This is a genomic window from Pedobacter borealis DSM 19626 (assembly GCF_000708285.2).
Lineage (GTDB): Bacteria > Bacteroidota > Bacteroidia > Sphingobacteriales > Sphingobacteriaceae > Pedobacter > Pedobacter borealis.
On sequence record NZ_JAUG01000032.1, the window covers coordinates 1 to 57,671 of the forward strand.

General features: G+C 37.4%; 48 protein-coding genes and 1 pseudogene (1 of these 49 running past the window's edge). 33 read left to right on the forward strand and 16 right to left on the reverse strand.

Annotated elements, in window-relative coordinates; translation table 11 throughout:
* The coding region (locus AW17_RS24445) for a YncE family protein (RefSeq protein WP_029276285.1) at positions 1-944 on the forward strand (944 nt) is incomplete at its 5' end.
* 869 nt (positions 945-1,813) lie between these two features.
* Here AW17_RS24445 and AW17_RS10865 read toward each other — a convergent pair.
* Complete coding sequence (locus tag AW17_RS10865) at positions 1,814-2,050, reverse strand: hypothetical protein (RefSeq protein WP_029276289.1); 237 nt, start codon at positions 2,048-2,050, stop codon at positions 1,814-1,816.
* Between the two features lie 606 nt (positions 2,051-2,656).
* On the opposite strand from AW17_RS10865, the gene AW17_RS24160 reads away from it, so the two are divergent.
* The 3 genes from AW17_RS24160 (at position 2,657) to AW17_RS24450 (ending at position 5,856) form a co-directional block, all read left to right on the forward strand.
* Positions 2,657-4,183 carry a hypothetical protein gene (locus AW17_RS24160; protein ID WP_029276291.1) on the forward strand — a complete coding sequence of 509 codons (1,527 nt, stop codon included), beginning with the start codon at positions 2,657-2,659 and terminating at the stop codon, positions 4,181-4,183.
* Between the two features lie 24 nt (positions 4,184-4,207).
* Positions 4,208-4,747: a hypothetical protein gene (locus AW17_RS10875; RefSeq protein ID WP_029276293.1), complete on the forward strand. Its 540-nt coding sequence runs from the start codon at positions 4,208-4,210 to the stop codon at positions 4,745-4,747.
* Positions 4,748-5,535: 788 nt separating this feature from the next.
* On the forward strand, positions 5,536-5,856 hold the full coding sequence (locus AW17_RS24450; RefSeq protein WP_280739971.1) for a JAB domain-containing protein: 321 nt from the start codon (positions 5,536-5,538) through the stop codon (positions 5,854-5,856).
* Between the two features lie 228 nt (positions 5,857-6,084).
* On the opposite strand, the gene AW17_RS10885 is transcribed toward AW17_RS24450, so the two are convergent.
* The 3 genes from AW17_RS10885 to AW17_RS10895 form a co-directional block, all read right to left on the reverse strand.
* Positions 6,085-6,606, reverse strand: coding sequence for a hypothetical protein (locus AW17_RS10885; RefSeq protein ID WP_157280264.1), 522 nt, complete (start codon positions 6,604-6,606; stop codon positions 6,085-6,087).
* 23 nt (positions 6,607-6,629) lie between these two features.
* Positions 6,630-7,829 carry a hypothetical protein gene (locus AW17_RS10890; RefSeq protein WP_029276299.1) on the reverse strand — a complete coding sequence of 400 codons (1,200 nt, stop codon included), beginning with the start codon at positions 7,827-7,829 and terminating at the stop codon, positions 6,630-6,632.
* A gap of 412 nt (positions 7,830-8,241) precedes the next feature.
* Positions 8,242-8,952 (reverse strand): hypothetical protein, encoded by a 711-nt coding sequence (locus AW17_RS10895; RefSeq protein ID WP_157280265.1) that lies wholly within the window; start codon positions 8,950-8,952, stop codon positions 8,242-8,244.
* A 599-nt stretch (positions 8,953-9,551) separates the two neighbouring features.
* Here AW17_RS10895 and AW17_RS10900 point away from each other — a divergent pair.
* From AW17_RS10900 to AW17_RS10910, 3 genes are all read left to right on the forward strand, one after another.
* On the forward strand, positions 9,552-11,879 hold the full coding sequence (locus AW17_RS10900) for a beta-galactosidase (RefSeq protein WP_029276303.1): 2,328 nt from the start codon (positions 9,552-9,554) through the stop codon (positions 11,877-11,879).
* Positions 11,880-12,006: 127 nt separating this feature from the next.
* Positions 12,007-13,359, forward strand: a complete 1,353-nt coding sequence (locus AW17_RS10905) for a Gfo/Idh/MocA family protein (RefSeq protein ID WP_029276305.1) — start codon at positions 12,007-12,009, stop codon at positions 13,357-13,359.
* A gap of 116 nt (positions 13,360-13,475) precedes the next feature.
* Positions 13,476-14,567: a phosphotransferase enzyme family protein gene (locus tag AW17_RS10910; protein WP_029276308.1), complete on the forward strand. Its 1,092-nt coding sequence runs from the start codon at positions 13,476-13,478 to the stop codon at positions 14,565-14,567.
* Between the two features lie 243 nt (positions 14,568-14,810).
* Here AW17_RS10910 and AW17_RS10915 read toward each other — a convergent pair whose 3' ends face one another.
* The 4 genes from AW17_RS10915 to AW17_RS10930 form a co-directional block, all read right to left on the reverse strand.
* Positions 14,811-15,278 carry a GtrA family protein gene (locus tag AW17_RS10915; RefSeq protein WP_051691762.1) on the reverse strand — a complete coding sequence of 156 codons (468 nt, stop codon included), beginning with the start codon at positions 15,276-15,278 and terminating at the stop codon, positions 14,811-14,813.
* Positions 15,278-15,967 (reverse strand): CDP-alcohol phosphatidyltransferase family protein, encoded by a 690-nt coding sequence (locus AW17_RS10920; protein ID WP_245235044.1) that lies wholly within the window; start codon positions 15,965-15,967, stop codon positions 15,278-15,280. The genes AW17_RS10915 and AW17_RS10920 overlap by 1 nt, the downstream gene beginning before the upstream one ends.
* Positions 15,968-16,126: 159 nt before the next feature.
* Positions 16,127-16,933: a phytanoyl-CoA dioxygenase family protein gene (locus AW17_RS10925; protein ID WP_029276314.1), complete on the reverse strand. Its 807-nt coding sequence runs from the start codon at positions 16,931-16,933 to the stop codon at positions 16,127-16,129.
* Between the two features lie 1,548 nt (positions 16,934-18,481).
* Entirely contained in the window at positions 18,482-19,255 is a 774-nt protein-coding gene (locus tag AW17_RS10930) for an SDR family NAD(P)-dependent oxidoreductase (RefSeq protein ID WP_167343666.1), read from the reverse strand.
* Between the two features lie 177 nt (positions 19,256-19,432).
* On the opposite strand from AW17_RS10930, the gene AW17_RS10935 reads away from it, so the two are divergent.
* Both AW17_RS10935 and AW17_RS10940 read left to right on the forward strand, forming a co-directional pair.
* Positions 19,433-21,784 carry a TonB-dependent receptor gene (locus AW17_RS10935; protein ID WP_029276318.1) on the forward strand — a complete coding sequence of 784 codons (2,352 nt, stop codon included), beginning with the start codon at positions 19,433-19,435 and terminating at the stop codon, positions 21,782-21,784.
* Positions 21,785-21,787: 3 nt separating this feature from the next.
* The gene (locus AW17_RS10940) at positions 21,788-22,897 is read left to right on the forward strand and encodes a PepSY-associated TM helix domain-containing protein (RefSeq protein WP_051691763.1); all 1,110 of its coding nucleotides are present in this window, start codon (positions 21,788-21,790) and stop codon (positions 22,895-22,897) included.
* Between the two features lie 53 nt (positions 22,898-22,950).
* On the opposite strand, the gene AW17_RS10945 is transcribed toward AW17_RS10940, so the two are convergent.
* Complete coding sequence (locus tag AW17_RS10945) at positions 22,951-23,370, reverse strand: SRPBCC domain-containing protein (protein ID WP_029276322.1); 420 nt, start codon at positions 23,368-23,370, stop codon at positions 22,951-22,953.
* A gap of 463 nt (positions 23,371-23,833) precedes the next feature.
* Between AW17_RS10945 and AW17_RS10950 the strand changes: the two genes are divergently transcribed.
* Positions 23,834-24,115 (forward strand): Rdx family protein, encoded by a 282-nt coding sequence (locus tag AW17_RS10950; protein WP_029276323.1) that lies wholly within the window; start codon positions 23,834-23,836, stop codon positions 24,113-24,115.
* Between the two features lie 512 nt (positions 24,116-24,627).
* Here the strand turns inward: AW17_RS10950 and AW17_RS10955 are convergent.
* Positions 24,628-24,810: a hypothetical protein gene (locus tag AW17_RS10955; RefSeq protein WP_029276325.1), complete on the reverse strand. Its 183-nt coding sequence runs from the start codon at positions 24,808-24,810 to the stop codon at positions 24,628-24,630.
* 342 nt (positions 24,811-25,152) lie between these two features.
* On the opposite strand from AW17_RS10955, the gene AW17_RS10960 reads away from it, so the two are divergent.
* From AW17_RS10960 to AW17_RS25385, 10 genes and pseudogenes are all read left to right on the forward strand, one after another.
* A complete protein-coding gene (locus AW17_RS10960; protein WP_051691764.1) occupies positions 25,153-29,151 on the forward strand; it encodes a hybrid sensor histidine kinase/response regulator transcription factor in 3,999 nt (1,332 codons plus the stop codon).
* 201 nt (positions 29,152-29,352) lie between these two features.
* Positions 29,353-30,618, forward strand: coding sequence for a BNR repeat-containing protein (locus tag AW17_RS10965; protein WP_051691765.1), 1,266 nt, complete (start codon positions 29,353-29,355; stop codon positions 30,616-30,618).
* Between the two features lie 15 nt (positions 30,619-30,633).
* Complete coding sequence (locus tag AW17_RS24905) at positions 30,634-31,413, forward strand: glycoside hydrolase family 43 protein (protein ID WP_245235045.1); 780 nt, start codon at positions 30,634-30,636, stop codon at positions 31,411-31,413.
* Complete coding sequence (locus AW17_RS10970) at positions 31,371-32,804, forward strand: family 43 glycosylhydrolase (RefSeq protein ID WP_245235046.1); 1,434 nt, start codon at positions 31,371-31,373, stop codon at positions 32,802-32,804. Before AW17_RS24905 ends, AW17_RS10970 begins: the two co-directional genes overlap by 43 nt.
* Positions 32,804-33,178, forward strand: a complete 375-nt coding sequence (locus AW17_RS25265; RefSeq protein ID WP_051691766.1) for a glycoside hydrolase family 88 protein — start codon at positions 32,804-32,806, stop codon at positions 33,176-33,178. Before AW17_RS10970 ends, AW17_RS25265 begins: the two co-directional genes overlap by 1 nt.
* Positions 33,145-34,739, forward strand: a pseudogene (locus AW17_RS25270) (DUF5000 domain-containing lipoprotein). The gene AW17_RS25265 and the pseudogene AW17_RS25270 overlap by 34 nt, the downstream one beginning before the upstream one ends.
* Positions 34,740-34,766: 27 nt before the next feature.
* On the forward strand, positions 34,767-35,960 hold the full coding sequence (locus AW17_RS10985) for a DUF4998 domain-containing protein (protein ID WP_029276331.1): 1,194 nt from the start codon (positions 34,767-34,769) through the stop codon (positions 35,958-35,960).
* A 96-nt stretch (positions 35,961-36,056) separates the two neighbouring features.
* Positions 36,057-36,455 (forward strand): glycoside hydrolase family 16 protein, encoded by a 399-nt coding sequence (locus AW17_RS24635; protein ID WP_051691768.1) that lies wholly within the window; start codon positions 36,057-36,059, stop codon positions 36,453-36,455.
* Positions 36,452-36,661, forward strand: coding sequence for a family 16 glycosylhydrolase (locus AW17_RS25380; RefSeq protein WP_051691769.1), 210 nt, complete (start codon positions 36,452-36,454; stop codon positions 36,659-36,661). The genes AW17_RS24635 and AW17_RS25380 overlap by 4 nt, the downstream gene beginning before the upstream one ends.
* A gap of 24 nt (positions 36,662-36,685) precedes the next feature.
* The gene (locus tag AW17_RS25385) at positions 36,686-36,913 is read left to right on the forward strand and encodes a glycoside hydrolase family 16 protein (RefSeq protein ID WP_051691770.1); all 228 of its coding nucleotides are present in this window, start codon (positions 36,686-36,688) and stop codon (positions 36,911-36,913) included.
* Positions 36,914-37,142: 229 nt separating this feature from the next.
* Here the strand turns inward: AW17_RS25385 and AW17_RS11005 are convergent, their stop codons facing one another.
* Both AW17_RS11005 and AW17_RS11010 read right to left on the reverse strand, forming a co-directional pair.
* Complete coding sequence (locus AW17_RS11005) at positions 37,143-37,673, reverse strand: OmpA family protein (protein WP_029276332.1); 531 nt, start codon at positions 37,671-37,673, stop codon at positions 37,143-37,145.
* Positions 37,674-37,925: 252 nt separating this feature from the next.
* A complete protein-coding gene (locus AW17_RS11010; RefSeq protein ID WP_029276334.1) occupies positions 37,926-38,624 on the reverse strand; it encodes an NUDIX hydrolase in 699 nt (232 codons plus the stop codon).
* Positions 38,625-38,785: 161 nt separating this feature from the next.
* Here AW17_RS11010 and AW17_RS11015 point away from each other — a divergent pair, with 161 nt between their 5' ends.
* Genes AW17_RS11015 through AW17_RS11025 form a run of 3 tightly spaced genes read left to right on the forward strand, consistent with a single transcriptional unit; the run spans position 38,786 to position 42,726 of the window.
* A complete protein-coding gene (locus AW17_RS11015) occupies positions 38,786-39,847 on the forward strand; it encodes a UDP-glucose--hexose-1-phosphate uridylyltransferase (RefSeq protein WP_029276336.1) in 1,062 nt (353 codons plus the stop codon).
* 11 nt (positions 39,848-39,858) lie between these two features.
* Positions 39,859-41,010 carry a galactokinase gene (locus tag AW17_RS11020; RefSeq protein WP_029276338.1) on the forward strand — a complete coding sequence of 384 codons (1,152 nt, stop codon included), beginning with the start codon at positions 39,859-39,861 and terminating at the stop codon, positions 41,008-41,010.
* A 39-nt stretch (positions 41,011-41,049) separates the two neighbouring features.
* Complete coding sequence (locus AW17_RS11025) at positions 41,050-42,726, forward strand: sodium/sugar symporter (RefSeq protein WP_029276340.1); 1,677 nt, start codon at positions 41,050-41,052, stop codon at positions 42,724-42,726.
* Between the two features lie 528 nt (positions 42,727-43,254).
* Here the strand turns inward: AW17_RS11025 and AW17_RS11030 are convergent.
* Positions 43,255-43,554 carry a cation:proton antiporter domain-containing protein gene (locus tag AW17_RS11030; protein ID WP_029276342.1) on the reverse strand — a complete coding sequence of 100 codons (300 nt, stop codon included), beginning with the start codon at positions 43,552-43,554 and terminating at the stop codon, positions 43,255-43,257.
* A gap of 290 nt (positions 43,555-43,844) precedes the next feature.
* Positions 43,845-44,159 (reverse strand): RNA recognition motif domain-containing protein, encoded by a 315-nt coding sequence (locus AW17_RS11035; RefSeq protein WP_029276343.1) that lies wholly within the window; start codon positions 44,157-44,159, stop codon positions 43,845-43,847.
* Between the two features lie 219 nt (positions 44,160-44,378).
* On the opposite strand from AW17_RS11035, the gene AW17_RS11040 reads away from it, so the two are divergent.
* The 7 genes from AW17_RS11040 to AW17_RS11065 all read left to right on the forward strand — a co-directional run bounded on the left by AW17_RS11040 (position 44,379) and on the right by AW17_RS11065 (position 52,042).
* Entirely contained in the window at positions 44,379-46,364 is a 1,986-nt protein-coding gene (locus AW17_RS11040) for a sialate O-acetylesterase (protein WP_029276345.1), read from the forward strand.
* A gap of 112 nt (positions 46,365-46,476) precedes the next feature.
* Positions 46,477-46,869 carry a nuclear transport factor 2 family protein gene (locus AW17_RS11045; protein ID WP_029276347.1) on the forward strand — a complete coding sequence of 131 codons (393 nt, stop codon included), beginning with the start codon at positions 46,477-46,479 and terminating at the stop codon, positions 46,867-46,869.
* 360 nt (positions 46,870-47,229) lie between these two features.
* The gene (locus AW17_RS11050; RefSeq protein ID WP_029276348.1) at positions 47,230-49,740 is read left to right on the forward strand and encodes a beta-L-arabinofuranosidase domain-containing protein; all 2,511 of its coding nucleotides are present in this window, start codon (positions 47,230-47,232) and stop codon (positions 49,738-49,740) included.
* Between the two features lie 74 nt (positions 49,741-49,814).
* Positions 49,815-50,678, forward strand: a complete 864-nt coding sequence (locus AW17_RS11055; protein ID WP_029276350.1) for an OmpA family protein — start codon at positions 49,815-49,817, stop codon at positions 50,676-50,678.
* A 120-nt stretch (positions 50,679-50,798) separates the two neighbouring features.
* On the forward strand, positions 50,799-51,380 hold the full coding sequence (locus AW17_RS11060; RefSeq protein ID WP_029276352.1) for an HPP family protein: 582 nt from the start codon (positions 50,799-50,801) through the stop codon (positions 51,378-51,380).
* A gap of 220 nt (positions 51,381-51,600) precedes the next feature.
* Positions 51,601-51,732 carry a hypothetical protein gene (locus AW17_RS25135; protein WP_280739969.1) on the forward strand — a complete coding sequence of 44 codons (132 nt, stop codon included), beginning with the start codon at positions 51,601-51,603 and terminating at the stop codon, positions 51,730-51,732.
* Complete coding sequence (locus tag AW17_RS11065) at positions 51,722-52,042, forward strand: hypothetical protein (protein WP_029276354.1); 321 nt, start codon at positions 51,722-51,724, stop codon at positions 52,040-52,042. Before AW17_RS25135 ends, AW17_RS11065 begins: the two co-directional genes overlap by 11 nt.
* Before the next feature lie 540 nt (positions 52,043-52,582).
* Here the strand turns inward: AW17_RS11065 and AW17_RS11070 are convergent.
* Positions 52,583-52,783, reverse strand: coding sequence for a DUF3606 domain-containing protein (locus AW17_RS11070; RefSeq protein WP_029276356.1), 201 nt, complete (start codon positions 52,781-52,783; stop codon positions 52,583-52,585).
* A gap of 261 nt (positions 52,784-53,044) precedes the next feature.
* On the opposite strand from AW17_RS11070, the gene AW17_RS11075 reads away from it, so the two are divergent.
* On the forward strand, positions 53,045-53,290 hold the full coding sequence (locus AW17_RS11075) for a hypothetical protein (protein ID WP_157280266.1): 246 nt from the start codon (positions 53,045-53,047) through the stop codon (positions 53,288-53,290).
* A gap of 36 nt (positions 53,291-53,326) precedes the next feature.
* Here the strand turns inward: AW17_RS11075 and AW17_RS11080 are convergent, their stop codons facing one another.
* Positions 53,327-55,204 carry a PAS domain-containing sensor histidine kinase gene (locus tag AW17_RS11080; RefSeq protein WP_167343667.1) on the reverse strand — a complete coding sequence of 626 codons (1,878 nt, stop codon included), beginning with the start codon at positions 55,202-55,204 and terminating at the stop codon, positions 53,327-53,329.
* 674 nt (positions 55,205-55,878) lie between these two features.
* On the opposite strand from AW17_RS11080, the gene AW17_RS11085 reads away from it, so the two are divergent.
* A complete protein-coding gene (locus AW17_RS11085) occupies positions 55,879-56,448 on the forward strand; it encodes a UbiX family flavin prenyltransferase (protein WP_029276361.1) in 570 nt (189 codons plus the stop codon).
* 124 nt (positions 56,449-56,572) lie between these two features.
* Positions 56,573-57,671, forward strand: the 5' portion of a protein-coding gene (mtaB, locus tag AW17_RS11090) for a tRNA (N(6)-L-threonylcarbamoyladenosine(37)-C(2))-methylthiotransferase MtaB (RefSeq protein ID WP_029276363.1). It continues 224 nt past the right edge of the window; only the first 1,099 of its 1,323 coding nucleotides appear in the window; its start codon is at positions 56,573-56,575; its stop codon lies off the right edge, out of view.

Below are 57,671 nucleotides of genomic sequence, written 5' to 3' on the forward strand. Positions count from 1 at the left end.
AAAAAAGCGGCCTGCACGTATTGGCAGTCCATAAAATACAAAGCGACGGGGGTTGGGATTATATAAGTATCGATCAGCAGCACAACAATCTTTTTGTTTCTCATGGTAATCAGGTAAATATATTAAATAAGAACAGTGGCGATTCGGTGGGCGTGATCCATAATACACTTGGTGTACATGGAATTGCAATTGCAGGTCCGTTTGGGAAAGGGTACACCACCAATGGCAAAGCAGGTACTTGTACCGTTTTTGATTTGAACAACTTCACTGTGTCAGCGCAAATTAAAGTGGGACAGAACCCTGATGCCACTTTCTTTGATGATTATAGCAAAAAAGTAATCGTATTCAATGGCAGAAGTAGTGATGCCAGTATTATCGATCCACAAACGGATCAGGTTATCGTAACGATTCCGTTAGGGGGTAAACCCGAAGCGGGCGTGTCAGACGGGAAAGGAAAAGTGTATGTAAATATCGAAGATACCGGAGAAATTGTTTGTTTTGATATGGCCACTTATAAAGTTTTATCCAGGTATAAGCTAAAGGGTGGAGAAGAACCTTCTGGCTTGGCTATCGATCGTATAACATCAAGACTGTTTACGGTTTGTGCCAACAAAGTGATGCTTATTCTGGATGCCAAAACAGGCAAACAGATTGCCTCGTTACCGATTGGCGATAATTGTGACGGTGTAGTTTTCGATCCGGCTGCTAAATTAGCTTACAGCGCCAATGGAGAAGGCAATATAACAGTGGTAAAAGAGGTTTCAGCTAATAAGTTTATTGTACAGGAAACTGTAAAAACAGAAGTAGGAGCAAGAACCATCGCCATTGATTTGACTAGTCATCACCTTTTTCTGCCAACGGCAGCCTTCGAAAAAAGTACAGATGCCAACCAACGTCCACATCGTATTCCCGGAAGCTTTAAAATTATAGAAGTAGGTAAGTAGAGGTATTTTAGCTTCTATTTTGGATTGTCGAGATGCATATCGTGGCTTCTCGACATTTTTTGTTTAACCTTAATTAGAGGAATGTCTTAAGACGTTAAATCTTTATACTGAACAATCTAGCGTAAATGAAATCTTATTAATCTATAAATTTATTATGAACTTTGCCTTATTTTACAGGACATCTCTTGTAATCATTCCTTTGTCTGGTTTTTTCAAGCCAGATCCGATATTATTTAACAGATACGCAGAACAAAATTCATTTGGAAAGAAATGAGCAGGCATGGTATTGATAAAGGAAAAACAAACCATTAAACAGTAGGAGGATAGCATATTAGAATTTTACAAGCTAAACTATATAAAAACGGGGAAACGCAAATGTATCTCCCCTGGATTAAATCATCGAAACAGGTCTTCAATTGGCGTTGGCACCTGAATCAATTTACCACTTAACAAAAATGGCAGTCTGAGCCTGTCGAAGGCCTTATTTGTAGCCTCCAACTCCCCTCCTTATTTTGGAGGGGTTGGGGGCTACAATTAGTTTGTACATTTTTTATTTGAAAACGAACGTTCATACCGCTGTAGGTGCTGCAGCCCCGTTATTCACTCCAATCTTTTTATTGCAAATTTACCGCAACCAGCAGCAAGAATAGGGGGGATTACGCTTCTGCAATAAAAAGGATTTCCGTTGCTACCGGGTTTATTGGTGAATGGGGCTGTGGTTCTTGCCCAATAACCCACCTTGTTGAATAAATTATATGTAGCCAGAATATACTTATAATATACCATTTTGGCTGCGGATAAATAAATATCTACAGCCAAAATAATGCATTTAGTATGTGTTTTGGCTGTGGATAAATATGGTTTTTGCTTCAATAAATTTTCTCGATCCACTGTACTATATAATATAAATCGCGGGTGCGGTAATATAAATCGCGGGTGCAATAATATAAATCGCGGGCGCGGTAATATAAATCGCGGGTGCGGTAATATAAATCGCGGGTGCAATAATATAAATCGCGGGTGCGGTAATACAAATCGCGGGTGTAATAATATAAATTGCGGGTAGGATAATATAATAGTTGGGTCGATTTAATAAACTGGGGCATTTGTAGTGTGCAAAACGAATTGTGACAAATATCTAAAACAAAATGTGATAAATTAATAATTTCAAATGTTGATAAAACATGCGATGACAGGGTATTTAAGTTTCGAAGATCGACTCTAGTTGCAATTTGAAAAAAACAATCCTAATAAGTTTCCTGCTTTCTGTCATCTATATTTTATTACAGACTTTTTCACGATTTTAAAATTTAAAGGGAACTTGCTAGATTAGGCATAAATTAACGATCGATGAATACGCCCAAGCAAAGTCTTAAACAAAATCGGCCTGGTTATCTACCGAAACTATTTTAAAGGGATCAGCTGATGAGAAAATCAGTTTAGTTATTTCTTAACGAATAACAACCAGACTTATCATGGAAAACCACCAAAATTGGGGAAGAACCACTTTAGCCAAAATATGCACATGAACGCATCACTAATTGCAGCGGTATCTTTCGCCAGAAGGTAAAGCAGAAAGGCGGGCCCGTAGAGGATGCCAGAATTATATAAGAGACTTACAATTGGGATTGCAATACGTATACAAAAATTATATATTTATCGAATGCTATTATTGTAATTAATCATTCATTAACCTCTAATCATTTGAAAAAGTGCAAAACAAAAAATCTAAAACGCTACGGCAGTTGGGCATTTCATGCCTGATCCTGCTACTCTTTAATGGATCCTGTAAGAAAGATCAAAAAGCAGAACTCCAAAGCCTTAGTCTCAATGAGCTGAAAAGCTGGTATGCTAAAGAGATACAGGTCAATAAAGCCAGCATGTTTGCGGGCTATGCACCGAATTGGGAAAATAGCTTCACCAGTTCAGTAGATGGCTACACTGTTACCGAGGTGAGTTTCAGTAACCCGAACAAGGTTGCTATGATGACCCGAACAAATGCTGGTGGTGACGCTGAAAAAGACAGGGCTGCTGATGCAGCTCAAGTAAAACTCATTTTTTTTAACCAACCGGGCTCCGCTACCGTATATGCTGCCTATATGATGCTGCGTGGTGAAGGAAATCAGGATATTGCCAATGTTCACTACAAAGACTTTGGGCAATACAGCGGTGTGCTGAACTACTTTAATATCGATGGCTCGTTCCAGAACGGTTATACAATCAGTTCAGGAAAAATTGCGCAAACCTTGACCAGGTCGGTCTTAACGGCCGACCAACTATTGAGCCTTAAAGAACGTAAACCTTTCGTAGGGAACGGCCCTGGGGATCGGGTGATGCTTTATGATTCCAACACAAACTGCGATGTAACTGTTTACGATTACTACTACGAAACTTGTGTCTATATCGTGGGCTATCCAGAGCTGGGAACTGTTTGTTCCTACCAGTTTGCTTATTCCGTTCCGGTCATTACCTGTTATGGCAGTGGTGGTGGCGGTTCCGGCGGCGATGGTGGGTACAGCGGTGGAGGCAGCGGCGGCGGTTCAGGTGGCGGTAGCACACCTACCACACCAACTCCTGATCCTTACAACCTATGCGACAGGCTATCAAAAGTGAACGAAGTTGCGAGTAATACCTCATTTGCAGCCAAAAATACGGACGCGAGAATGGGTACATCTGCAACCGGATATGAATATGGATATGAGCAGAAACTTACATCAGTAGGAGGCAGTACGTATAAAGATATTTCAATACGGACTGATCAGAGTACTAACTCATTCAATTCCTATTTTAGCTGGAATTCAACAAGTGGATATACGATAGGCGATGTACATTCGCATCCACTGGGGTCTGCACCTTCACCAGCCGACGTTTTTGGAATGGTAAAAAACCTGAACAGTACCCAGCTTCAGAATGCAGGAACGAGTGATATCGATTTCTATAAAAGGAACGTTTCTATTACCGTGCTCACTGCTGGAGGGAATTATGTCGTTACCGTAAAGGACTGGAGTTTGCTTACTGCAGCTTACAATACTTACTTAAATGATATAAATGCTTACAATACGAACTACGCAACTTTAATGTCCCAACCAGGTGGAAGCGAAAAGGCTCTTCTGGGTTTATTAGGCAATGCAATAAACTTATATAAATCTAACAGTGATGGCACCAATACAAAGCCGTTGGTGTTAGGGTCAAATGGAGAAGTTAGCAATTTTAATTGCAATCCGGGATCAATAGAATAATTTTTTACCTTAAAAAAGACAAACATGAAAATAATACTAGTTGCAGCACTGATAAACTGCTGTGTCCTGTTTCAGCAGGATGAGCCATTAAGCAAAGTAGCCAATGTTGAGCTCCCTCAGAAGTCCTTGCGCATGAACAAGGCTAGCCTACCTGCAAAGGCGAAAGGTAGGTTTAAATCAACCCTTGCCATATCGAAATATGAACACGTTTATGAGGTGGATAATGTATTGTTGGCTTTTGCTGATTATAATGAGGCCAAGGATGACTTTAAGGGACTTGAAGACAGAAAGACCGAATGGCTCGGGGGAATGAGCGAGTTGGGGTTAAAAGCGAATGTTGACAAAGCTGAAATTATCAAGGTCAACAATACAAGGTTCCTGATTATGGGATTAAAGAACGGTGATGAATATTACTGTTCATTTATCTCTGATAAAAAAGGTTCCAGGGGCATATCCGGTAGTATTCAATATAAGGCCGAGGATAAGGACAAGGCAGAAAAAATATTGAGTGACTTCCTCAAACGCATCAGTTTTAAAGCGCCTTCCTTATCAAGAGATAATTAAGTTTCTAAAGAAACAAATCAGTTAAAATAGTAGCATAGATTGGCCCTGTAGAAAAATCTACCGGGCCTTTTCTGCTTGTAGGATTAACCCAGATTAGAAATCTTTAAATTAGGGATCTGGAGGAGAGTGGGTATTTCGGCGAAAATGGTTCTTCCTCACTTTTGGTGGTCAGTATTTTGTTTAATTTCACAACAGACCTCTTCTAATAACGCCTGAATCCTCTAATTGACGTTCATGACTATTAGTAATATGTTCTTCTTGGGTTAAAAAGGAATTGTCATCTAATCATTGTATGACAAATAACTGTGTTGGGTGCATTACAGCCGATATTTTTTATTAGATTCATTCAAATATTCAGCGACTAAAAACCACCAAAAGTGGGGAAGAACCACCATTAGTGAAATATGCAATCTAGGGTACCCTCAAATAAAAAGCGTGGCTTGTACATTTTGTTTCTATAAAGATAGTTGAATTAAGCTCTGTTTAAACTTAATTTGTCTGTCGAGATGTTTGCAATACTAAGACAGTCGATCTATAAATAAAAAATTGAAGCGAGGCAGGTATTTAATTATTTATTATAAGCCCAGGCATACTGGTGAAAGTCTAGCATCACTTCGGTTTTCCGACGTTGGTTGCAGTGACCTGGGCGCATATTTAACTTTTTTTCAAAATGCAACCAACGAAAAATCAAATTGCTTAAGCTTAGCTATCAAGCACTCCAACGGCCCTTAGATGTAAGTAAGGCTAAGTTTTCTTTTAAATTTTTAAAATGGATCGGCTGCGAACCATTGACAAAGCACGAAAACAAACATTACATCTTATTTGTGAACGAAAAACAGCATGTATTTTCCTGGTACAAAATCCAAGAGTTTGGAAAAGCTGGTAATTGTTTACAACAAATAACGGGTTTAGCACAGGCCTGTAATGCTTATGAAATAGTGCTTTTAAAGTATTGCAACAAAAAAGAGATTACTATAGATGCTGCTGATGAACTCTTTATAAACATTTGTTTTAATGCCTGTGAAAAAGTGAAGATTGATATTATAGATTATATAATCTGCAATCCAAAAACATATTTGAGTTATAGGAAAAAATGCCTTAATGATTAAAAATAAAAAGGTTGCTTCAAAATGTGAGGCAACCTTTATTATGTTTGTAAATTAATTCTTGTTAAAATGATTAATAGGAAGATATGGAAACAGAACTCTATTTCAAATATTATCAATTAAATTAGTTCATTAAAGTTTAGTCTTTTGGGCGATTATTGTTTCATTATCTACATAAATTTAGGCTCTTGGCGATTTGATGTTTTTACTTAGGCAGTAAATTAATAAAGATTATTTTTTAAAGGCTATATTTTGCATGAAATCACTCAAAATTCTATCCGCAGTTTTTTTGTCGGATTTCTTGAAAAGAATTTTAGCAATTATAGCTTTTTTATACTTAGGATCAGAAATTACTGTATAAAGATATTCATCATTAGAAAGCGTTTGCCAAACAAAATATTGTCTATTATTTATTTGTGTAATTTCTGACTTTACAATATCGTTTTTAAGATTTAATTCCCCCATCATTCCTTCCATTTCACCTTTTATCTGGATTAGGGTTTTTGTCTCTCCTTTTGGAAGGATATAATCATCATAGGCTAACACTACATTTTTTATTTTATAAATATTTTTTTTTGCATTAATATAGTTTTCACCTTTAAAATTCTTTTTAATGTAGGTTGATGCTTCTGATTTTACTAGTTTTTTTGCATTTTCTGGGATTTTAACTGTTATCGAATTATTTGGTAGATCTTGCGACTGTATCAGTGTTAGAAAATATACAACTGTGGATATTATAAGGCTTGTTTTCATGTTATGAGGTTTTTGAATTGAGTTTAATATTCTGGACATATTTTAAAAGCTGGTAAATCATCAGCCCCTCTTTCCCGTGGTTCATATTTTCCGGCACTATTTTCTTTGTAAAGATTGATGGCATTACCTAATTTTTTTAATAAGGCATTTTCTGTGCCCCCGCCCTCCGCCGCAAGCTTCGCGTAATCTCTATTATAAGCGTCCATGTTTGCAGTGTATTGTGCGTACGCTGTTTTTAATACTGTCCAGTCCTTTACAGTTGCAATATATTTTTCGGAACCGCTTACTACAGTAATCGAGACATTATTCTTATAAAAGTCGATTCCAGTATCTGAGCTTTCAACGGTAGTCAGATTTTTAATCATACCAAATATATCAGCTGGAGATGGTGCACTGCCGGTTGGATGCGAATGTGTATCACCGATTGTATATCCTGTGGTCGCATTCCATGTGAACTTCATAGTGAATTTATTTGTGCTGCCATCAGTTCTAACAGGAATATTCATATAAGAATTTGTTGAACCGAATGACTGGACTTTCTGTTCGTAACCATATTCGTCACCAGTTGCAAGCGTACTGTAAATTACTTCTTTGTTTTTATTTATTAGAACTGTGTCTTTCATCATATCCCTAATTTTCAGCTTCTGAATACATGGATCAACAACCCGTTCAAAGCCAACATCGCCATCGCAAAGCTGTTCAGTCGGTTCATACTGCTGTCCTGGTGGTTGGTAATTTAGTCCTTTAGAAGTTGCCAGTTGAAAAGCATTATATTGTGCAGTCTGAAAAGCATTTAATGCATCTTGTTGACTCTCATACCGCGAACTCACAACTTCATTAAAACTTGCTACGATTATATCATTAACCTCATATAAAACTTCTATAGGTAATCCTGATAAATAACCTTCCATATGTGGCACAATATAATAGCAGTTTACTTTAGGCGGGGCAGCTAAGATTATTTTGTCAGTTTTATGTAAGCTATTGATAGTTGCAATTTTATCTGCTCCCTTTAGTTCTTTTTTTCTGTCTACAGAAATCTTTACCATTTTAGGCAAAAGTTCTGCCTCTCTTCTGCAAGAACTTATTACTAGCAAAGTAAAACAAAAAATAAAACTGAGCCTGTTTAAAAAATAATTTTGGGATGGTGGAGGTAAATTTAGTCGTTTTTTCAATACTAAGTAAGCCATGTCTCTGGCTTTGATAGGCGTTAATTTTTTCATCGTTAATTTAAATTTTTAAAAGTGAGAGGAATGATGTGGCAAACATACAGCAATAGAACTGTTACTTAAAATGAAATTATTGAATTTTACTCGAAGCTATGTAAATGACGTGTATATAACGCGAGAACCACCTATAGTTTTAGTTTTTTTTACATGTACTTTGTTTTAGCACAAGATTTCAATTGACTTAATCTAAATGATGATTACGAATTTACTCAATAAAAAAGAGGTTGTATCATAAATATAGATTTGTCATCCTGAGCCTGTCGAAGGGCCTGTTAAATACGCTTTGAGGTGTTTCGACAGGCTCTCCGTAGGAGTCCTTTGGACAACATGACAGCATTTGAAGTGAAATCGTCTTTATGATACAATCTCTTAATCAAACAGTTATAGGGAACTGTTAAAAATATACTTACAATTTCATTCTTGTAAAAGTTAGGGCTAAAATATGTTTACGCTGAGGGTGGTCAATATTTAAAGATGCTTTAATATAACTTTTAACACCTAATACAGTATCGACCAAGCCGATTTGTTCTGTATGAAAGATATTAAATCGGTTCCTACGCGCATCATCAACAGGTGTCTTAGCAATAGCAACAGCTGTTATATTGCTCTCCATACTCGCTAGTAGGGTTTGGAAAGAGACTATACTGATATCCTCTTGAGTAGGTTCGTAAACTTTACTCGTGGCTAGCACATCAATGTATTGTTTAAGATTCTCCACTCTATTGTCGTACGATACCCGCGACTTAGACGGGCCAGCGGCACCATCAGCGGATGTGCTATTTTTCCCAATTCCTCTTAAACGATCAGCAAGTGTTTTAGCCGTTTGTAACTCGGCAGGGTTATCAATAGCTGCCTTTAAATAATTATAACTTCTGGTAATTAATGCATTTAAAGATTTGAAAATGAGTTCTTGTTCATCAACAGCTTTACTGTAAACGGGCAAAACCAAACTTAGGGCACGGGTAGCATCGTCTGCATTTTTCGATAAGATTTCTAAAGCCTCTACTGATAGTTTGGGCTTGGGTGGATTATAATCATCCCCAAGGGTTTTTAAACGGATAATTAAATCTTTTAAATTGGCTGCTTTTTTTGCATAGCCACTTTCTGAGTTCGCCATAAGCTTTTCTAATTTAGGTAGGTTTTTAGTTAATTGTAAGAGAATATTTAAACTTAAAATCATCCTCTACAAATGTAGTAGACAAAACTTTGCCTAAATTTCTCATTTGGGAATCTTAAAACAGAAAGCAAGAATGCCTACCATTAAATTTTCGATGGAAACCTTTTCAAATGGTTCGAAAACCCTGATTTAATCTCTAATGCTTAGGTGAAAAAATTACTTCTTTGCCATTATATGCGTGCGAATAAAACTGTAGACGTTTTTGCCATATTTCCCCATTTCGCGCTACCTATGTGGAATTACTTCCTCATATTTTTTATTATTTCTACATTATGGCCTTTAAAATGTAAAGCCTTTAAAATAGCGGTAAACGAAAAGTTTTAATACCATTTTGCCAGGCAATGGGCAATTGTGGCAAAGGCATTGCAGCACAGCTTAAATAAGCACGGTAAATAGATCATTTGCTTTGGGCTTAAATAATTGGTAACGCAAAAATTAGTCAATCGTTTGCGCTGATATTTATGTTGTAATGCTCATTTGCTTGTTCTACTTTTAAAGAAAAGAATACAAATCAACAAAACCGAAAAGAACCAGCACAAATGCGTATCCATTTGCTTACAAAAACACTTGTTTTAGGGCTATTAATAAGCTTATCTGTTAATAGTTGGGCCCAAAAAGAAAACACCTTTGCAATAGGTGCCGAATCTTTTGAGCTTAATGGCAAGCCATATGTAATACGCTGTGGCGAAATGCATTTTGCCCGTATACCAAAAGCCGAGTGGAAACAACGTTTGCAAATGGCCAAAGCAATGGGCTTAAACACGGTTTGTGCTTACTTATTTTGGAATATACACGAAAAACAGCCCGATCAGTTTACCTGGACAGGGCAGAGTGATGCTGCCGAATTTTGTAAACTGGCAAAAGAGGTTGGCTTATATGTAATATTAAGGCCAGGGCCATATTCTTGTGCCGAATGGGAGTTTGGCGGTTTCCCCTGGTGGCTGCTTAAAGATAAAAGCATCCGCTTGCGTACGCAACATCCATATTTCTTAGAAAGAGCCAAAAAGTACCTTTTAGCTGTAGGCAAACAGCTTGCCCCATTGCAGTTTAGCCGCGGTGGCAACATTATTATGGTGCAGGTAGAAAACGAGTACGGCAGTTATGGCAATGATAAAGATTATATGAACATCATTAAAGCCAATTTACAGGAAGCTGGCTTTACCGTTCCTTTATTTCATTGCGATGGGCCTTCGCAGTTAAAAAACGACCACCCTGAAGGTTTGTTCGCGGTGGTAAATTTTGGCAGCGGACCAGAAGCTAATTTTAAAGCCTTAAGGGCCATACAGCCTACAGGGCCGTTAATGTGCGGCGAATATTACCCGGGCTGGTTCGATAGCTGGGGCAGGCCGCACCACAAAGGTGATACCCAGCGCATTGTAGCCGAGTTAAAATACATGCTCGATCATAAAGCATCGTTTAGTATTTATATGGCACATGGCGGAACAAGTTTTGGTACTTACAGTGGCGCCAATGCACCGCCTTACCTGCCGCAAACCAGCAGTTACGATTACGATGCCCCGATTGATGAAGCCGGAAATACAACCGAAAAGTTTTATGCCATCCGTAAGTTATTTGCCAATTATCTGCAAGAAGGGGAGGTATTGCCAGATGTACCTGCAGCAAACAAGATCCAGCAATTACAAGCGGTTACGTTCTCCTCAATAGCTGTACTATCTAAAAACCTGCCTAAGCCTGTACTGGCCGATACCGCAATGCTGATGGAAGATTTAAACCAGGATTTTGGTTGTGTAGTATATGAAACCAATTTGGCAGCAGGCCAAAAATCGAACCTGGTGTTTAAAGACATTCACGATTATGCTTTGCTATACATTGATGGTAAAAAGATTGGCGAGCTGGATAGGAGAAAAAATAAATTCAGCATCGAAATTCCCGCCCGCCCGCGTAAAAGTGTATTAAGGGTTTTGGTAGAAGCCACAGGCAGGGTAAACTACGGCTACCAGATGCACGATCGGAAAGGAATCCATGGGGAAGTATACCTATCCGAAAATGGAAAACAAACTGTTTTAAAGGGCTGGAAAAATTACCCCATCAGGCTTGGTGAAGTAAATATTCCGCTTAGTTACGAAAAACTTGGCAATCAGCCTGCTGCAGCTACTTTTTACAAAGGAAGTTTTAATGCCGATAAATTAGAAGATACTTACCTCGATATGGGTAAATGGAATAAAGGCCTAGTCTGGTTAAATGGGATGTGCTTGGGTAGGTACTGGAATATCGGTCCGACGCAAACCATGCTTGTGCCGGGCAGCTGGTTAAAGAAAGGAAAAAATGAAGTGGTGGTATTCGACCTCTTCGGAACCGAAAAACCTGCATTAAGCTTTTTAGATAAACCCATTTTGGATGTGGTGAACGAAAAACAGCCCGAGCTGCACAAAAAAGATAACCAAAAATGGGTTTCGGATGCACAGCAAGCTTATGCCGAAGGCAGTTTTGCGAACGATAACAAATGGCAGCAGGTTAGTTTTAAACCTGTAACCGCGCGTTATTTTTGTTTAGAAGCACTATCCGAGCAAAAAGGACAGCCTTACACCACGGTTGCAGAAATTGTACTGCTTGATGATAAGGGGAACGAAATTCCGCGCAGCGACTGGAAAATAGTATATGCCGATAGTGAAGAACTGGGTGGAGATGACGGAAATGCCGCTAATGTTTTTGATTTGCAGTTTACCAGCATCTGGCACACCCAGTGGGAATCTAAATCGCCGAAACCGCCACACCAGATCGTAATAGACCTGGGTAAAAACTACATTATAAAGGGATTAAAGCTATTACCCAGACAAGATAATGCCAATGGAAGAATTAAAGATTACAGATTATATTTTAGCCAGACACTTTTTAAAAACCTTTAGTCCTGTTAAGGAGCTGTAAGTGAGTGTGGTTTGGTGCGAAAAAGTGCGAAAGAATGGCAAGTAAAACGTTTGTTCAGTATTAACCGGATCAATTAAAAAACTAAACAATAAATATTAAATAACACAAATGGAACGTAGAGATTTTATCAAAAATGGTGCATTTACGGCTGCTGGTTTAACCATCCTGCCAACCGGAAGTTTATTTGCATCATCAGACAGTGGAAAAGTAAGATTAGGTTATATCGGTGTGGGTGCACGTGGTATGAGCCATATTTCTGAAGGTGCCTTAAGAGATGATGTAGAAATTGTTGCAATTTGCGATACCCAGGAAAGTTCACTCAAAATCTGCCGTAATTATATTGCCAAAAAAGGTAGACCTGCAGCAACAGAGTACACTGGTGGCTTAGATGCTTATAAAAAACTTTTAGACCGTAAAGATATTGATGCCGTAATTATTGCAACACCATGGCAGTTTCACCGCGACCAGGCAGTTGATGCCATGAAAGCTGGTAAATATGTAGGTTGCGAGGTAATTGCAGGTTTAAGTGTTCAAGATCACTGGGATATTGTAAACACTTCAGAAAAAACAGGCATGCCTTACATGACTTTAGAAAACGTTTGTTACCGTAGAGATGTAATGGCGGCTTTAAACATGGTTAGACAAGGTGTTTTTGGCGAATTGGTGCACCTTGAAGGTGGTTACCAACATAATTTAAGAAACGTACTTTTTAACAACGGTAAAGATTATTATGGTGGTGGGGTAGAGTACGGGCCAAAAGCATTAAGCGAGGCACAATGGCGTACGCAGTTCAATATCGATCAGGATGGCGATTTATATCCAACCCATGGTGTTGGCCCTTTAATGCAATATGCTAACATTAACAGAGGAAACAGCTTTACCAGCCTGGTATCGTTCAGTTCTAAAGCAAGAGGTTTGGCCGCATACGTAGAAGAAGTTTCTCCTGGCCACCCTAACGCTAAAATTAACTATAAAAATGGTGATGTTACCACTACGATGATCAACTGTGCAAATGGCGAAACTGTATTGTTAAGTCACGATACCCACTTGCCTAGACCATATTCTATCGGTTTCAGGGTACAGGGAACAAAAGGCCTTTGGATGGATGTAAACAAATCAGTATACATCGATCATAAATCGAAGAAAGATGATGTATGGGATCCGGCTCAGGAATGGTTTGATAAATACGATCACCCACTTTGGAAAAAATATGAAGCAGAAGCTGTAGGCGCTGGTCACGGTGGTATGGACTGGTTTGTATTTAATGGATTTATCCAGGCGGTAAAACAGAAAAAACAAACCCCTATTGACGTTTATGATTCAGTTACAATGAGTGTAATTATGCCACTTTCTACCAAATCGTTAAAAGAAGGAAATATGCCACAAAAATTCCCAGATTTTACAAAAGGAAAATGGAAAGATCGAAAAAATACTTTCGCTTTAGACGATAGTGGTTTTTAGTCTCGTTTGCGGGTAATGCCATATGGCTTACCCGCATAATTTAATAAGCAACTTTATTCAGGTTGATCAAATGGTTTGCCTGGAACAATTTTTATTCAAATATATATTACCATCTTATGTTTCAAGCAGTATTAGGTGCTTATGGACTTAACGCAGAAAAATTTAAAATTGAAGCTTTCGGCTCGGGCTTAATTAACCATACCTGGAAAGTTTACGGTGAAAAATTAGCCTATATCTTGCAAGAGGTGAATACGGAAGTTTTTCGCCAACCTCAAAATATTGCTCAAAATATTGAGACAATAAAAAAATATCTTGATCAAACAGCCCCTAAATATTTATTTGTTGCCCCAATTACGGCCACAAATGGAGATGATTTCGTGGTTATTGACGATCATTTTTACAGGATTTTTCCATTTGTAGAAAATTCTTGCTCTATTGATTTTGTACATGATCCTGAGCAGGCTTATCACGCTGCTAAGCAGTTTGGTAAATTTACCAGGATGCTCTGTGCCTTCAACGTACAAAAATTAAAGCCCACTATAGAAGATTTTCATAACCTGCCTTTACGTGTAGAGCAGTTTAAAAAAGCTTTAGAACAAGCTAGTGATGAAAGGATTAGTGAGGCAAAGTTTGCTATAGAAGAGATTATCAGACATTACGATATAGAAGAGCAGTATGTACACATGGTAGATAGCGGTGCGCTTAATTTACGTGTTGTACACCACGATACCAAAATTAGCAATGTACTGTTACAGGCCGAAACTGGGGTAGGCTTATGTGTAATCGATTTAGATACCGTAATGCCGGGATACTTTATTAGCGATGTGGGCGATATGATGCGTACTTATCTCTCAGAAGCCAATGAAGAGGAAAAGGATTTTAGTAAAATAGGTATTAGAGAAGACGTTTTTGCCGCAATACATAAAGGTTATATGGAAGAAATGGACCAGGTTTTGGCCTTTACCGAAAAACAGTTCTTTATTTATTCGGGTAAATTTATGATTTACATGCAAGCGGTAAGGTTTATAGCAGATTTCTTAAACGGGGATATTTACTATAAAACAAGTTATGCTAAGCACAACTTGGTGAGGGGCTTAAATCAGATCGATTTATTGAATAAGTACATCGACAAAGAATCGAAATTTGAAGAGATTATTAAGAAAATTAATCAAAATAGAATAAATGACTCTAAAATAATATTAAACTAATAAGGTAAAGGCAAGGTGTTCAGTTTTTATGCTTCATCGTTAGGGCTGGACATCCTTTTTGCCTTTAATAAGTAGATATCAAAAAATCGTCGTTTTCCTTCAGAATTCCATAATCTGGACACATCTTTTTAAGAACAGTTTAAGCATTTTGCTAGCTTCATAACAAATAAAGCGCAAACGTTTGTTAATGTATTTTGGTATAGAAAATTATACTGCACATACCGAGAGGGTAGAAGCATGCCATTACGCTCTTTGTTCTTCTCCAAGTGTTTCAAAATAATTTTCTTCTTCTGCTTCAGAAATGCCTAATTTATTGATTTTAAATACCCAATACTTCATCAGCGGATAGTTAAAGCCATAAGAAACAATGCCATCAATTAAAAGCCTGCCAAGTTTATAATCCAGATTTAAACTTCGGTGCAATAAGTAGGTACCTGCTGATTTTAATGAAATACTCCCCAAAACCACAGTAAAAAACCGGATTAGCTGTCCGCTTGTAGAACTGCAATAACCATGGTTGTTTTTAAATGCCCAGAAACGGTTAATGCAAAAGTTAACAATCCCACCCATGGTGCCAGAAATCAAGATCGAAATGGTAAAATGAATATGCAACCATTCTGTTAGCAAAATCATTAAACCATAATCAGTAACGCCTCCAGAAAAAGCAGATACCTGTGCTTTGAGAAAAAGTTTAACAGAGGCCCAGGTCATTATAGCTTCTCCTCTTCATCTTTAACGTCGCCGGCTTTCAAAAGTTTAAACGTATCGATAATATTGATAACCAATAACAGCGATACCATAGCAATTGCGAAATAAGTAATGGCACCTGTAAATAGGGTTTCGGCAATTAAGATAAGCGAAATAATTACGCGTAATTCCGTCGGGCCTAAATAGCCAGAATCAATTTGGTAAAAGCCTGTAATTTTATAACGCAGTTGAGAAATAATCATAGACCAACCGTACAATACCACAAAAAGAAATGCGAAAATCTGTGTGCCACCATCAGCGTAATAATAATAGCCCAAACCGATCAGAATAATGCTGAGCCAATCCATCACAATATCGAGTGCAAAGCCATACCACTTGCGCGGGATTTTGCGAAAGTACGCCAATCGGCCATCGAGCGAATCGCCGAGCCAGTTGATCATAAAACCTAAAATTCCGATCAACAAATAGCTTTTTGCATAAAAAACAGCCAAAATAAAGCTTAAAAACACGATCAGCGATCCAAACATGCCAATCCCTGTCATCATATTGGGCGTGATCCACTTAGGAACCCTTTGAAGCAAAAAAAGGATCAGCCATTGTTCGCCTTTTCGTAAAATATTTGTCCTTTCACGGTCTGCAAATACCCTTTTGCCATCTAAATGGTCTTCTTTTAGTTTAATAATAGCCTCCAATTTAAGTGCCAGCCAAAATTACGCCAAAGAGAATGGCTGTTTCTGGTCGGTAAAATTTTAAACTGATCTTCTTTGGAATACCTTTAGAATAATTAGTTATTCGCTTTAGCTTCCCCGATCTGACCAGGTAAGTAAACCAATAGGGCAAATAACATAAATTTATTTTACAATTCCGGCGAAGCGCTGATAAAATACTGTTGGACTATTCTCATTTTTTGGCGCGTATTTACCTGCGATGATGGGTACGTAAATTACACTCCTCCTGCTTTCCTCGCCTTGAATGGCCGATTCTGCCACCCTGTGCCAGAGTCTTCCATCGTGGATGGTTAAATCTCCTGCTTCGGGTAATATCGATACTTCTTCAGCATCTGGTTTATTATCAAGGAAATATTTTTTGCGAAAAAGCATTTGGTAAATACTTTGTTTATGGGTGCCAGGGATAATTTTTAATCCGCCATTTTCAGGCTTTAAAGTACTCAGGTGAATGCCTACGTTCAGCATCGGGTTTAGTTTAGTGCCGTAGAAAATATCCCTTAAACCATCCGTATGCCAGCCCATTTTGCTGAATTTTCTTTCTGGTCCGTTAATGTAGTGGTTAAACACCATGCCGTCTTTCTCTTCAGTACCTAAACGTGCGCCATCGCCCGCCAATTGCAGTAAGGCATTAAAGCGTGGGTCTAATAACAGTCCGCTTAATGTTTGATGCTGTTGGTTAATAAAGGCAAACCGTTGCACAATTGCTGAGCCATCAAGATCTTTCCCGTATTTAATCGGCACGCCGTTTATTTTTTTAATATCTTCCTGTATCCATTTTTGTTCTACTTGTTTAGAAGCGTCGATAATGGAAGAAACTGTTTCGGGTTTGATGAAATTCTTGAAATGGATAAACCCATGTGTGTTAAAAAAATCAAGCTGCTCTTGTGTTAATTGTTCAGATAAGGTAAAGGTTGGATACGATGTGGCCATGTGTAAAAAATTAAAAGATTTAGGAAAAAGGATAAATTGGAGATAGCGTTATGCGCAGCAACAGCACATTCGCATTGTCGAGTGGTTCGGTACTGGAGGAAAATAAAACAGGTTTGTTTTATTCTATATAGTCTATGGAATTAGTAGTATTTAATACAAACGTAACATATTTTTAATATTCCAAAGAATTTTATTTGAAATATTTTAAAATATTTTTTCTGGAAAGAGCTGTTATTCGTGGTGTTAGATGTTACCATCTGACACTCAGCTTTATTTTTGGAAGTGCGGTAGGATAGAAATGTGCAAATAAAGACTACTGGAGGTGTTTTCGTGGTGTTGGATGTTACCATCCGACACTCATACATGTACCAAGATAATTCATGAAAATGGCGTATACAATCAGTCAGATGGTAACATCTGACTGCACAACCTCGTGGTGTTAGATGTTTTCATCCGACACTCAGTTTTATTTTAAATGAAATATCCGTGGTGTTAGATATTACCATCTGACACTCAGATCTGTTATCAAATTGAAATAGATTTTTTATTATTGGAGCGCAATTCCAGTAATCATAGGTTACTTTGTTCCCGTGTTTCGCTTTACGCTTTCCCGAAAGTTCGGGATACCTCCTTGCTGCAGGGTAACGCTCAATGTCATTAAGTTAAGGAGAAAACAAAAAACATTGTCATCCTGTCCAAAGGACTCCTACGGAGAGCCTGTCGAAGGACAAATGTTTTTTCGTTTTCGACTATAGAAAAGGTCTTCGACAAGCTCAGACTGACAACGGCATAGTACTTAACTTAATGACATTGGGGTAACGCTGTACCCGGGCTAGATGGCCGAAGTAGTGTTTAGTTTTAACGTTTGCATGGTGCACCAACGCTGTTCCTAAACCCGATTGGAACGGATGCTGGTTTCTTCAACCAGCAGGAGGGAAAGCGGGTCTGAGACTGCCATATACAGAGAACCGCTCATTTCCAAATCAATTTGGTGTTATATTACAGGTGGTGTTGGATGTTCCCATCCGACACTCATACATATACCAAGATAATTCATGAAAATGGCGTATACAATCAGTCAGATGGTAATATCTAACTGCACAACTCCGTGGTGTTGGATGTTCCCATCCGACACTCAGTTTTATTTTAAATGAATGGACTTTTATTGGGAGTGCAATTGCAGTAATCATAGGTTACTTTGTTCCCGTGTTTCGCTTTACGCTTTCCCGAAAGTTCGGGATACCTCCTTGCTGCAGGGTAACGCTGCACCCGGGGCTAGATGGCCTAAATAGTATTTCATTTTTAGGGTTGTATAGTGTACCCACCTTTGTTCCTAAACCCGAATGTAATGAAAAGCCCGTAAACGAAGAATGAGTGCGGACTTGGAATGGAAAGCGGGACTAAAAATGCCAAGCACGCAGAACTGCTCATTTTCAAATCAATTTTACAAACTATGTCTATTATCAATGGAGAGATCTGTTTACCAATTTAATCTCATTTGAGCTTCTATGTGGTTTCCAGACTTCGGATCTCTAACTTTCGGACTTATCAAGTCTTATAAATCCCTGCGGCCATTTTTTCGATAAATCCCTTTGGCAGGATTCTATTGGCATATACACTGATGATATTGGTAAAACCTGGAATAATTTCAGATTTTTCGGCAAACATTCCTTTTAATGCGATTTCAGCTACCTCATCAGGCTTCATATTAAACTTTTCGGCCATTTTATTAAAGGCATCCAGTCCGGCCCGGTGGGCAAAACCTGTATCAACAGGGCCTGGACTCAAACAGCTTACAGAAACCGGACCATCTTTAAGCTCGAACCTTAAAGCCCTCGTAAAAGATAAAACAAAAGCTTTAGTTGCCGAATAGATGGCCAAGGTTGGTACCGCCTGGTAGGCAGCAGTACTGCAAACGTTGAGTATATAAGCCTTTTTTTCTGTAGAAAGGATTGGAAGCAATAAATGGCACAGTGAAGTTACCGTAATCATGTTTAATTGACACATTTCTAACTGGGCACTTAAATCCAATTCTTCAAATTTCCCCCACAATCCATAACCTGCATTATTAATCAGGATATTAATGGCATAATTCCTTTCTGTTATCCAGTTGTATACCAATTTTGGGGCTTGAGCCTGGTTAAGATCAATCGACAAGATATCTACTTCAACGTTATATTGGTTTTTGATCTCCGTTTGTAAAGAAATCAATTCATTAGCCGAACGGGCAATAAGCAACAAGTTGATTTTTCTCCTGGCCAGTGCAATGGCCATAGATCTTCCTATACCTTTACTGGCTCCGGTTATCAGTGCGTACTTCATCTTTGTTTCCAACATTTTTTTACTCCAAACGGTTTAACGCAAATATCAAATAAATTAAATCTTATGCCTTATTTATTTTAAAATGATGAATGATTAAACACCATGTAGGTATCTTTTTTGAGTTATTATTTTTAACAAGTCTAAATAATGTTAGATTTGCTGAAATTTAGATATTACATGAAACACCATTACATAAAATTTTTCGCCACTGCGCTTATAATATTATCTACAGTTACCCTCTTTGCACAAATAGGGAAGGGAACAATTACCGGAAAAGTTGTCGACTCGTTAGGGAACAGCATACCCTTTGCCAACATACAGGTTAAAAAGCAAAATCTTAAAACTACTTCAGGTAAAACCGGTGCATTTAAGTTAACGGATGTTCCTGCAGGAAACCAACAGATCAGGGTTTCCATTACAGGCTACGATCAATTTGAGCAGGTGGTATCGGTTATTGCAAACGATACAATTCAGGTAAATATTGTTTTAAAAGAGCAGCGTTCTGAACTTAATGATGTAATTGTTTCGGCAAGTAGACGACCTGAATCTTTGTCGCAAACACCCTCATCGGTAACGGTGCTTACAGCAAAGGAATTGAATACACAATCTGCAATTAGCCCGAATTTAGCTAATATCCTTTCATACAGCGTACCTGGATTGGGTTTTTCTACCAATCAAACGGGTAACTCTGGTCAGACTTTGCGTGGTAGAAATGTTTTGGTATTAATTGATGGTATTCCGCAATCAACTCCATTAAGGGCAGGAGGAAGGGATATCCGCAGTATCGATCCTTCGGTTATAGAGCGTGTTGAAGTTATTAAAGGTGCCACCGCCATTTATGGTAATGGTGCAGAAGGAGGTTTGATTAACTACATTACTAAAAAAGCCGATAAAGGAAAATCATTCGGAGGTTATTCTCAAGCCGGAATTACAGGAAACTTAAAAGGCGATAGCACCATAGGCTACCGTTTTTCACAACAGCTTTACGGCAAAACAGGTAAGTTCGATTATCTGGTAAGTGGTATGTTCGAAAAAACCGGCGTTTTCCGCGATGCTGAAGGCTTGGTAATTTCGCCTGAATATGGTTTAGGCGAGACTAAATCTTACAATGGCTTTGTAAAACTGGGATATAACTTTACTCCAAAACAGCGTTTGCAGGTGATGTATAATTATTTCAGCTCCAGACAGCATTCTAAATACCTAACCAAAGATGGTGTTTACGGTCAATCGCCGGCTATTGGTATTTATGGGAAAAGACTGGGCGAAGATGAAGGAACAAGGTTTAACCATAATGCCAATTTACAATATACCAATCAGCAGATTTTTGGCAAAACAGATTTAACGGCCAATGTATATTATCAGGACTTTTATACCATTTATTCTAACTCAGTGTCATTTTTCGGTAGCGGCCAATCGGCCATTACTTCAACAAAAAAGGGTGCAAGGGTAAACCTGAATACACCTTTTAATATTGCAGATCAGGTACCAATGCAATTGAACTATGGTTTGGATTTAATGAACGATAAAACTGCTCAAAGCTTAACAGATGGCCGTTTATGGGTACCTAATATGAATATGGTGAACTTTGCACCTTACTTACAGGCTTCTGCAACTTTCATTAATGATTTAACCATAAAGGGAGGCTTAAGGGTAGAAAATATTAACATTGATGTAGACGATTTTAATACCTTGGCTACCGGTGCAAACGGTGCAGGAAGTATAGCGGTGCAAGGGGGTAAATTAGATTATAATGCTTTAGTATTTAATGCTGGCGCTCGTTACTCGAAATTCAAGTTTTTTAATCCTTTTATCAGTTATGCACAATCTTTCTCGGTGTTCGAGCTGGGTAGGGTGTTAAGGGCAGCAAAAAGCAATACCTTATCGCAGTTAGAAACTAAACCAATTATTGTAAACAATTACGAAGCTGGTTTTAGCAGTACCGTAGGTAAACTGAATTTTAGTGCTGCTTATTATTACAGCACGTCTAAACTGGGCGCCAATCTTTTAGAAGTTAATGGAACTTACATCTCTCAACGTATTCCAGAGCGTGTATATGGATTTGAAATCCAGGCAGATTATCAGGTTCTACGCGATTTGAGCATTGGTGGTAATTATGCACAGGTAGAAGGAAAAGGCGATGTAGATGATGATGATAATTTTAACGGAGAGAAAGATGTGTATTTAAACACAACCCGTATCCCGCCATCAAAAACCACTGTTTACCTTAAATATTCAGGTATTAAAAACTTAAGTTTAGATGTAGACTGGATGCGTGTAGGAAATCGTGACCGCTTTAAAACCAATGCGGCAGGTAAATATTTAATTGGCGAAGGTCCGGTAAAAGCATTCAATTTATTTAATGTTGCAGCCGTGTATCAGGTTACACAGCCTTTAAAACTATCGGTAGGTGTAGAGAATTTATTGAACAAAGTTTATTATCCTGCCATTTCTCAGTTTTACGGCAGCAATGTAAATTATGTGAGAGGGAATGGACGCAGATTTAACCTATCACTAGGCTACGCTTTTTAGACAATGAAGAACAGGAATTTTAAAAATACCATCAGGAACATTCATCTCTGGCTCGGCCTGGCTACTGGCCTGGTGGTATTTATTATTAGTATAACTGGTGCGCTGTATATCTTTGAAGAAGAAATCAGAGATTTTACACAAAAAGATTTCCGCTACGTAGAACTTCAACAGAAGCCTTTTGTAGGTTTAGATCATATCATTTCAACTTTCGAAAAATTATCACCCAAAGACCAGTTAAGGCTGATCAGAATTGAAGATGGGTTTTCAAATGCAACAGTAGAAATTACCACTAAAAAGGGGATTGTTTACTATTTTAATCCTTACAATGCCGCCTTGGTAAAAAGAGGTGGCGAAGATTGGCTTCAGGTTGTAGAGCATATCCATACCTCCCTGTTGCTAGGAAAAACAGGAAAGTTTATCATGCAATGGTCGGTGGTTATTTTCGTACTAATGCTGATTACAGGACTTGTACTCTGGTTTCCTGGCCAGATGCGGTTATTAAAACAATCTTTAACGATTAAAAGAAAAGCTTCATTTAAACGGTTAAATTACGATTTACACAACGTATTGGGCTTTTATGCATCTGTTGTGCTATTGGTTACTGCTTTGAGTGGTTTGTACTTTGCTTTTAAAGAGGTGAAAAATGCGGCTAGTTTTTTTACCGGGAGCAAATTAGGGCAGGGAAAAGCCATCGTTTTAGCCAAACCTACACACATCGATTCGCTACCTGTACGTTACAATAAAATTTATACTGAAGCTAAAATTAAATACCCTGGTGCTATTTCCACTAGTTTTTCGCTGCGTGGTAAAGGCGAACTGCGGTTAAGAATGATTTATCCCTACCACTGGGCACGCAACCAGAATACCTTTTTTTATGAGGAAGCTACAGGCACAATGATCAGGGCTAAACTGTATAAAGATTTTAACGGGGCCGATTTAATAGAAGCCACCAATTACGATCTGCATACGGGCAGACTTTTAGGCCTTCCGAATAAAATTCTTTCCTTTTTAGCGGCTTTGGTTGCAGCGAGTTTGCCGATTACAGGTTTTATCATCTGGTGGAAGAAAAGGAAAAAGCCCAGTAAAGCTAAACCTATCCTTACCTCAAAGTAATTGGAGCATCTAAATTGCAGTAAAACCACTTCTGTATTAGAACCTGAAGTCATTTAACTAAGCTGCTCAGCATATGCTTTAAGCTGGTTCAGTCCCGATTGACAGAATTCCTGTTGCATGGTTAAATCAAGGCTTGCAACGGGCTCAAAGATTTCGGTAAGCGTAACGGGGTTATTTCCTGTAAAGGTGATCAGGCTTTTCCGCTCATCATCTAATGTATAAGCAATTCGCTCATGCGCTATAATTTCAGTGTAAGTTCCGCTAAAGTCAAAATTTTCGGTTCCGTCTTTTTTGGCCATAACGTATAAAAAACCACTTCCTACTACCAGGTTATTTTCAATTTTCTTATTGATCCATTCGTCTGATGGAGTATTCCACTTGGCAATATGTTCGGGCTCATTCCATATTTTCCAAACCAGACTAATGGGTTTATATATCTGAATACTGGCAGTTAAAGTATTTTTAAAATCCATGGCGCTTTAATTTTTTATAAAAATAATTGCTCGTACCAACAATTTAAGTGGTCATTAAAGACAAATTTAGAGGTGATTTGAGCAGGGATTTAAAAGAAAACTAAAATAAAAAACAGTAATTTTTATATCTGTTTTTCAGACTTTAGGTGTATGATTATCTAGATGAAGCAAACAAAAATTGCTTCATTGGTGTAGTTATAATTCCGCTAACACGGGAGTAATTTGAAAGGGGTAAACATGGATGTAGTTACCCTTTTCTCTTTTAACAACATTTTAAGTAACGAACTTGTTTAGTTCATTTTGTTCAGTATTGTTTGGCTGAATCCGAAATTAATAACGATTGTTTTACAACAAAGAACAAAAGAGGAGACACAGCTGCAGATGCTTAATTGGTTTCTACAGCCATTAACATCTCCATTTTCCATCCCTCCATATTTTTTGTACCCTTGTAAAAAAAATAAAAATGGAGAAAGCACTTGTTAATATAACCTATTGCCCCAAATGTGGCTGGATGTTACGTTCGGCTTATATGGCGCAAGAAATTTTAACCACTTTTGTTGATGAGCTAAAGGGGGTAACTTTAATTCCGAGTGAAACATCGGGCGTTTTTACTGTTCATGTTGGCGAGAAACTAATTTTCGATAGAAAGCAGATGCAACGCTTTCCTGAAATTAAAGAATTAAAACAGCTTATTCGTGATGAAGTGAATCCAGACATGAACCTTGGCCACTCTGATGTTAAATAGCGAACATTTAAATTTAGGAATCTAAGAGCCTGTTTAAATTTGATACAATTATTTTACTTATCTAACATTTTTGTCACACTGAGGGGTAATTTATTTTGTAAAAATCAATATAAATGACATAAGGATTTTTAGCGGATTGTAAGCTGCGAGGAATCGTCATTGCGAGAAGGCTTTTTCAGCCGACGAAGCAATCTTACAACGATCGCTACTAGCGTGCGCATTAAGATTATTCATTTTTGCAGTTGTTTTTAAAGGCATTCATGAGCTCAATTATTCGGTTATCTTCTTGCCTTGCAATGACGACCTTTCTATGGAGGTCTGCTAATGGTAGCGGAGTCGATTGCTTTTAATATATCGAAAAACGGGTCTTCGACTAGGCTCTCCACAGGAGTCCTTTGGACAGACTGACATACTAATCATTTATAATAAAATTTATACAGGCTCTAAGTAATTGATCTATAGTTGGGAGACTACGTGATTATTTCAGTCGCGAACAGGATTTTAGTAAATTGTTATCTTAAAGCCAAGATCAGTTTGCCTGATTTGATTCTGAAATAGTAGGTTAAAGAAGTTCTTCCTTTTAAAACTTCAATAGTTTTAATGGCGCCAGAACTGCCCCACGTGTCAGAAATAAGATCGCCAACTTTCAGTTGTTCTAGTTTATGGATGGGAGTCAATGCATCAATATGTGTCATAGTAACAAAAATAAACCAATATATTTTTTTTAGATAGGGTTTTTGTCTCAAAATATACATTTCACGTTTATGTGTAATAATAAATACTACGGTTTCGGTCTGTAAATAAGTAGGTGTTGTAGGTTGAATTATTAAAATGTAGGTGGAACAACATCAAGATAGAACAGAGCTGTCTTTAATATAGGAGAAATCTTACGGTTTTTGCTATTTAATCCTAAACAATAGCCGATAGCTGAGTTTTAGGAAAATATGTATATTCGTTTCCTGCCATGCATACCACGGTACGGTTTCTCTATGTTCCTTATTCAGAAAAAAACTGCTTGCTCCATATTTTTTTTATGGATGGGTGCAGTTATTTGTTTTGCCCAGTCTACAACTATTCGCCTTAAATATCTGGGGGTAGAAAGTGGCCTATCTAATAATGTGGTAAACTCTTTGTATCTGGATCATTTTGGGTTTATGTGGATGGGTACCTATGATGGATTAAACCGTTACGATGGCTATCATTTTAAGGTTTTTAGAAATGGCTGGGGAGATGAACATTCATTAGTAAATAACCACATTACGGTACTGAATGGAGATGCGAAAAACAAGGTTTGGGTAGGTACGCAAAAGGGTGTTTCTTATTATGATTATGCCGATTCCAAGTTTCATCAATTGATTTATCTAGACAAGGGAAGAAAAAATGAGGTAAGTTATGCTATTAATTCCATTGCAATAAGTAAGGCTTTAGCTGTTTATGTAGCTACTGAAGAAAAAGGCCTGTTTATGCTCGAAAAGAATAGCAGCATTGCAAAACGAATCCCATATGGCAAAAATTTGGATTTCACTGTAAAAGCTTTATATGTTGATGAACAACAAACCCTATGGCTTTTTATAAAAGATGTGGGGCTTTGCAGATACGATAATGATAAACATAGAATCCGTTTAGTAACTGCTGCCGTACGCTCAGTAACATGCATTACCAAAGGCACTAACCAAACACTCTGGGTTGGAACAGAGCACGGACTTTTTCAGTTTGATAAAGCCAATAGTAGCCTCACCAAGTTTAACCAGCATTTAAGCAATGAGAATATTATGAGTTTATTGTTTGATCGGCAACAAAAACTCTGGATTTCAACTGATGGGGGAGGAATTGCTGTTTACAATACAAAAAATCAAAAAACAAATTACCTATCTGCAGGAAAAGAAAAAGGCTTACTGAGCAGTAATTCTGTCGCCCAGGTTTACGAAGACAGCGAATCTAGAAAGTGGATCGCAACCTTACGTGGTGGGGTTAATATCATCGATCCAGAAAATGAGCAGTTTACCACTATTAAACATAATCCATTAAAAAACAATTCCTTAATTAACAATTTTGTACTCTCCTTTAGCGAAGATGAAAACAAAAACATTTGGATCGGGACTGATGGAGGTGGTTTAAGTGTTTGGAACAGAAAGCAAAATACTTTTGCTAATTATGCCAAAACCAGCGATCCAAACTCTTTAACCAGTAATTTTGTTACCAGTATTTTAAACGATGCAGATCACAACGTTTGGGTGGCCAGTTTTAGCGGCGGGATAGATCGTTTTAATAAAACAACCGGGAAATTTGTTCACTATAACTGTTACAATAACTATAAAGGCGTTGATGACATTAACATTTGGAAGCTTTATCAAGACAAACAAAAAAATATTTGGGTAGGCACTACAAAAGGTGGTGCATTGTATCGTTACAATAAAATTGCCGATAAATTTGAACTTTTTGATCATAACCTAAAGGATATCCACAGCTTGTTCCAGGATTCGAAAGGAAGACTTTGGGCAGGGAACTATACCGAACTGATCGAAATCGATCCAATAAACAAAAAGCATAAATATACGAAGATCAATTTTGCCATCAGGGCCATTCAGGAAGATTTTAATCATCAAATATGGATCGGCACCGAAGGTGGAGGTTTATTGCTTTTTGATCCGGAAACCAAAAAAATAAAGCGGTATATCCAGAGCGATGGCTTACCAAGTAATTCGGTGCTCAATATCCTTCAGGATGCTCAAGGTAATTTATGGTGTAGTACTTATAACGGTTTATCAAAATTTGATGTTGCACACCAAAGCTTTAAAAACTATTATGCTACCGATGGCTTACAAAGCAATCAGTTTAATTATAATGCTGCATTAAAACTTGCAAACGGTAACTTTTTGTTTGGTGGAATTGATGGCTTCAATTTGTTTTCGCCCGATAGCATTAAGAAAAATAAAAGGATACCAAAAATGGTGCTGACTGATTTTAGGATCAATAATATTCCGCTCGATCAGGATTCAGGTTATAACGATATCTCTGTTGTTAATTTAGCATGCATAGAAATCCCATTTAGTGCTGCGGTGATTTCTATCGATTATGCAGCAATAGAATTCTCTTTTCAGGATCAGATTTCTTACGCCTATTACCTCGAAGGTTGGGATAGAGACTGGAATTATGTGAACAAATTAAGCACAGCCTATTATTCCAGGTTAAATGAAGGTGAGTATAAACTGCACATTAAAAGTACCGATACCGAAGGCGCCTGGAGCAACAATGAAAAGATTGTAATAATTAAGATTTTACCCCCTTGGTACCGCACCTGGTGGGCCTATGCCATTTACCTTATTATAGGATCTTCCCTATTTTATCTTTTTCAAACCTATCGTAACCGCCAGAGAAGATTAAAACACGAGGTAGAAATTACCAACCTTAAGATGGAGCGTGAAAAGGATCTGAATGAGAAAAAACTGAATTTCTTTACCAATATTTCGCACGAGCTGAGAACGCCGTTAACCCTAATTGTTAATCCGATTAAAGATATTATCCATAAGAAAGACCCAGGGCAAGAAAAGAACGATTTAAATATTGTTTACCGTAATTCGAGGCGTTTGTTAAGCCTGGTAGATCAGTTATTGCTGTTTAGAAAAACGGAAAGTGAGAACGACGCCTTGAAGATTGTAAGGATCAACCTCTACAAATTTACCAACGAGATTTTCCTCTGCTTTAATTATTTGGCAAAGCAGAACCATATCGAATATACTTTTGAGTGCGAGGAAGAAGACCTGGATATTTATGCAGATAAAGACAAACTCGAAATCGTTTTCTTTAACCTGCTCTCTAATGCACTTAAATTCACCCCGAAAGGCGGTTTTGTGAAATTTAGTGTTAAAACCCTTGGTATGCGGGTGCAGATTGAGGTGAGCGACAGTGGTCCGGGCATACCGGCGCATGTGGGTGAAAAGTTATTCGATAAATTTTATAAGGTAATGTCGAACGAATCGCTGAAGATGGGTTTCGGTATAGGTCTTTACCTGGCCAAAAACTTTGTTGAATTGCATAAAGGGAAAATTTCATTCCGCTCCAATCAGGAGATGGGTACCATATTTTTGATCGATATTCCAGTAGGAGAACCAAACTTGCAACAGCAAAGTGGTGTTTTCCAAAACGAATTAACCTATGTAAATGAGCTTATTGCGCAAGAGGAAGAAGCAGAAAATAACGATGCCGAGAATGTGGGCAACCTCGAATTGCTCATTTCTGATTTACACTCGATTTTGGTTATTGACGACAACGCCGAAATTATTGATTACATCAAGCATATTTTTCAGGATAATTTCAAAATTTACAAGGCCGAAAATGGTACAGATGGGCTGAAACTCTGTAAAGAATATTTGCCTGATATCGTAATATCTGATGTAAACATGGATGGCCTTAACGGTATCGAACTCTGTAAGGCGATTAAGGAGGATTCTGCCTTGAGTCATATTCCGGTAATTCTGTTAACCGGCGACCCTAGTCCGGAGGTAAAACTTAAGGGAATCGAAGTTGGTGCCTATGATTTTATCAGTAAACCCTTCGATAAAGAGCTTTTTACAGCCAAAATTAATAGCATTATAAAAAACAGGACCAATCTTCAGTCTTATTTCTACAATGAAATAACCTTGAAGAGTGATGCCCATAAAGTATCTCATGAGGATAAGGGCTTTCTTCAAAAGTGCATTACCATTATAGAAGAAAACCTGATGGAAGACAGTTTTAACGTAAAAACACTGGCATCTGATCTTGGAATGAGCCATTCTAATCTCTATAAAAAGATCAAGGCCACTTCAGGTCAGTCTATAAATGGTTTTATCCGTTTTATCAGACTCAGAAAGGCTGCCGAATTGTTAATCAATACCAATTTAAATATTAACGAAGCTGCCTTTAGGGTAGGTATAAATGACAGTAAATACTTTAGAGAACAGTTTCAGAAGCTGTTTAAATTAACGCCGTCAGAATTTATAAAGAAACACCGGAAAAGTTTTCATAAATACTATAATATTAATGCCACAACATAAAAGTTACGTTATTTTGGCTTTTAAAGGCGTTTATCTTAAAACGCCCCCTGCAAAGTATGATTTAACCCCCTGTGTAAAGCTTAAAAATTTCGGTACTTCGGCTTCACCAAATGTAAGAAACCGAGCAGCCTAAAACGTATAATGTATCAATCCCTAAATAAAAGTATATTTCTAATCTGCACATTCATCGGTATCAATCTGATGAGTGTTGCACAAGAAACACAACTGAGTACCATTGCCAGTAACGGCTGGGCAAACAACTCGGTAAATACTGTTATTTTCCGTAAAAATTCGTTAATCAGCTTTAAAGATAGCCAGTATGCTGCTTATTATGATCAAGAACAAAATGTGGTGTTGGCCAAACGCAAAATCGGCTCAACCCGTTGGATATTAGTTACCACGCCCTATAAAGGCGATGCCACCGACGCTCATAAATCAATTAGCATTATGGTAGATGGTGATGGTTTCCTTCATATTGCCTGGGGCCAGCATAATAACAATCTAAACTATGCCAAATCAGTTTCAGCAGGTTCATTAACCTTAGGGAATAAAAAAGTTATGCTTTCTGTAAAGGAAAATAAAGTCAGTTATCCTGAGTTTTATAAGCTGGCAAACGGCGATCTCTTGTTTTTTTACCGCGATGGTGGCTCTGGAAACGGAAACCTGATGATAAACCATTATAATCTGAAGACCAAAAAATGGACACGTGTACAGGATGGGATGATTGATGGCGAAGGACAGCGAAATGCATATTGGCAGGTAGCTATAGATCAGGTTGGAACCATCCATTTATCGTGGGTGTGGCGCGAAAGCCCTGATGTAGCCAGTAACCATGATTTATGTTATGCCAAATCAACCGATGGAGGTTTAACCTGGTTAAAATCTACCAATGAAAAATACAGTCTTCCCATTACTGCCGCTAATGCAGAATATGCACTTAAAATTCCGCAAAAAAGCGAGCTGATTAACCAGATATCGATGTTTGCCGATGCCAAAGGCAAGGTATTTATTGCAGGTTATTGGCGTGATACGAACGAAACCATACCACAATATCACCTGGTTTTTAAAACAGACGACCATTGGGAAGTAAGCAACCTTAACTTTAGAAAAACAGCTTTTAGTTTAAGTGGAGGAGGTACCAAACAGATTCCGATTTCGCGCCCGCAGATTATCGTTTGGCCAAATGGAAAATATTATGCTGCGGGATTGTTGTTTAGGGATGCTGAACGAGGTAATAAGGTTTCAATTGCTTTGAATGGTGAGCTCGGATCAGGAAATTGGAAGGTTGAAGATCTTACTCAAAAAAGCCTTGGCGATTGGGAACCCAGTTATGATACCGAACTTTGGAAAAGGAAAGGGATTTTGAGCCTGTTTCTGCAGCATGTTACCCAGGTAGATGGAGAAGGAAAGGCTAACCAGCCACCCACAATAGTGCAGACCCTGGATTGGAAACCAGAAAATAAATAATGAATTAACCTTAAAATGAAACATTCCATTATAAAATATAACTTTTCTCTACTTGCTGTTTTGTTCTTGTTATCAATAAATCTGGTAGAGGCACAAAGCAAAAAAACAGCTAAGGTATCCAAAGAAAATACGGCGTATTTATTTGCCTATTTTACCGGAAACGCTAAAGCAGAAGAAGCGATCCGTTTTGCGGTGAGCACCGATGCTTACCATTACAAGGCTTTAAACAATAATAATCCAATCATTTCTTCCGAAAAAATCAGCAGTACCGGAGGTATACGCGATCCACATATTTTGCGTGGCGAAGATGGCAAAACCTTTTACATGGTGGCTACCGATATGGTTTCGGCTAATGGCTGGAATTCGAACAGGGCAATGGTATTGCTTAAATCAAATGATCTGATCCATTGGACATCGGCAGTTGTTAATATTCAAAAACGTTTCCCAAATAACGAAAATCTGCTACGTGTTTGGGCTCCACAGACCATTTACGATAAAACTGCCAAAAAATATATGGTTTATTGGTCGATGAAGCATGGCGAGGAGCCTGATAAAATTTATTATGCTTACGCCAATGCAGATTTTACAGATTTGGAAACAGCCCCAAAACAGCTCTTTTTTAGCCCAACCAATGGTTCTTGTATTGATGGCGACATTATTTACGATAAAGGGAAATACAATTTATTCTTTAAAACAGAAGGAAATGGCAATGGCATAAAAAAGCAGTTTCCCATCAACTCACCACAGGTTATGTGCAGCAGGATAAATATTTACAACAAACAAAAGAGGCTGTAGAAGGAGCTGGTGTTTTTAAACGGAACCATAGCGACGAATATATCCTGATGTACGATGTATATATGAAAGGCCGCTATCAGTTTACCAAAAGTAAAGATCTGGCAAATTTTAGTGTAGTGGATCAAGGTATTGCCATGGATTTTCACCCAAGGCACGGAACTATTTTGCCTATTAATCAACAAGAGTTAAACCGGTTGCTCAATCACTGGTATACTGTCGAATCTGTTTTGCAAAGCGCACAGAATAAGGCAATCAACCAAAATAATATTGTTTTAGATAGCGTGAACCAAAAACTTTATCTGCCTGTAAATTATGGGACAGATTTAAAAGCCTTTGATCCGCAGTTTAATACCTTTAATCAAATCGGTATCGCACCAAAAGGGAAATTAGATTTTACTAAAGGCCCTGTAAAAATTAAGGTAAGTATTGCCAATCAACAACTTAAAACTTATTTGGTAAGTGTTGCTGTATCCAATAACCCAGTTTTAAAAGGTTATTACGCAGATCCGGAAATTTTATATTCCAATAAAACAGGCAAATATTACATCTATCCAACCAGCGATGGTTTTAACAACTGGAGTGGTACCTATTTTAAAAGTTTTTCATCAACTGATCTCGTTAACTGGAAAGATGAAGGTAAAATATTAGACCTTGAAAAAGATGTTTCATGGGCGAAAAAGAATGCCTGGGCACCTACCATTATCGAAAAGAAAGTAAACGGCGCTTATAAGTATTTCTATTATTTCACAGCAGCACAGAAAATTGGAGTTGCTGTTGCTGATCATCCGGTCGGTCCGTTTAAGGATAGTGGTAAGGCTTTGATTTCAAGCAAACCAAAAGGAATAAAAGGTGGTCAGGAGATCGATCCTGATGTATTTAATGATCCTAAAACCAACAAAAGTTATCTGTATTGGGGAAATGGGTATATGGCCGTTGCACCATTAAATGAAGATATGGTTTCGATTGATACCAATGAGATTAAAGTTATTACACCAAACAACGGTTTTAGAGAAGGTACCGAAGTTTTTTATCGTAATGGAAAGTATTACTTTTTATGGTCTGAAGATGATACACGGAGCGAAAATTATCGGGTACGTTATGGCTTTTCTGATTCGCCTATAGGAAAAATAACCATTCCGGAAAATAACCTGATTTTGGCAAAAGATGTAACACAAGGTATTTACGGAACAGGGCATAATAGTGTAATCAAAGTTAAGGGAAAAGATGAATGGTATATGGTTTACCATCGTTTTACCCGACCAAAAGGAATCTCAATGGGGAGTGCTGCAGGCTACAACCGCGAGGTTTGTATCGATAAAATGGAATTTAATACTGATGGAACCATTAAACCTGTAATACCAACGGTAAACGGCATTAAACCAATACACTAATGAATTTAAAATTGTATCAAGTGCTTTTCTTATTGTTGTTTTTTAGCAGCACAGCTGTAAATGCGCAAACTTCAACTTCAAAAGAGGAAGTGCTCGAAATGATCAACCGCGCAAATACCTATTGGCAAGGCACCAATAAACCCGAAGTACGTGCTTTTTGGGATCATGCTGCTTACCATACCGGAAATATGGAGGTTTATGGAATTACCAAGAACGAAGCTTACCGTAAATATTCAGAAGATTGGGCCGTTTATAACAAATGGATGGGCGCAAAATCAACTGATAAATCCAACTGGAAATATAAATATGGCGAAACAGATGAGCATGTGCTGTTTGGCGATTGGCAGATCTGCTTTCAAACCTATACCACTTAAAACCCGAAGAATATAAAATTGCAAGGGCAAAAAAGGTAATGCAATATGAAATGAGCACACCCAATAACGACTATTGGTGGTGGGCCGATGGTTTGTACATGGTAATGCCTGTTATGACCAAACTTTATAAAGTAAGTGGAGACCAAAAATACCTCGATAAGCTGTACGAATATTTTATGTATTCGAATAGCATTATGTACGATAAAAAGGAAAAACTTTATTACCGGGATGCCAAATACGTTTATCCGAAGCATAAAAGTGTAAACGGCAAAAAAGATTTTTGGGCAAGAGGCGATGGTTGGGTGTTTGCAGGTTTAGCGAAAGTGTTAAAAGATCTGCCCCTTAACGATCTACATTGGAACGAATACCTAAGTAAGTACATGAATAGAAACCTGCTTGTGTTGCTGTTTGGTTTAGCAGTAGCCTTTTCGAGTTGCAAGGAAGAAGAAATTGTTCCATTGGAAAAAAATACCAATCCTCCCGGAAAAGTGTCCAATGTTTCCGTTACCAATGGTGCAGGCAATGCAACCATTACCTTCAGCTTACCTAGCGATAAAGATTTATTGTATATAAAAGCTGTATACAATTTAGCCAACGGCCAACAAATGGAAGTGAAAACTTCTTATTATGGCAATAGTTTATTGGTAGAAGGATTTGGAGATACCAATGAGCATGAGGTGAAAGTATATAGTGTAAACAGAAGTGAAACCGCTTCAGAACCTGTTATTGTTAAGGTTAAACCACTGGAAAACCCAATTTGGGGTGTTTACAGAAGTTTAAAAGCTTTGGCGGGATTAAACTTTAAAGGCACTAACCCATCAAAAGCCGATCTGGCCATAGAGGTTTTGGTTTTATCGAAAGGTAAATATATATCAACATCAAAAAATATTTATACCGCCGCTATAGATATCGATCAATCCGTTAGGGGCTTAGACACTTTAAGCCAAAAATTTGCCATAACCATTAGAGATCGGTGGTTAAACTATAGCGATACGCTTTTTACTACATTAAAGCCACTTTACGAAACGGTTTTATCTAAATCGACCTATAAAGAAGTAATTTTGCCAACAGATACTCCTCAAGAATATTCAAACACGGGTGTAGCTAAAATGTGGGACGGAAACATTATCGATTGGCCTAGTGTATGCTTAACCAAAACCACAGTATTAACGCCGCAATGGGTAACTTTTGATCTGGGTAAAATTGCCACGCTTAGCCGTATTGTGGTTTGGAATTATCCCGAATACCTTAATGCTGGCCGTACCTATTATTACGGTGGCAACTTAAAAGATTTTGAAATCTGGGGTACCGATAACCCACCTGCTGACGGAAGTTTTAATAACTGGGTAATGTTGGGTAAATACAGCTCTCAAAAACCTTCTAAAAGTGCTTATGGTGTGCAAACAAGTGAGATTATGCTTTTGCAAATGCCGGCATAAGCTACAATTTTGCTGTAGGCCTTAAAAAAGTAAGGTATATCCGCATAAAATCTATTAATAATTGGCAGGGTAACACATTTATGAGTGTATCAGAGGTTCAACTTTATGGAGACCCAAGATAGAGGCAATAACTTAACAGAATTTTAGAGATGAATAATCAAAAAATAAATATAAGAACCATAAAACTAGCTTTTATGATCCTGTTGGCTGGCGCTTACCTCGCCTGTATAAAGGCCGACGACTATAAAAAAATTACCGAAACGGGAGAGATTTCTTACACTGGGAAATTGGATTCAGTAAAAGTAATGTCTGGAAATAATAGGGTGTACATCCGTGGGTTGTTTCTTGCAGATCCAAAAGTGACGCAGTGTAAAATCTTTTGGAATAATAAAGCCGATTCTGTCGTTATCCCCGTAAAGAAAAAATATCCCATCGATACGTTGAAATACTTTGTAGAAAATGTAAAAGAGGGTGTACAGAATTTCGAAATCTATACCTATGATGGTGTTGGGAATAAATCAATTCCGGTATACAAAACGGGGAGGTCTTATGGCCAGAGGTATCAATCATCCTTGTTTAACCGGCCAATAGAATCCGCTTTTACTGATGCAAGTGGGCTAACTAAAATTACCTGGCAGGGAATGGACCGTTTAACAGGTGTGTTTGCTACTGAAGTAGAATACACGAACCTGAGTAATGTAATTAAAAAGATCAGAGCTAAAATTGATGAGACAACAACTTCTATCTCAGGTATTAAGCCAGGTACCACACTTAGGTACCGTACGTTGTTTTTACCTGATACCGTTTCAATCGATACATTTTCAACTGCTTTTCAAACACAACGGGTAGGAGCCGATATCACCTCAACCTATTTTAAAAATAAAGGTAATCCATTCTTAGCTGCTGCAAGTGGTGGCAGATGGCGTAATATTGCCGATTGGACCGTTACTGCAAATATTAAAAATCATGGTGGTTTAGGTGGCTGGTGCTCGGATCAAGGTGGCTGTTTGGCAATGGAAATGGGTTGGGATGGCACTGCACAAATTACAAATGGTAAAATATACCAAACTTTTACGCTTCCGGCGAGCAGCTATAGTTTCGAAATTACCATGGCTAAAAATGAAGCAAAGGATCCGGTTTACATCTTAGCAGCAGCTGGTAATACCCTGCCAGATGTGGCCGATGTATCAACTTCATTGGGGTATACCAATTTTGTAAATAATAAATTCCAGTTTACATTAACACAATCAACTACAGTTTCAATAGGCTTTCTTGCCACGATGCTAACGGCATCAGGAAATCAATTCTGGATTGTAAAAGAAGTAATGCTTAAATCACTTTAACGTATTAAAGTTAATTGCTTATTCTCTGGGTTTTATCAAAACCCAGAGAATTTTTTATTTAAGAATAATGTTAAATTAGTTGATCAAAAAAAACTTATGCCAAATAGAATCCCATTCACCCTTATTGTATGGATAATTATTTTAATCCAATCCTGCGCTATAAACAAGGATCACAATTTTTCAAATACTTATGTTAAGGAAAGTTATAAGCTAATTTGGAGTGATGAATTTAACAAAAATGGCGCTCCAGATCCAGCCAATTGGGATTATGAGAAAGGTTTTGCCCGTAACGAAGAGCTACAATGGTATCAGCCCGAAAATGCTTTCTGCAAAGATGGCAAGTTGATTATCGAAGCGCGAAAAGAAGTAAAACCTAATCCGCTATATGTAGAAGGAAGCAACGAATGGCGTAAAAAACCAAAAAATATTGAATATACTTCAGCCTGTATCATTACTAACGTTTACAAAGCTGGCAGTATGGTCGATTCGAAATGAGAGGAAAGATCGACATTTCAGATGGGCTTTGGCCGGCATTTTGGACACTGGGCGTAAAAGTCCGCTGGCCTGCAAACGGTGAAATCGATATTATGGAATACTACCGGGGAAAATTATTGGCCAATATTGCCAGTTTAGGACCCGATAAAAAGGCGAAATGGTTTAGTAACACAAAAGCCGTGGCCGAATTGGGTGGAAAAAAATGAGCAGCTGAATTTCATATATGGCGCATGGACTGGGATAGCGAAGCCATCAGTTTATTTGTAGATGGAATGCTTTTGAACAAAACGCTATTAAGCGATCTTAAAAATGATAACGGCTCAGATTTCCATCCTTTTAAACAACAACATTACATCTTGTTTGATCTGGCAATGGGCGGTATGAACGGCGGCTCGTTAAATGAGACTAAATTTCCCAATAGGATGGAAGTCGATTATGTTAGGGTATATCAGAAATAGATGCCTTTGAAATTGTCGCCCTGAGCGTAGTCGAAGGGCTGAAACAAGTCCAGGAGGACGACCGCGTTGTAAATAAGAAGAGGGTGTATCATAAAGGCGATTTCACCTCAGATGCTGTCATGTTGAGCCTGTCGAAACACCTTAGAGGGTATTTAAGCGGGTCCTTCGACAAGCTCAGGATGACAAATCTATCTTTATGATACAAGCTCTTCTATTATATTTCTAAGAATTAATGTTGAACTTTTATTTCAGTTCTTCTGTTCACCATTCTACCTTCTTCACTATCGTTCGAGCTGATCGGTTCTTTTTCGCCATGACCAACAACAGTAAAATTACTGCCGTTTAAACCTGCGTTTATAAAGTACGATTTTACGGCATTTGCACGGTCGATAGAGAGTTGCATATTGTGATCGGGTGTACCCTCAGCAGATGAATGTCCGTTAAGTACAAATTTGGTGCTAGGCGATTTTTTCATTTCCGCCACTGCTTTATCCAGGATAGCGAATGATGAAGTTTTAAGTACAAACGAGTTAAACTCAAACTGGATATTATCTAAGTTGAAGTTGGGTTTTTCAACTGGAGCCGGAGCTTCTTCTTTCTCTGGGGCAGGCGCTGTTTTTTTCTCTTCTACTGGTGGTGCTGGCTTTTCAATAGGTGCTGGAGCTGGTTTTGCTACCAGTTTTTTTGTTTTACAAGAATACATTGTAAGGGTAAACAAGGCGAGGAGCGCAGTAAATAAAAGGTTTTTGGTAATGTTCATGTTTTAAGATTAATTTAAGTTTATTGGTGTGTTTGTTGCCCAAACATACCAATAAATGATTACAGCTATAACGATGTTTTTTTTAAGAACTTATGTTTAGTCTGTTAATCCTCGAAATTTAACAAACACTTTTAGAACCAATTTTGCCTTAAATAATTGCAATCAGTGCTCTTTTCTTTAAGCCCGGACATAGAAATTTGAACAGTTTATTGCTATAAAGCAATTAAGAGAAATTGATCTGGTAAAAAATATTTAAACCTTTAAATTTGGCATTAAGTTTAAGAACGCCTGCGAATTAGCATGGTATTTCTTTTTATCTAATTTAAAATAGAATGCTCCTTTTTTAGAACCTGTTCTATCTTTTTCAGCCAGCTTAATCAATAGTCCGGTTGAAGTAATTTTACGGCTGAAATTCCTGGTATCGATTTTAGTATCGTTTACTTCCTCAAAAAGTATATGCAATTGTGGGATGGTGAATTTTTTAGGTAGCATCTCGAACAAAATTGGATGAAGGGCAGCCTTATATCTCAGTTTTTTTCGGGCATCAGCAACCATTTGGTTGTGATCAAAAATAAGTTTTGGCCTATCGTTGATCAAAAACCATTCTGCCTCGTAATCGTCATTTAACTGTGCCTCATATTTATGGATATCAATAAGGGAAAAATATCCAACAGAAAGTGTTCTTTCAATTGGGTCGCGGTCAGGTTCTCCATAAATCTGCATCTGCTCCAGGTAAACACCTTCCAAACCTGTCATTTTTTTGAGTACCCTGTTCGCTGCATCGTCTGGACTTTCATTTGCACCCACAAAACCACCCATTAAACTCCATTTGTTTATTTCGGGTTCTAAACCCCGTTTAACCAACAGAATTTTAAGGTGTTCACCGTCAAACCCAAACACTATGCAATCAACAGCAACCAGGTAATGTGGCTGCCTAGAATATTCAATCATTTTTTATCTGAGATTTTAAAGGGCTTAATATGTTCAAATTTTCACGAAAATAAAAATTATTATTAATTGTCGTTTTGACAATTAATAATAATTTTATAATTTGCCGGCTTAGATGGGTTAAGCTAAATGCTTTCTTTTCTCTAACCAATTGAAAATATAAGATGAACCAAACATTCGAACTCGATAGTAATCCGCACACCAGGTTAAATATATTAACTGGCGAATGGGTTTTAGTTTCTCCGCACCGTACTAAAAGGCCCTGGCAGGGCAAGGTTGAAGATGTAACACCTGATAACCGTCCGGAATATGACCCTAAATGTTACTTATGTCCTGGTAATGGCAGGGCAGATGGCGATAGCAATCCAGAATACACCGAAAGTTTTGTTTTTACCAATGATTTTGCTGCGTTGCTTGAAGATACGCCTGCAGGTAATATGAACGAAGATGATTTATTGGTAGCCAATAATCAGAAAGGGCTTTGCCGGGTGATCAGTTTTAGCCCGAAACACAACCTCACACTTCCCGAAATGAGTGTCGAAGCCATAACTGCTGTGGTAGATGTTTGGCAAAATGAATTTAATAGCCTTGCCGAAAATGATTGGATCAAATACATCCAGATTTTCGAAAACAAAGGCGAAATAATGGGCTGTAGTAATCCACACCCACATGGTCAGATCTGGTCGCAGAGCGATATTCCATTAGAAATTGCCAAAGAAACCGAACGTCAGAAAACGTTCTATGCTATTTACAGAAGAAGTTTGCTTGGCGATTACTTAAAACTGGAGCAAAAGAAAAAAGAGCGTATAGTATTCGAAAACGATCATTTTGTGGTACTTGTACCTTTTTGGGCAGTTTGGCCTTACGAAACCATGATTATCAGTAAACGCCATGTAAATAGCATTAAATTATTTACAGAGGCTGAGAAAAAATCGCTAGCTGAAGCCATTAAGGTATTAACAACCAAATATGATAACCTGTTCGAAACCTCTTTCCCATACTCTGCAGGCATGCATCAGGCACCAGTAAACAATGGCTATTACCCTGAATGGCACTGGCACATGCATTTTTATCCACCATTGTTGCGCTCGGCATCAGTTAAAAAGTTTATGGTCGGTTACGAAATGCTAGCTAACCCTCAACGTGATATTACCCCTGAGTTTGCGGCTAACCGTTTAAAAGAAATGTCTGCAACCCACTATAAAATCAACAAAACTGAAGACTAAAATATTAAATAATGAACGCACAAGATCTAAAAAATACTTTCAAAAGACTTTTCAATGCTGAGCCGATTTTAGTGCGTTCGCCTGGAAGGATAAATATTATTGGCGAGCATACCGATTATAACGGTGGTTTTGTAATGCCTGCTGCTATAGATAAAGCCATTTATGTAGCCATATCAAAAAGAGAAGATGATGAAATACATTTATTTTCGGAGAGTTATCAGCAATTTGATATTTCATCGATCAAAAGCCTGAAAAAATCAGAGAACAGTTGGGCTAATTACATTTTGGGTGTTGCCGATCAGTTAAAAGAAAGAGGCCATCAGTTGGGTGGCTTTAATTTTTATATCGATGGTGACGTGCCTTTGGGTGCTGGTTTATCGTCGTCTGCTGCTGTAGAATGTGCTACCGGCTTTGCGCTCGATCAACTTTTTTCACTTTCCGTTCCGAAAATGGATATTGCATTGATTGCACAAAAGGCAGAACAGACTTTTGCTGGTGTTAACTGTGGAATTATGGATCAGTTTGCCTCTGTATTTGGCAAGAAAGACCAAGCCATTATGCTCGATTGCAGATCGATGAAACACATTTATATCCCATTAAAATTAGATGGATATAAACTTTTGCTTTTAAATACGAATGTAAAACACGCACTTGCCGATTCTGCCTACAACAAAAGAAGATCACAGTGCGAACAAGGTGTTGCCTGGGTAAAGGAGCATTATCCAAATGTAAGTATGCTTCGTGATGTAGATTTAGCCATGTTAGAAACCCATGTTAAACCAAAAGATCTGGAAGTTTACACCAAATGTAGTTTTGTAGTGAAAGAAATCGGCCGTTTATTAACCGCTGCGGAGCAACTGGAAAATGGTAACCTGCAAGGTTTGGGTAAACTGATGTTCGAAACGCATGAAGGTTTAAGCAAAGATTACGAAGTGAGCTGTAAAGAATTAGATTTCCTGGTTGATGCGGTTAAACCTCTTGATTATGTATTAGGTGCCAGAATGATGGGCGGTGGTTTTGGTGGTTGTACCATCAATATTGTTAAGGAAGAAAAAATTGCTGATTTAATTGAGGCGTTATCTTCAAAATACTTACTACAGTTCGGACTCAAGCTTGGTTCCTACACTGTTCAAACTGATAACGGAACCAGCTTATACAGCTAAAATTTAAATAACCAAAGGTATACTAACCAAAATAAATCAATGAAACATAATTTACTAGACACGAAGGATTACATTGTATTTGCAATTTACTTCGTTATTGTGGCCGCTTATGGGCTCTACATTTATAACAAGAAAAAGTCAGAATCTACAGGTTCTAAAGATTATTTTCTTGCTGAAGGCTCTTTAACCTGGTGGGCAATCGGCGCATCGTTAATTGCATCTAATATTTCTGCAGAGCAGTTTATCGGTATGAGCGGATCAGGCTTTAAAATGGGATTGGCCATTGCAACCTACGAATGGATGGGCGCATTAACCTTAGTGGTTGTTGCGGTATTCTTTATTCCGGTTTACCTGAAAAACAAAATTGCTACAATGCCGCAATTCCTACATCAGCGTTATAACGGAACGGTAGCCATGATAATGGCTGTTTTCTGGTTATTACTTTATGTTGTAGTTAACTTAACCTCGATCCTTTACTTAGGTGCTTTAGCAGTAAGCAGTATTTCTGGTTTCGATTTAAGTTTCTGTATGTACGCCATTGCAGGTTTTGCTATTATTATTACGCTGGGTGGAATGAAAGTTATTGGATATACCGACGTTATTCAGGTGTTTTTCTTAATTCTGGGTGGTTTGGCCACTACCTATTTGGCTTTAAACTTAGTTTCTACACACTATGGAACAACAGGTATTTTTGAAGGTTATAGCTTAATGACTTCAAAGGCTTCTGAACATTTTCACATGATTTTAAAGCCAGATAACGAAAATTATATCGATTTACCTGGCTTAAGCGTGCTTGTAGGCGGTATGTGGATTGTGAACTTAAATTATTGGGGCTGTAACCAATACATTACTCAACGTGCTTTGGGTGCTAACCTGGAGACTGCCCGCGGAGGCATTCTTTTTGCTGCATTCTTAAAATTATTAATGCCAATTATTGTCGTGTTACCAGGTATTGCAGCTTATGTTTTATATAAAGATGGTGCCTTTCAAGCGGAAATGCTACAAGATGGATCAGTAAACCCAGACCGTGCATATCCGGTATTACTGAATTTACTGCCCGCCGGATTAAAAGGACTTTCGTTCGCTGCATTAACCGCTGCAGTGGTAGCCTCTTTAGCAGGTAAAGCAAACAGTATTGCAACTATTTTTACTTTAGATATTTACAAGAAAGTATTAAAGACCGATGCTACCGAGAAAAATTTAGTAACAACAGGTAAGATTTCGATTATTGTAGCGATGATTCTTGGCGTATTAATTGCACCACATTTAGGAATCGATAAAAAAGGGGGATTCCAATATATCCAGGAGTATACAGGTTTTGTTTCTCCAGGTATTTTTGCCATGTTTATTTTAGGTTTCTTTTGGAAAAGAACAACTTCAAGTGCGGCACTATTCGCTACCATCGGTGGTTTCGGTTTGTCAATTTTACTTAAATTCTTACCTAAACTTACCGATCTTTCATGGTTATCAGGAATGGGTTTCTCTGTTAAAAATGCAACGGGTGTTTACGAAATTCCATTTTTAGATCGGATGGGCTTTGTATTTGTATTCTGTATCCTTGGTATGGTGATCATCAGTTTAGCGAGCAACAAAGTTAAGGCAGAAGCTAAAGGACTGGCTATCGATGCTAAAATGTTCAAAACCTCTACCAGTTTTGCAGTAGGGGCTTTAATCATCATCGGATTATTGGTTGCACTTTATAGTGTATACTGGTAAACGATAATGTATAAAATAGGAAAGGGATAAAGTCATTAGATTTTATCCCTTTTTTTGTATAACGCCGAAATTAAGTCGGAAAGAAACCTTTGAACCATGTTAAAAGATCTCTCCTCCAAAGGAGTTCCTTCGGAACACTACGGTCGAGATGACGATACTCCACGGAAGCTCATTGTCACTACAATACTTTTCTTAAGCTTATGACCATTGGTATTAGATTTAAGGTAGAAAAACTTAATGTCCTTAATTCCTTAATAACCTGAGTTCGATTATTAAATCTCATTTTGTGGCGTTTTAATCAAGTTTTCTGTTAAGACGGTCGTCACCCTGAATTTATTTCAGGGTCTTTCACGCTAAAAAGATGCTGAAATAAATTCAGCAGGACGATAAAGCGGGATTAGGCGTAAATAAGATATAATTTTCAGCAAATAATTATCGAACTCAGGTTAATAATAAAACTAACCATCGTGAAAGATCCTGAAAGAAGTTCAGGAAGACGCTCGCATTTAAATTTAAACCTTAATGTTCTTAATTCCTTAATGATAAAACTAACCATCGTGAAAGATCCTGAAAGAAGTTCAGGAAGACGCTCGCATTTAAATTTAAAACCTTAATGGCCTTAAAAGCGGCATCGTAAAGCAATGGTGGGAGGAATATCAAAAATATAATTTCAGGATTAATGTCAATTGGTGGCAAAGATGGAACAAAACCCACCGCTATTCCAGCTATAATCAATAAAATAGGATAGGGGATTTTAATTCGATCGGCTACAGCAGAAAGGCCAATCATCACAGCTAAAATAAATATTACAATGGCATAATTTTCCATATCGGCAAAACGCGTTTAATAGAAGTCGAAACACTTACTTGCAAAATATATGTTTAGAACTGGATTAAAAAGTTTCTGGCCGAAATAAATTAATCGATGAAACGAGGGAATGTCTTGAATTCTACTGCGATAAATGCGGTTAAATTAGAAGGATAAAACTTTAATGTCCTTCAATTCTTAATGATACAATAAAAAAAGAAAGCATGGATGCATTGCTAAAACGAGATAATACCGTTTTATAATACGGAAAAATTACAGAGGAAGAATGAAAAATATAGATTAAGAGTGAATTAGCGCTGTAACCTAGGCCTTTTACTCTTAAAAGGTTGGCTGGTTTTTGGCTTTGCCGCTTGAACACCACTTTCCTCTTCCGATATTTTAACTGTAATTACATTGCCTTTAAAAGTTTCTCCATTTAAGGTAGATACAATGTTTTTAGCATCCGGTAAACTGTATATTTCCAAAAAAGCATAGCCTTTACACTTGCCAGTAGCTCTATCACGAACAATTTTAATCGTTTCTACCCTACCATGAAGGCTAACCAATATCGCCAAATCCATCTCTTGGATATTGTCAGGAAGGCCACCTATAAAAATCTTAACCATTAATTCAGTAATTTGAGAGAACATCCGATTAAATCAAGCTTAAATCAAGAATTGTTCTTTTAGACTTGCAAAATAAGCAAAATGATATTCTTACCCAAACTAATTAAATGAATTTTGCCTCATTTTTATCATAAATTTGTGAAGAGCAGGCATATATATTGATGTTGACAGACATAAAATGTACATTCGCTTTCTAATCATCAAAAAATAGGTTAAAATATGAGCATCTCTAAGTTAAAATCTATACTCATTATCGCATTATTCCTCTTCAGTTCGCTACTAGTACAGTCAAAAATTTTATTGCCGTCAGTATTTAGCGACAATATGGTTTTGCAGCAAAAAACAAATGCGGCCATTTGGGGTAAAGCCACAGCTGGTAAAGCCGTTAAGATAACGGTTTCGTGGAATAAAATTAATTATGGGGCTATTGCAGATGCCAGTGGCAATTGGAAAATTAAAGTGGCAACGCCAGGTTACGGCGGGCCATATTCGATCACCATTTCCGATGGAGAATTATTGGTGCTAAACAATGTATTAATAGGGGATGTTTGGATTTGCTCAGGCCAATCGAATATGGAAATGCCTTTAGCGGGGTGGGGAAAAATCCTTAACCACGAAAAAGAAATTGCTGATGCTAAATTTCCAAATATCCGTTTATTACAGGCAGAACATGTTACCAGTAGTTTTCCACTTAACGATGCCAAAGTGACTAATAGTGGTTGGCAGGAATGTAACCCAAAATATATTGCTGAGTTTTCTTCTACAGCCTATTTCTTCGCCCGCGAAGTGTATGAAAAAACTAAAATCCCTATGGGCCTAATCCATACTTCATGGGGAGGAACAATTGCTGAAGCCTGGACAAGTGCCGAATCGCTTAAAAAAATGACCGATTTTTCTGCCGCAGTTGATAAGATCCAAAAAACAGCTAAAAATCAATCAACAGTTTCTTACGAAGAAAAACTGCAGAATTGGATTAAAATGACAACCGAGAAAGATTCCGGTTATCAGGCTGGAGAAACAAAATGGGCTTTGGCAGAAACTAAAAACTGGAAAAGCATGACTTTGCCGACTTTGTGGGAAGATGCAGCCCTTAAAAATTTTGATGGCATTGTATGGTTTTCAAAAAAGATTAACATCCCCGAAAACTGGGAAACAAACGGCGCTAAACTTAATTTAAGTACAATTGATGATAACGATATTACCTTCGTAAACGGAGTAAAAGTGGGTGAAACGGTAGGGTATAATGTTGGTAGAACATATACGATACCTGCAAATCTGCTCAAAATAGGTGAAAATACGATTACTGTTAGGGTTTTTGACAGTGGTGGCGGCGGCGGTATATATTGTGACGCCAAAGATTTGAGCTTAACAAACAACACGGCAGAGAAAATTTCTTTAGCTGGCGACTGGAAGTATAGAGTGGGGGTAGATTTTAAAAATATTGAAGCTAAACCTTATGAAGAAAATGGTCCTAACAGACCAACCGTTTTGTACAATGCGATGATTCATCCTTACCTGCAATTTTCAATTAAAGGTGCCATTTGGTATCAGGGAGAAAGTAATGCCGATAGAGCTTACCAATACCGCGAATTATTTCCAACGATGATTAAAGATTGGCGCCAGAAATGGGGGCAGGGAGATTTTCCATTCTATTTCGTTCAACTGGCCAATTTTATGCAGATTGATCATTCTCCTGTAGAATCTGCCTGGGCGGAGCTTAGAGAGGCCCAACAAAAAACACTTACACTACCGAATACAGGTATGGCTACCATTATTGATATCGGTGATGCAAAAGATATTCACCCTAAAAACAAACAAGAGGTGGGTAGAAGGTTAGCCTTAATCGCCCTGGCTAAAACATATGGTCAGAAAATAAACTATTCCGGTCCCATTTATCAATCAAATAAAGTAGAAGGAAAACAGATCCGTTTAACTTTTGGCAATACAGAAAATGGATTAAAAGCCGTAGATGGTGCAGCACTAACCGGTTTTGCCATCGCTGGAGCAGATAAGAAATTTTATTGGGCCAAAGCAAGCATCCAGGGGAATCAGATCATCGTAAGTAGCGATCAGGTGGCAAATCCTGTAGCAGTTCGTTATGCATGGGGAAATAATCCTGTGTGTAACCTGGTTAGTAATGATGGCTTGCCGGCATCACCTTTCAGAACAGATACCTGGCAAGGCCTTACCTTTGCAAAGAAATAATTGGTAAAAATTTGTGCAATGTGTGTGGTTAAATCCGTGTAATGCAGGCAATATTTAAAGTTACGCTATTCTTTGTGGCTTACTTTATATTTTTACTAGCTAACCGGAAATTATGCCAAATATTTTATCAGACCAGGAAACCATTCTCCTGATTGCCGACCTAGAAGAAAAATTATTAGATGGATTTAAAAGAACAGACCTGAAGATACTCGATTTATTGTTTGCCGATGGAATGCTTTTTCATGATCAATATGGGAATGTGTTGGATAAAGAGATGGATCTGGATGTCTACCGGAGTGGCATGATCAAAATTACCAAAATCAATGTATCCAAACGGGAAATACGTGTTTTTGAATCTATTGTTATTGTTTCTGCAAGTCTTTTTATTAAGGGAAGTTATTCAAATATTTTACTTAACGGCAAATATCAATGGTTAAGGGTTTGGGGTAAAGTGAGAGAAGATTGGAAAGTAATTTCTGCCAGCTGTACAAGCATTTCAGTATAAAATATTTGCTTAAAAATAAGAACGGGGAATAACCAATGGCTATCCCCCGATTCTAAATTAACGCTCTCTAGATCTAATATAGAACTAATCTCAGTTTCAACCAAAAGCTTGATAAGCGAACGAGGTCAATGCTTACCCTGGCAAGTTAAAAATAGGTATATATCACAATCTGGTGTAAACCTCCAGGCTTGCAAACTGTATAATTTTTTACCTTTCAATTTATTATTTTCAGCGCTTAGGTTTGCTTTAACCAACTTAACATTGCTTTTTGAACTGTTTGAATATAAGATTACTAAATCGTTTTAATATTCGCTCATATTTATTAGTTTTATGAAATATTACCTAACCAATAATCCTTTTATGAAAAGAATATTTACCTCAATCTATTTTCTGGTTTCCTGTCTATCTATTCATACTTTAAATGCCCAGAATTTAACTGAATTCAACAAAAAACCCTTAAAACAGCATGTTTATATGCAATTGCCCATAGGGAGTATTAAAGCCAAAGGATGGTTGTTAAAGCAACTAGAGCAGCAAAGAGATGGTGCAACGGGAATGGCAGAAGAGCTATACCCTGAAAAAGATAATCTGGGCAAAAACTCCGATTGGCTAGGAGGCGATGGAAATGGATGGGAGCGGGTACCATATTATGTTAAAGGTTTGGTAGCATTGGCTTATACCTTAGATGATCCTACGCTAAAAGCAAAAGCACAAAAGTACATCGATTGGACTTTGAACAATCAACAAGCCAACGGATTATTTGGCCCACCGAAAATGAAAGATTGGTGGCCACGCATGCCAATGATGTATGCTTTGCAAAGCTATTACGAGGCCACAAATGATAAAAGGGTAATTCCTTTTCTCTCAAAATATTTCAAATATGAACTGGCTAATCTTGATGGCGATCCATTAAAGGAATGGGGTAAATCAAGAGCAGGCGATAATATGGAAATAGCCATTTGGCTTTACAATAAAACCGGCGATCAGGATTTATTACGACTCGTAGAAAAGTTAAAACAACAGGCATACCCTTGGATCGATATTTATAGCAATAACGGGTTTTACTTTTTTGGTGATGATTTTCAGCCAAAACATATGGTTAATGTAGCTCAAGCCTTAAAGTTCCCAGTGCTTTATGCTCAACTTCAAGATCGTCCTTCTAATCTTGAAGCACTTTCCAAAGGTATAGCGAACATTATGCACGACCATGGTCAGCCAGAAGGTTTAGGTTCAGGGACTGAATTTCTGGCGGGTACAAGCAGCATAGAAGGAGTAGAAACCTGTACTGTGGTAGAATGGATGCAGAGTTTAGAAACTGCGGCAAAGGTTATTCACGATGTCAGTATTGGCGATCAGTTGGAAAAAGTGGCCTTTAATGCTTTACCTGCTCAGTTTAGCAGGGATTTTAAAAACCATTCATATTATACATTACCCAATCAGGTTCAAAGCATTCATGGGGAGCACGGCTTTAATCAAGATTATGGTTCAGGGATTGTTTCTAGTCCCTATTCAGGTTATGGGTGCTGCCGCTATAACATGCATATGGGCTGGCCTTATTTTGTAAAAAGTAGTGTAGTGGCTACCCCTGAGAACGGCTTGGCAGTAATTACCTATGGCCCAATGGAAATAGAAACTGTGTTAGCCAACAATAAAAAAATAAAAATTACCGAAGAAACCAATTATCCCTTCGAAGAACAGATCAGGTTAAAAATGGGGCTTACCACTTCTATGTCCTTTCCATTGATTTTAAGAATCCCAGCTTGGAGTGTAAAACCTAGCATAAAATTAAATGGAACTATCTTAAAAGGAGTAAAAGCCGGTGAAATGTTTACCATATCCCGCGAATGGAAAAATCAGGATCAATTAGAACTGAATTTCCCGATGCAAATTACTACTCAGGCTCAAGTAAACAATTCCGTTAGTGTAGAACGTGGGCCTATTGTGTATGCCTTAGAAATTAAGGCAGTAGATAAGGTAACTAAAACACATCCGGTTGCTGGCTTTACAGACTACGAAATCCGTCCGGAATCGGCATGGAACTATGGTTTAGTATTAGATAAAGGTAATTTAAGCGACGTTAATGTGGTGAGCGCTACAATGCCCGAAAATCCTTTTATTGCCGCGAATGCACCGGTTAAATTAAAGGTTCAGGCAAAAAAGATTCCGTCCTGGACGCTAGGATACAACAAAGTAGCTGCTTTTGATGTGCCTTTTAGTCCAGTTTCCTCAGCCGAAAAGCAGGAAGAAGTTACCTTGGTACCTTATGGATCTGAAAATATACGCTTAAGCTGTTTTCCTGTAATCGGTCAGCCAAAAAAAATAAATAAGGCTTTGGTCGAAAATTTTGATCACGGAATGGCCAATAATTGGGTTTTTTATGGAGGTGGCTGGTTTTGGAAAGATGGACAGGTTAATTCGGCATCAAACGCAGGCTCTGGTGGTTATGGCATAAATGGATCTAAATATGTGGCTAATGGAACAGATTTTACAGATTTTACTTACCAGGTAAATGTTAAAATCAATACTGCCGGTGATGCTGGTTTAATGTTCAGGGTTTCTGATCCGGCAATTGGTGCCGATGCTTACCAAGGGTATTATGTGGGGTTGGATCAGTCTAATGGAATGGTACTGTTGGGAAAAGCTAACGGAAAAAAATGGACCGCTATAAGTTCAGGGAAATATCCTGTTGAAATGAACAAAATGTATACCTTAAAGATAGTGGCGAAAGGAGATAAATTTGATGTTTTTATAAACGGGTCGGCAAACCCCATTCTTTCTGCAACAGATAGTCAATATCAATCTGGTAGTATAGGATTAAGAACGTATAAAGCTTTGGCTAGCTTCGATTCGGTAAAGATTAATGCTTTTTAACATCGGTTCAGGCTGGTATTGAACTTTGCGGCAAGGAATTTGTTAACCTATCATCAATAAATAAAAATAAGATTATGAAATTATACAAATCAATTCCTATAATGCTCTTTGCCCTTGCGCTTGCAGCTGGTTGTGTAAGCAATAAGAAATATGCAGAACTTCAGGATACTTATGCTAAGCTGAGAGAAAGGAACCAGGAATTAAGTAATAAATACCAGGATAGTCAACGCGAGCTTAGTGGCAGCACCAGCAGGGTTAAAAGTTTGGAAGAGCAGATCGCATCAGAAAAAGCCAATGTAACTGCATTGCAGGATGCTTTGAACAAATGTTTAAATTCTAGTAGCCAGGGCAATGTTAACATTTCGAAACTGGTTGATGAAATTAACAGTTCGAATAAATACATCAAACAACTGGTAAATGCCAAAAATAAAAGTGACTCACTTAATATGGTGTTGACTAATAATTTGACGCGATCATTAAGTAAAGAAGAGTTGGGAGATGTTGATGTACAAGTGCTTAAAGGCGTAGTTTATATCTCTTTGGCTGATAACATGTTGTATAAATCAGGCAGTTACGAAGTTTCTGATAAAGCAGGAGAAACTTTAAACAAAATTGCTAAAATCATTAAAGATTACGATACTTATGATGTGCTGATTGAAGGTAATACCGATAATGTGCCTATCGCTCAAACCAATATCCGAAACAACTGGGATTTAAGTGCCTTGCGTGCTTCATCAGTGGTTCAGGTATTGCAAACCAAATATGCTGTCGATCCTAAGCGGTTAACCGCAGGCGGACGTGGTGAATTTAATCCAATTGCTGATAATACAACAGTAGGAGGGAAAGCGAAAAACAGGCGTACACAAATCATTATTACACCTAAGTTAGATCAGTTTATGGATCTGATCGGAAAAGCGCCTGAGCAATCTCAAAAATAAAATCAGAAATAATAATCATTTTAAAGGGTTGAAATTAATTTTTCGACCCTTTTTTATTTGTAAAACTTTCTCTTTTCCCTTTTATATTTTGCTAATTTTGCACGCGCTTCAGTACAGGTTATGAGAAAACGGATAAGAAAACACCTTCGCACAGCAAAATATATTGTTTACAAAGAAACTTTAGTCGATTTTAAAGAACACGTTTGGACATTTATTGGAGCGTTTTTAGGTATTGGCATTATTGGCTTACTCCATTCTAAATACTTTACCGCCAACGATAACCTGTTTCTCATCGGTTCATTTGGTGCCTCATCGGTACTTATTTATGGAATTATAAACAGCCCACTGGCACAGCCGAGGAATTTAATCGGTGGGCATGTGGTTTGTGCATTGGTAGGCGTTACCATTCATAAACTTATTCCCGGCGAAGTGTGGTTATCTTCTGCCTTGTCGGTTTCTTTATCCATTGTATTGATGCAGATTACCAAAACATTGCATCCCCCAGGTGGGGCGACCGCACTTATCGCCAATATCGGTTCGGCTAAAATACAATCGTTAGGTTATTTGTATGTACTGTGCCCGGTTTTGTCTGGCGCCAGTATTTTACTCTTAGTCGCTATAATGATAAACAACAGAACATCGCATCGCAGTTACCCTAATAATAAAAAATGGTATAGGGTTTGGCATCGCTACCGCAGGTAAAATATATCTCGATAACCATATTGATATGACGATTTTAGCCTATTATAAATGTATATTTGATTATATCAGTAATTAATAATCTAATTACATTGCTTTTCTCTCGCTGATATACCATTGCGGTATTCTCTAATCTTAAATTTTAGATGAGTATTTTTTTATTCCAATCACCGAATTGTTTATGCAATGATGATTGGTCTTATCAAACTGTAATCATTTAAAGATGAGTAGAGACAAAAAGAAAGAGGCTGGTGTTAATAAAAAAGCACCGTCTGATTATCAATCAGGAAAAGGTAAGTCGGCAAAGGTCGAGACAGATCTATTTGCAAAAAAGCCAGGTAAAAATGGCAAGTAACGATCCGAAAGTTCAGGCAAAAGTTTTTTTGTACGAACTTAATAATACAAGGCACGAATATGGTTTTTCTGCAACTGAAGAATGGACTTTAGATTTGGCGACAAATAATCAGAAAAAGGACCTGGAGAATAAATATTATCCCTTATTATCCTTAACCATAGTACCAGAAAATATAATTGGAATACTCGATCTGTTGCAAGAGAAGCTTGGAACCGCAGTTACCAACATCAAGGATAACCTTAATCCCAAGAAAATTTCAAAAGAATCTGTTAATCTATTGGCTTATTGTACGGGAAGATTAAAGTATTAATTTTAAAATAGAAGAAGCTGTGCCATTGGTATCGATTTGTCATCCTGAGGGTTATTTATTTTATAAAAATGAATATAAGTGACAGAGGATTTAAGAGATTAAATCTCCTCAGATTATCGTCATTGCGAGGCGGCCTTTTCAGCCGACAAAGCAATCTTACAACTATCGCTAGTAGCGAGCGCTTTAAGATTGCTTCGTGCCTCGCAATGACGACCTTTCTATTGGGGTCTGTCGGTAACTGTCGGAAAAAGGTTTAGTGCATTTTTAAGCGTTTGGATAAGCTCTCCGTAGGAGTCCTTTGGACAACGCGACAAATTCGATTGAAATAAATTTTATGGCTACAGAGGATGTAGGCCTTTTAGCAGCGCTTGCTGTTTTTGTTGTGGTTGCCATTTTGTAATTCTTTATATTATATATAAAGAGCCATTGCATTGATGAAAAGGTTTAACCATCTCATTTAAGCGCAAAGAAGTACTCGCCGCCGTTAATACGCTAAATGAAATATAATTTTCTAATCAGATAATTATACCGATTTAACAATCAGGAAATGCTGATTTTTTTCTTTTGCTGGTTTAAATAAGCTGTAATTTGATTTAACATAATGCTTCTTGTTGCCCTAACCGCAGATTTCAAAACTTCAGAACTTACGCCTAAACGCTTAGCCCAATAATTTCGATCCGTTTCTTCGGATAATAAGATGATTTCTTCTTTAATGCTCGGGGTTTGGATGAGATTTTTCATGATTGGGATGATTAATTCAGTTAATAACACGCACAAGCTCGATTTGGTTCAATAAAAATAGTTTTTTTATTTGTAATAACAATTTGTAAACCAGCTGTTTGAAAAAAAAAATAACATTTAAATCATAATTAAAATAAAGTCAAAATCGTTCATTCTCTTCTATTAATTCGTTTTAGTAATCATAAATGGTATATGAAATATTAATAACTATACAAAAAAAATAATTTTATGTATCTTTAATTATACATAAAATGACTATAATTGTCTGTTATTTATAAAAAATATTCTGTAATGGGCGATATGAGGAAGGGAGACGTTACTCAAATTGACTTTGAATATGGACACGGAATCATTATTGACGAAAATGGCCAGGATATTCACTTTCAATTAGATAATATATCTGATCAAATTAATATAAATTCGAAAATAATTTTTGAAATAGAATTACACAAACGTGGTTTGGTAGCGGTTAACGTTAAATTAGAAATGGAAGAAATAAGCGGTTAGTTTCACTTGCCCAAAGCAAATTAATGTTACAGATTATTATGGGGTATTTGTAGTGGGTAAACTGAAATAAAATGTAGAACCTTTACCCAATTTGCTTTCTGCCCAAATTTTCCCCTGATGCCTTTCAATTACTTCGGCACAAATATACAGGCCAACTCCAAATCCTGCAATTGTTTTAGTGTCGGGGCTCTCTACGCGGTAAAAACGGTCAAAAAGTTTGGGTATATCATTTTCCCTAATGCCTATGCCTTCATCTTCCACACTAACAATTACATAATCCTTTTGTGTTTCGCACTTTATTGCAATTAAAGAGTTCTTTTTTGAGTATTTCGCTGCATTTCCAATCAGGTTAGTGATCACATTGCCGATTTTCTCCATATCGGCATTTACCATCATTTCTTCTGTACCAACCACCTGGATGAAGTGGCTGGGTAAAACAATTCTATTTTCTTCAGCTATGGTTTTAATCAAAAGAACTAGGTTAAAATTTGTTTTGTTCAATAAAATTTTGCCAGCTTCTAGTAAGGATACATTTAAAAAGCCATCAATCATTAACGACATTCTTTTTAACTGAACATTTACCTTGTCAAGTATCTGAATGGTGAAGTCGTTATCCGTTTCTTTAAATTTATGCTGTAAAAGTTGTACATAAGCACTTAAAGATGTTAGTGGAGTTTTAAGCTCGTGACTTACCATACCGATAAAGTCGTTTTTTCTAATTTCGTCCTGTTTATGTTCTGTAATATCCAAAACAGCTCCGGCAATATAAACGGCTTTTCCTTGTTCGTTATAATAGGCTTTTCCTGCTGTTCTTAACCATTTGCTTTTAGCGCTTATGCCATTCAAATTAATCTGATATTCGATGTTAAAAGCATTTCTATGGTGTAATGCACGTCTGATGCCACTGGTAAGGTGCCCGATGTCTTCCATAGATATCAATGATTTGGCTTCTTCTATACCCAACCTGTTATTTTCCAGTTCGTAAATTTGTTGTGCCCTTTCCGATAAAAGTATCTGTTTGCTTTCCAGATCGATATTCCATGAACCCATTTCTGATGCATCCATGGCTATTTTTAAAATGTCTTTAGCTTTAAGTAGTTCTTTTTTAAAATTTACCTGCTCCGTAATATCTTTAATAATCACTAAAATTCTGTTTACTTCATTTTTATCATTTTTTAATGGCTCATAAAAAGCTATAAAATAACCGTCTGAAATAGGTGTCGAAATTTTTAATTCATTGATTGTTAAGGGTTGGCCGTTTTTAAAAATATCTTTTACATGTGCTACAAGTGCTTGTTGTTTTTCGAGCTCTGGTCGTGCCTTTTCTTGTGGAATCCCGATTACTTCTTTTCTTGTTTTACCCCAAAGTTTTAATATATTATCGTTTGCATATTCTGTAATAAGCGCTGGACCTTTTAATACACACATGCCCAGAGGAGCCTGGTCAAAAAATCCTCTAAAACGTGCTTCACTTTCTGAAAGTTCAAATAAAATATGCTCAAGGTCATTTTCATCTAACGGAATTTCCCTTAAGGAACAGATGATATATTCAACCGGGCGATCGTTTTGTAATACCGGCGAGAATTCCAATTCCCATTTTACATTTGGCGAGTTAGAATAGATGGGATGGATAACCAGCGTAGCTTTTGCTTTAAGCTCACTTACTTTCTGAACTGTTTTAATCAGAAGTACCTTTTCAGTAGCAGACAGGAGGTTTGGGATAATGTTAATATCATAGAATTTTAATTTTCCTCCAACCCGCCCTATTAAAGCTTGGTAAGCATCGTTATGTTCTACCACCACCAATATCGGTTTTACTTTAAAAATGATTATGGGGTTCGTAGAATGTTTTAACAGTGCTTTTAAGAAAGGAGAGGCTAAATCTATCATAAATTTAAGTTGACACTTTTTCAAATATAATCGTTAAGTAGTTAATCACCAACCGATTTGTAAGGATGATATAATATTTATCATACAGAACGGTATAAATAATAAGTGTGATGTTTTTCTGTTTGATTGTAAGTAGTTGTGGCTCAGTATTTAGTCCCTGGTTTGTTATCGTTAAATATTCATATATACGAGGGACTATAAAAAATGGTATATAATATTTCGTTTGCTCTTCAGTTACGAAAGGGCATTCATTCGAGATTATATTTGTAAAATCGCCTTAATGTTTTTATGCAATCGAATTGATTTTATGTTATATCAATATGAAAAAATTGTAAAGTCAAAAGTGTAAAAATCAATAGCCTAATTATAAAGTAGGACCTTACTTGGTGATTATGACTGATTTGTAAGACAATATTAAGTGAGAATTTGTTGGAAATGATGTCTTTTTAAGTAGAAAAAAAGTTTTTATGTGTTTTTTCTTTAAAATTATTTATCTGTTAATCAGTTGTTTATGTTTTGTTTTTAAATTAAATGTTTGATTTAAGCGATTTAACATTTCTTGCTTAAATTTTTTTAAAAATTTATATATATTTGTTCTTACCCTTTCGAGGGTATGTTTTTCATAGGTAGATGTAGGGTCAGAACAATGTTCTGGCCCTTTTTTGTTTTAATGGATTTAGAAAAACTATTTTTGTGTTATGATGAAAAAGAAAGTGATTGTTGCGGTTACAGGTGCCAGCGGATCTATTTATGCAAAGGTTTTATTTGACCGGTTATTAACATTAAAAGATCAGATTGAGGCAGTTGGTGTAGTGATGAGCGATAATGCAAAAGCGGTTTGGCAATTCGAACTGGGGAACCAGGATTATAACCATTTTAAAGACTTTACCTTTTATAACAAAAACGATTTTAATGCTCCTTTTGCCTCAGGGTCGGCAAAATACGATACCATGATTATTATTCCTTGTTCTATGGGAACTTTGGGTAGGATAGCACATGGAATATCGAACGATTTGATTTCAAGGGCAGCAGACGTTGTGTTAAAAGAACGCAGGAAATTAATAGCTGTAGTAAGAGATACCCCGTTCAGTTTAATCCATATCAACAATATGAAAACCGTAACTGAAGCGGGTGGAATCATCTGTCCGGCCAATCCGTCTTTTTACAGTTTGCCTCAAACAATAGAAGAAGTTGCTGGCACGGTAATTAGCCGGGTGTTAGACCTGGCAGGTTTCGAGCAGGAAAGTTATCGGTGGCAGGAAGGTTAGTGTTTAGTTGATAGTCAGTTATTAACTGAAAACTGCCAATTGTTTTGTTAATTCACTGTAATTTGTATGCTATCATGGCGTTAAATTACTAACTCCGAACAAATTTCCTATCTTTGCAGCCTCAATGAAAAAGGTCGCATTTTATACATTAGGTTGTAAACTCAATTTCTCTGAAACATCAACTATTGGTCGGTTATTTACCGATGCGGGTTATGCTGTAGTAGAGTTTCAGGATCAGGCCGATGTTTATGTGATTAACACCTGCTCTGTTACGGAGCATGCCGATAAAAAATGCCGTAAAGTTGTTAAAGAAGCTTTAAAATATTCTCCTAATGCCTTTGTAACCATTGTAGGTTGCTATGCGCAGTTAAAACCACAGGAAATTGCCGAAATAGAAGGTGTTGATATGGTTTTGGGCGCAGCAGAAAAATTCAGGATAGTAGAATATATTACCGATTTAACCAAGCAACCGAAAACCCTTATTCATCAGCAAAATATAGAGAAAGTAAACCATAATTTTATTGCCTCTTACTCGATTGGCGATAGGACACGTACTTTTTTGAAAGTACAGGATGGTTGCGATTATCCTTGTACATACTGTACCATTCCTTTAGCACGCGGTGCAAGTCGTAGCGATACCATTGAAAATGTGGTGAATCGCGCAAAAATGATTGCAGACAGCGGTGTTAAAGAAATTGTTTTAACTGGTGTAAATCTTGGCGATTTCGGAATTAGAAACGGTCAGCGTGAAGATAAGTTTTTTGACCTTGTTAAAGCTTTAGATGAGGTAGAAGGAATTGAAAGAATTCGTATTTCATCTATTGAGCCAAATCTTTTGAGCAATGAGATCATTCAGTTTGTATCCACTTCGAAAAGGTTTGTTCCGCATTTTCATATTCCCTTACAATCGGGTTCTGATAAAATTTTAGGTTTAATGCGCCGTCGTTACCGTAGCGATTTGTATGTAGAGCGTGTTGCCAAAATTAAGGAGGTAATGCCGCACTGTTGTATTGGTGTTGATGTGATTGTTGGTTTCCCAGGTGAAACAAAAGAAGATTTCTTAGATACCTATCAATTTTTAAATCAGCTCGATATTTCTTATCTACACGTATTTACTTACTCTGAGCGCGAATTAACAGCTGCAGCTGAAATGAAAGGTGTTGTGGCGGGCAGCGAGCGGAATGAGCGCAGTAAGATGCTCCATATTTTATCTGATAAAAAAC

Bases quoted from the DNA above. Each gene is read 5' to 3' on its own strand.
- AW17_RS10865 (WP_029276289.1), bottom strand. From the start codon at position 2,050: ATGCCCCAGTTTATTAAATCGACCCAACTATTATATTATCCTACCCGC.
- AW17_RS10875 (WP_029276293.1), top strand. From the start codon at position 4,208: ATGAAAATAATACTAGTTGCAGCACTGATAAACTGCTGTGTCCTGTTT.
- AW17_RS10885 (WP_157280264.1), bottom strand. From the start codon at position 6,606: ATGAAAACAAGCCTTATAATATCCACAGTTGTATATTTTCTAACACTG.
- AW17_RS10890 (WP_029276299.1), bottom strand. From the start codon at position 7,829: ATGAAAAAATTAACGCCTATCAAAGCCAGAGACATGGCTTACTTAGTA.
- AW17_RS10895 (WP_157280265.1), bottom strand. From the start codon at position 8,952: ATGGCGAACTCAGAAAGTGGCTATGCAAAAAAAGCAGCCAATTTAAAA.
- AW17_RS10900 (WP_029276303.1), top strand. From the start codon at position 9,552: ATGCGTATCCATTTGCTTACAAAAACACTTGTTTTAGGGCTATTAATA.
- AW17_RS10905 (WP_029276305.1), top strand. From the start codon at position 12,007: ATGGAACGTAGAGATTTTATCAAAAATGGTGCATTTACGGCTGCTGGT.
- AW17_RS10910 (WP_029276308.1), top strand. From the start codon at position 13,476: ATGTTTCAAGCAGTATTAGGTGCTTATGGACTTAACGCAGAAAAATTT.
- AW17_RS10915 (WP_051691762.1), bottom strand. From the start codon at position 15,278: ATGACCTGGGCCTCTGTTAAACTTTTTCTCAAAGCACAGGTATCTGCT.
- AW17_RS10925 (WP_029276314.1), bottom strand. From the start codon at position 16,933: ATGGCCACATCGTATCCAACCTTTACCTTATCTGAACAATTAACACAA.
- AW17_RS10930 (WP_167343666.1), bottom strand. From the start codon at position 19,255: ATGAAGTACGCACTGATAACCGGAGCCAGTAAAGGTATAGGAAGATCT.
- AW17_RS10935 (WP_029276318.1), top strand. From the start codon at position 19,433: ATGAAACACCATTACATAAAATTTTTCGCCACTGCGCTTATAATATTA.
- AW17_RS10940 (WP_051691763.1), top strand. From the start codon at position 21,788: ATGAAGAACAGGAATTTTAAAAATACCATCAGGAACATTCATCTCTGG.
- AW17_RS10945 (WP_029276322.1), bottom strand. From the start codon at position 23,370: ATGGATTTTAAAAATACTTTAACTGCCAGTATTCAGATATATAAACCC.
- AW17_RS10950 (WP_029276323.1), top strand. From the start codon at position 23,834: ATGGAGAAAGCACTTGTTAATATAACCTATTGCCCCAAATGTGGCTGG.
- AW17_RS10955 (WP_029276325.1), bottom strand. From the start codon at position 24,810: ATGACACATATTGATGCATTGACTCCCATCCATAAACTAGAACAACTG.
- AW17_RS10960 (WP_051691764.1), top strand. From the start codon at position 25,153: ATGGGTGCAGTTATTTGTTTTGCCCAGTCTACAACTATTCGCCTTAAA.
- AW17_RS10965 (WP_051691765.1), top strand. From the start codon at position 29,353: ATGAGTGTTGCACAAGAAACACAACTGAGTACCATTGCCAGTAACGGC.
- AW17_RS24905 (WP_245235045.1), top strand. From the start codon at position 30,634: ATGAAACATTCCATTATAAAATATAACTTTTCTCTACTTGCTGTTTTG.
- AW17_RS25265 (WP_051691766.1), top strand. From the start codon at position 32,804: ATGAATTTAAAATTGTATCAAGTGCTTTTCTTATTGTTGTTTTTTAGC.
- AW17_RS10985 (WP_029276331.1), top strand. From the start codon at position 34,767: ATGAATAATCAAAAAATAAATATAAGAACCATAAAACTAGCTTTTATG.
- AW17_RS24635 (WP_051691768.1), top strand. From the start codon at position 36,057: ATGCCAAATAGAATCCCATTCACCCTTATTGTATGGATAATTATTTTA.
- AW17_RS25380 (WP_051691769.1), top strand. From the start codon at position 36,452: ATGAGAGGAAAGATCGACATTTCAGATGGGCTTTGGCCGGCATTTTGG.
- AW17_RS25385 (WP_051691770.1), top strand. From the start codon at position 36,686: ATGGACTGGGATAGCGAAGCCATCAGTTTATTTGTAGATGGAATGCTT.
- AW17_RS11005 (WP_029276332.1), bottom strand. From the start codon at position 37,673: ATGAACATTACCAAAAACCTTTTATTTACTGCGCTCCTCGCCTTGTTT.
- AW17_RS11010 (WP_029276334.1), bottom strand. From the start codon at position 38,624: ATGATTGAATATTCTAGGCAGCCACATTACCTGGTTGCTGTTGATTGC.
- AW17_RS11015 (WP_029276336.1), top strand. From the start codon at position 38,786: ATGAACCAAACATTCGAACTCGATAGTAATCCGCACACCAGGTTAAAT.
- AW17_RS11020 (WP_029276338.1), top strand. From the start codon at position 39,859: ATGAACGCACAAGATCTAAAAAATACTTTCAAAAGACTTTTCAATGCT.
- AW17_RS11025 (WP_029276340.1), top strand. From the start codon at position 41,050: ATGAAACATAATTTACTAGACACGAAGGATTACATTGTATTTGCAATT.
- AW17_RS11030 (WP_029276342.1), bottom strand. From the start codon at position 43,554: ATGGAAAATTATGCCATTGTAATATTTATTTTAGCTGTGATGATTGGC.
- AW17_RS11035 (WP_029276343.1), bottom strand. From the start codon at position 44,159: ATGGTTAAGATTTTTATAGGTGGCCTTCCTGACAATATCCAAGAGATG.
- AW17_RS11040 (WP_029276345.1), top strand. From the start codon at position 44,379: ATGAGCATCTCTAAGTTAAAATCTATACTCATTATCGCATTATTCCTC.
- AW17_RS11045 (WP_029276347.1), top strand. From the start codon at position 46,477: ATGCCAAATATTTTATCAGACCAGGAAACCATTCTCCTGATTGCCGAC.
- AW17_RS11050 (WP_029276348.1), top strand. From the start codon at position 47,230: ATGAAAAGAATATTTACCTCAATCTATTTTCTGGTTTCCTGTCTATCT.
- AW17_RS11055 (WP_029276350.1), top strand. From the start codon at position 49,815: ATGAAATTATACAAATCAATTCCTATAATGCTCTTTGCCCTTGCGCTT.
- AW17_RS11060 (WP_029276352.1), top strand. From the start codon at position 50,799: ATGAGAAAACGGATAAGAAAACACCTTCGCACAGCAAAATATATTGTT.
- AW17_RS25135 (WP_280739969.1), top strand. From the start codon at position 51,601: ATGAGTAGAGACAAAAAGAAAGAGGCTGGTGTTAATAAAAAAGCACCG.
- AW17_RS11065 (WP_029276354.1), top strand. From the start codon at position 51,722: ATGGCAAGTAACGATCCGAAAGTTCAGGCAAAAGTTTTTTTGTACGAA.
- AW17_RS11070 (WP_029276356.1), bottom strand. From the start codon at position 52,783: ATGAAAAATCTCATCCAAACCCCGAGCATTAAAGAAGAAATCATCTTA.
- AW17_RS11085 (WP_029276361.1), top strand. From the start codon at position 55,879: ATGATGAAAAAGAAAGTGATTGTTGCGGTTACAGGTGCCAGCGGATCT.